General features: G+C 72.8%; 53 protein-coding genes and 1 pseudogene (2 of these 54 running past the window's edge). 21 read left to right on the top strand and 33 right to left on the bottom strand.

The annotated features are described in order from the left end of the window. On the bottom strand, positions 1-10 hold the start of the coding sequence (locus tag IEZ03_RS38285) for a transposase (protein WP_221480530.1). It extends 473 nt beyond the left edge of the window; the window shows 10 of its 483 coding nt (coding positions 1-10); the start codon lies at positions 8-10; its stop codon lies beyond the left edge, outside the window. 22 nt (positions 11-32) lie between these two features. On the opposite strand from IEZ03_RS38285, the gene IEZ03_RS30290 reads away from it, so the two are divergent. The 4 genes from IEZ03_RS30290 (at position 33) to IEZ03_RS30275 (ending at position 3,031) form a co-directional block, all read left to right on the top strand. Further along, on the top strand, positions 33-1,172 hold the full coding sequence (locus IEZ03_RS30290; RefSeq protein ID WP_184879601.1) for an RNA-guided endonuclease InsQ/TnpB family protein: 1,140 nt from the start codon (positions 33-35) through the stop codon (positions 1,170-1,172). Positions 1,173-1,377: 205 nt separating this feature from the next. Beyond that, positions 1,378-1,611 (top strand): hypothetical protein, encoded by a 234-nt coding sequence (locus tag IEZ03_RS30285; protein WP_221480529.1) that lies wholly within the window; start codon positions 1,378-1,380, stop codon positions 1,609-1,611. A gap of 115 nt (positions 1,612-1,726) precedes the next feature. After that, on the top strand, positions 1,727-2,296 hold the full coding sequence (locus IEZ03_RS30280) for a DUF3592 domain-containing protein (protein WP_184879599.1): 570 nt from the start codon (positions 1,727-1,729) through the stop codon (positions 2,294-2,296). 9 nt (positions 2,297-2,305) lie between these two features. Continuing rightward, complete coding sequence (locus tag IEZ03_RS30275; protein WP_184879597.1) at positions 2,306-3,031, top strand: class I SAM-dependent DNA methyltransferase; 726 nt, start codon at positions 2,306-2,308, stop codon at positions 3,029-3,031. Here IEZ03_RS30275 and IEZ03_RS30270 read toward each other — a convergent pair. Continuing rightward, positions 3,028-3,675: a trimeric intracellular cation channel family protein gene (locus IEZ03_RS30270; protein ID WP_184879594.1), complete on the bottom strand. Its 648-nt coding sequence runs from the start codon at positions 3,673-3,675 to the stop codon at positions 3,028-3,030. The genes IEZ03_RS30275 and IEZ03_RS30270 overlap by 4 nt on opposite strands. Positions 3,676-3,716: 41 nt before the next feature. Next, entirely contained in the window at positions 3,717-5,747 is a 2,031-nt protein-coding gene (locus IEZ03_RS30265) for a glycoside hydrolase family 97 protein (RefSeq protein WP_184879591.1), read from the bottom strand. 141 nt (positions 5,748-5,888) lie between these two features. On the opposite strand from IEZ03_RS30265, the gene IEZ03_RS30260 reads away from it, so the two are divergent. Continuing rightward, a complete protein-coding gene (locus IEZ03_RS30260; RefSeq protein WP_184879588.1) occupies positions 5,889-7,349 on the top strand; it encodes an arylsulfotransferase family protein in 1,461 nt (486 codons plus the stop codon). A gap of 14 nt (positions 7,350-7,363) precedes the next feature. On the opposite strand, the gene IEZ03_RS30255 is transcribed toward IEZ03_RS30260, so the two are convergent. The 5 genes from IEZ03_RS30255 to IEZ03_RS30235 form a co-directional block, all read right to left on the bottom strand. Next, positions 7,364-7,768, bottom strand: coding sequence for an RNA-binding S4 domain-containing protein (locus IEZ03_RS30255; RefSeq protein WP_184879585.1), 405 nt, complete (start codon positions 7,766-7,768; stop codon positions 7,364-7,366). A 12-nt stretch (positions 7,769-7,780) separates the two neighbouring features. Then, complete coding sequence (locus tag IEZ03_RS30250) at positions 7,781-8,779, bottom strand: 1-acyl-sn-glycerol-3-phosphate acyltransferase (protein ID WP_184879580.1); 999 nt, start codon at positions 8,777-8,779, stop codon at positions 7,781-7,783. A 1-nt stretch (position 8,780) separates the two neighbouring features. Next, positions 8,781-9,617, bottom strand: coding sequence for a patatin-like phospholipase family protein (locus IEZ03_RS30245; protein ID WP_184879577.1), 837 nt, complete (start codon positions 9,615-9,617; stop codon positions 8,781-8,783). A gap of 145 nt (positions 9,618-9,762) precedes the next feature. Next, positions 9,763-11,706 (bottom strand): glycoside hydrolase family 3 protein, encoded by a 1,944-nt coding sequence (locus IEZ03_RS30240; protein ID WP_229808683.1) that lies wholly within the window; start codon positions 11,704-11,706, stop codon positions 9,763-9,765. A 480-nt stretch (positions 11,707-12,186) separates the two neighbouring features. Beyond that, complete coding sequence (locus IEZ03_RS30235) at positions 12,187-13,176, bottom strand: DUF2382 domain-containing protein (protein ID WP_184879574.1); 990 nt, start codon at positions 13,174-13,176, stop codon at positions 12,187-12,189. 336 nt (positions 13,177-13,512) lie between these two features. Here IEZ03_RS30235 and IEZ03_RS30230 point away from each other — a divergent pair, with 336 nt between their 5' ends. After that, complete coding sequence (locus IEZ03_RS30230) at positions 13,513-14,610, top strand: matrixin family metalloprotease (RefSeq protein WP_184879571.1); 1,098 nt, start codon at positions 13,513-13,515, stop codon at positions 14,608-14,610. 58 nt (positions 14,611-14,668) lie between these two features. Here IEZ03_RS30230 and IEZ03_RS30225 read toward each other — a convergent pair whose 3' ends face one another. From IEZ03_RS30225 to IEZ03_RS30215, 3 genes are all read right to left on the bottom strand, one after another. Further along, complete coding sequence (locus IEZ03_RS30225) at positions 14,669-15,244, bottom strand: class E sortase (RefSeq protein ID WP_184879568.1); 576 nt, start codon at positions 15,242-15,244, stop codon at positions 14,669-14,671. A 237-nt stretch (positions 15,245-15,481) separates the two neighbouring features. Then, entirely contained in the window at positions 15,482-16,510 is a 1,029-nt protein-coding gene (locus IEZ03_RS30220; protein WP_184879565.1) for a chaplin family protein, read from the bottom strand. 198 nt (positions 16,511-16,708) lie between these two features. Next, positions 16,709-17,647, bottom strand: a complete 939-nt coding sequence (locus IEZ03_RS30215) for a hypothetical protein (protein WP_184879562.1) — start codon at positions 17,645-17,647, stop codon at positions 16,709-16,711. Between the two features lie 310 nt (positions 17,648-17,957). Here IEZ03_RS30215 and IEZ03_RS30210 point away from each other — a divergent pair, with 310 nt between their 5' ends. Continuing rightward, positions 17,958-18,200, top strand: a complete 243-nt coding sequence (locus IEZ03_RS30210; protein ID WP_184879559.1) for a hypothetical protein — start codon at positions 17,958-17,960, stop codon at positions 18,198-18,200. 70 nt (positions 18,201-18,270) lie between these two features. Here the strand turns inward: IEZ03_RS30210 and IEZ03_RS30205 are convergent, their stop codons facing one another. Together IEZ03_RS30205 and IEZ03_RS30200 are read right to left on the bottom strand one after the other, a co-directional pair. Continuing rightward, entirely contained in the window at positions 18,271-19,515 is a 1,245-nt protein-coding gene (locus IEZ03_RS30205) for an NAD(P)-binding domain-containing protein (protein WP_184879557.1), read from the bottom strand. A gap of 27 nt (positions 19,516-19,542) precedes the next feature. After that, on the bottom strand, positions 19,543-20,772 hold the full coding sequence (locus IEZ03_RS30200) for a carboxylate--amine ligase (RefSeq protein ID WP_184879555.1): 1,230 nt from the start codon (positions 20,770-20,772) through the stop codon (positions 19,543-19,545). A gap of 128 nt (positions 20,773-20,900) precedes the next feature. Here IEZ03_RS30200 and IEZ03_RS38740 point away from each other — a divergent pair. After that, a pseudogene (locus IEZ03_RS38740) lies at positions 20,901-21,728 on the top strand (glycosyl hydrolase); the annotation flags it as partial. A 179-nt stretch (positions 21,729-21,907) separates the two neighbouring features. Here the strand turns inward: IEZ03_RS38740 and IEZ03_RS30190 are convergent. Genes IEZ03_RS30190 through IEZ03_RS30155 form a run of 8 tightly spaced genes read right to left on the bottom strand, consistent with a single transcriptional unit; the run spans position 21,908 to position 31,590 of the window. Beyond that, complete coding sequence (locus IEZ03_RS30190) at positions 21,908-23,317, bottom strand: glycosyltransferase (protein WP_184879553.1); 1,410 nt, start codon at positions 23,315-23,317, stop codon at positions 21,908-21,910. Further along, positions 23,310-24,449, bottom strand: a complete 1,140-nt coding sequence (locus IEZ03_RS30185; protein ID WP_184879551.1) for a GNAT family N-acetyltransferase — start codon at positions 24,447-24,449, stop codon at positions 23,310-23,312. Before IEZ03_RS30185 ends, IEZ03_RS30190 begins: the two co-directional genes overlap by 8 nt. Then, positions 24,446-25,240 carry a YveK family protein gene (locus tag IEZ03_RS30180; protein WP_184879549.1) on the bottom strand — a complete coding sequence of 265 codons (795 nt, stop codon included), beginning with the start codon at positions 25,238-25,240 and terminating at the stop codon, positions 24,446-24,448. The genes IEZ03_RS30185 and IEZ03_RS30180 overlap by 4 nt, the downstream gene beginning before the upstream one ends. Beyond that, positions 25,227-26,378 carry a glycosyltransferase gene (locus IEZ03_RS30175; RefSeq protein WP_184879547.1) on the bottom strand — a complete coding sequence of 384 codons (1,152 nt, stop codon included), beginning with the start codon at positions 26,376-26,378 and terminating at the stop codon, positions 25,227-25,229. Before IEZ03_RS30175 ends, IEZ03_RS30180 begins: the two co-directional genes overlap by 14 nt. Next, positions 26,375-27,052: a polysaccharide deacetylase family protein gene (locus tag IEZ03_RS30170; RefSeq protein ID WP_184890288.1), complete on the bottom strand. Its 678-nt coding sequence runs from the start codon at positions 27,050-27,052 to the stop codon at positions 26,375-26,377. Before IEZ03_RS30170 ends, IEZ03_RS30175 begins: the two co-directional genes overlap by 4 nt. After that, positions 27,024-28,739, bottom strand: coding sequence for a lipid II flippase MurJ (locus IEZ03_RS30165; RefSeq protein WP_184879545.1), 1,716 nt, complete (start codon positions 28,737-28,739; stop codon positions 27,024-27,026). The genes IEZ03_RS30170 and IEZ03_RS30165 overlap by 29 nt, the downstream gene beginning before the upstream one ends. Beyond that, positions 28,736-30,136 (bottom strand): O-antigen ligase family protein, encoded by a 1,401-nt coding sequence (locus tag IEZ03_RS30160; protein WP_184879542.1) that lies wholly within the window; start codon positions 30,134-30,136, stop codon positions 28,736-28,738. The genes IEZ03_RS30165 and IEZ03_RS30160 overlap by 4 nt, the downstream gene beginning before the upstream one ends. Beyond that, on the bottom strand, positions 30,133-31,590 hold the full coding sequence (locus IEZ03_RS30155) for a sugar transferase (RefSeq protein WP_184879539.1): 1,458 nt from the start codon (positions 31,588-31,590) through the stop codon (positions 30,133-30,135). The genes IEZ03_RS30160 and IEZ03_RS30155 overlap by 4 nt, the downstream gene beginning before the upstream one ends. A gap of 486 nt (positions 31,591-32,076) precedes the next feature. On the opposite strand from IEZ03_RS30155, the gene IEZ03_RS30150 reads away from it, so the two are divergent. Together IEZ03_RS30150 and IEZ03_RS30145 are read left to right on the top strand one after the other, a co-directional pair. Further along, complete coding sequence (locus tag IEZ03_RS30150; protein ID WP_229808682.1) at positions 32,077-33,312, top strand: L,D-transpeptidase; 1,236 nt, start codon at positions 32,077-32,079, stop codon at positions 33,310-33,312. Positions 33,313-33,336: 24 nt separating this feature from the next. Beyond that, a complete protein-coding gene (locus IEZ03_RS30145) occupies positions 33,337-34,437 on the top strand; it encodes a hypothetical protein (RefSeq protein ID WP_184879534.1) in 1,101 nt (366 codons plus the stop codon). A gap of 86 nt (positions 34,438-34,523) precedes the next feature. Here the strand turns inward: IEZ03_RS30145 and IEZ03_RS30140 are convergent, their stop codons facing one another. The 4 genes from IEZ03_RS30140 to IEZ03_RS30125 form a co-directional block, all read right to left on the bottom strand. Next, positions 34,524-35,348, bottom strand: a complete 825-nt coding sequence (locus tag IEZ03_RS30140; RefSeq protein ID WP_184879531.1) for a phosphotransferase family protein — start codon at positions 35,346-35,348, stop codon at positions 34,524-34,526. Positions 35,349-35,361: 13 nt separating this feature from the next. Then, on the bottom strand, positions 35,362-35,898 hold the full coding sequence (locus tag IEZ03_RS30135; protein ID WP_184879528.1) for a hypothetical protein: 537 nt from the start codon (positions 35,896-35,898) through the stop codon (positions 35,362-35,364). Positions 35,899-36,356: 458 nt separating this feature from the next. Next, entirely contained in the window at positions 36,357-36,689 is a 333-nt protein-coding gene (locus IEZ03_RS30130; protein ID WP_184879525.1) for a hypothetical protein, read from the bottom strand. Then, the gene (locus IEZ03_RS30125) at positions 36,683-37,126 is read right to left on the bottom strand and encodes an ATP-binding protein (protein ID WP_373293701.1); all 444 of its coding nucleotides are present in this window, start codon (positions 37,124-37,126) and stop codon (positions 36,683-36,685) included. Before IEZ03_RS30125 ends, IEZ03_RS30130 begins: the two co-directional genes overlap by 7 nt. A gap of 106 nt (positions 37,127-37,232) precedes the next feature. On the opposite strand from IEZ03_RS30125, the gene IEZ03_RS30120 reads away from it, so the two are divergent. The 3 genes from IEZ03_RS30120 (at position 37,233) to IEZ03_RS30110 (ending at position 39,572) form a co-directional block, all read left to right on the top strand. Further along, a complete protein-coding gene (locus tag IEZ03_RS30120) occupies positions 37,233-38,042 on the top strand; it encodes a helix-turn-helix domain-containing protein (protein WP_184879519.1) in 810 nt (269 codons plus the stop codon). Beyond that, positions 38,039-38,224, top strand: a complete 186-nt coding sequence (locus tag IEZ03_RS30115; RefSeq protein ID WP_184879516.1) for a DUF397 domain-containing protein — start codon at positions 38,039-38,041, stop codon at positions 38,222-38,224. The genes IEZ03_RS30120 and IEZ03_RS30115 overlap by 4 nt, the downstream gene beginning before the upstream one ends. 232 nt (positions 38,225-38,456) lie before the next feature. After that, positions 38,457-39,572, top strand: a complete 1,116-nt coding sequence (locus IEZ03_RS30110; RefSeq protein WP_184879513.1) for a methyltransferase domain-containing protein — start codon at positions 38,457-38,459, stop codon at positions 39,570-39,572. Positions 39,573-39,610: 38 nt separating this feature from the next. Here IEZ03_RS30110 and IEZ03_RS30105 read toward each other — a convergent pair whose 3' ends face one another. Next, a complete protein-coding gene (locus IEZ03_RS30105; RefSeq protein ID WP_184879510.1) occupies positions 39,611-40,234 on the bottom strand; it encodes an NAD(P)-dependent oxidoreductase in 624 nt (207 codons plus the stop codon). A gap of 102 nt (positions 40,235-40,336) precedes the next feature. Here IEZ03_RS30105 and IEZ03_RS30100 point away from each other — a divergent pair, with 102 nt between their 5' ends. Together IEZ03_RS30100 and IEZ03_RS30095 are read left to right on the top strand one after the other, a co-directional pair. After that, positions 40,337-40,723 carry a winged helix-turn-helix transcriptional regulator gene (locus IEZ03_RS30100; protein ID WP_184879507.1) on the top strand — a complete coding sequence of 129 codons (387 nt, stop codon included), beginning with the start codon at positions 40,337-40,339 and terminating at the stop codon, positions 40,721-40,723. A 224-nt stretch (positions 40,724-40,947) separates the two neighbouring features. Continuing rightward, positions 40,948-42,495 (top strand): MFS transporter, encoded by a 1,548-nt coding sequence (locus IEZ03_RS30095; RefSeq protein WP_184879504.1) that lies wholly within the window; start codon positions 40,948-40,950, stop codon positions 42,493-42,495. Between the two features lie 13 nt (positions 42,496-42,508). Here the strand turns inward: IEZ03_RS30095 and IEZ03_RS30090 are convergent, their stop codons facing one another. Beyond that, positions 42,509-42,871 (bottom strand): MerR family transcriptional regulator, encoded by a 363-nt coding sequence (locus IEZ03_RS30090; protein ID WP_184879500.1) that lies wholly within the window; start codon positions 42,869-42,871, stop codon positions 42,509-42,511. 88 nt (positions 42,872-42,959) lie between these two features. Here IEZ03_RS30090 and IEZ03_RS30085 point away from each other — a divergent pair, with 88 nt between their 5' ends. Beyond that, the gene (locus IEZ03_RS30085; RefSeq protein ID WP_184879497.1) at positions 42,960-43,763 is read left to right on the top strand and encodes an aminotransferase class IV family protein; all 804 of its coding nucleotides are present in this window, start codon (positions 42,960-42,962) and stop codon (positions 43,761-43,763) included. 12 nt (positions 43,764-43,775) lie between these two features. On the opposite strand, the gene IEZ03_RS30080 is transcribed toward IEZ03_RS30085, so the two are convergent. Beyond that, a complete protein-coding gene (locus tag IEZ03_RS30080; protein WP_184879494.1) occupies positions 43,776-44,219 on the bottom strand; it encodes an ArsI/CadI family heavy metal resistance metalloenzyme in 444 nt (147 codons plus the stop codon). Positions 44,220-44,295: 76 nt separating this feature from the next. On the opposite strand from IEZ03_RS30080, the gene IEZ03_RS38910 reads away from it, so the two are divergent. Together IEZ03_RS38910 and IEZ03_RS30070 are read left to right on the top strand one after the other, a co-directional pair. Then, positions 44,296-44,538 (top strand): hypothetical protein, encoded by a 243-nt coding sequence (locus IEZ03_RS38910; protein WP_373293700.1) that lies wholly within the window; start codon positions 44,296-44,298, stop codon positions 44,536-44,538. A 45-nt stretch (positions 44,539-44,583) separates the two neighbouring features. Then, positions 44,584-45,822, top strand: a complete 1,239-nt coding sequence (locus IEZ03_RS30070) for a coiled-coil domain-containing protein (protein ID WP_184879491.1) — start codon at positions 44,584-44,586, stop codon at positions 45,820-45,822. Between the two features lies 1 nt (position 45,823). Here IEZ03_RS30070 and IEZ03_RS30065 read toward each other — a convergent pair whose 3' ends face one another. Next, complete coding sequence (locus IEZ03_RS30065) at positions 45,824-47,524, bottom strand: GMC oxidoreductase (protein ID WP_184879489.1); 1,701 nt, start codon at positions 47,522-47,524, stop codon at positions 45,824-45,826. A 249-nt stretch (positions 47,525-47,773) separates the two neighbouring features. On the opposite strand from IEZ03_RS30065, the gene IEZ03_RS30060 reads away from it, so the two are divergent. Next, on the top strand, positions 47,774-48,127 hold the full coding sequence (locus IEZ03_RS30060) for a hypothetical protein (RefSeq protein WP_184879486.1): 354 nt from the start codon (positions 47,774-47,776) through the stop codon (positions 48,125-48,127). 17 nt (positions 48,128-48,144) lie between these two features. Here IEZ03_RS30060 and IEZ03_RS30055 read toward each other — a convergent pair whose 3' ends face one another. Next, positions 48,145-49,260 (bottom strand): hypothetical protein, encoded by a 1,116-nt coding sequence (locus IEZ03_RS30055; RefSeq protein WP_184879483.1) that lies wholly within the window; start codon positions 49,258-49,260, stop codon positions 48,145-48,147. 372 nt (positions 49,261-49,632) lie between these two features. On the opposite strand from IEZ03_RS30055, the gene IEZ03_RS30050 reads away from it, so the two are divergent. After that, positions 49,633-50,043 carry an ATP-binding protein gene (locus tag IEZ03_RS30050; RefSeq protein ID WP_184890287.1) on the top strand — a complete coding sequence of 137 codons (411 nt, stop codon included), beginning with the start codon at positions 49,633-49,635 and terminating at the stop codon, positions 50,041-50,043. Between the two features lie 134 nt (positions 50,044-50,177). Here the strand turns inward: IEZ03_RS30050 and IEZ03_RS30045 are convergent, their stop codons facing one another. Continuing rightward, positions 50,178-51,797, bottom strand: a complete 1,620-nt coding sequence (locus tag IEZ03_RS30045) for an AMP-binding protein (RefSeq protein ID WP_184879481.1) — start codon at positions 51,795-51,797, stop codon at positions 50,178-50,180. Between the two features lie 153 nt (positions 51,798-51,950). Then, positions 51,951-53,135, bottom strand: a complete 1,185-nt coding sequence (locus IEZ03_RS30040) for a hypothetical protein (RefSeq protein ID WP_229808681.1) — start codon at positions 53,133-53,135, stop codon at positions 51,951-51,953. Between the two features lie 69 nt (positions 53,136-53,204). Here IEZ03_RS30040 and IEZ03_RS30035 point away from each other — a divergent pair, with 69 nt between their 5' ends. Continuing rightward, positions 53,205-53,888, top strand: coding sequence for a TetR/AcrR family transcriptional regulator (locus IEZ03_RS30035; RefSeq protein ID WP_184879479.1), 684 nt, complete (start codon positions 53,205-53,207; stop codon positions 53,886-53,888). A gap of 24 nt (positions 53,889-53,912) precedes the next feature. On the opposite strand, the gene IEZ03_RS30030 is transcribed toward IEZ03_RS30035, so the two are convergent. Then, positions 53,913-55,143 carry the 3' portion of a pyruvate dehydrogenase gene (locus IEZ03_RS30030; protein WP_184879477.1) on the bottom strand. 503 nt of this gene lie beyond the right edge of the window, so the window shows 1,231 of its 1,734 coding nt (coding positions 504-1,734); its start codon lies off the right edge, out of view; the stop codon is at positions 53,913-53,915.

Below are 55,143 nucleotides of genomic sequence, written 5' to 3'. Positions count from 1 at the left end.
ACTCGAACACACGGTAATGTTATGGTCACCGAATGCAGTTGAGGTATGTGTTCCGCGTCTACCCCACCGCCGGGCAGCGCCAGTCCCTGGCCCAGGCGTTCGGGTGCGCGCGGGTGGTGTTCAACGACGCGTTGCGGGCACGGGAGGACGCCCGCGCAGCGGGGCTGCCGTACCCGAAGGCGGCCGAGCTGTCGGCGGCGATGACGGCGGCGAAGCGGACGCCGGAGCGTGCGTGGCTGGGCGAGGTATCGGCGGTGGTGCTGCAGCAGTCGCTGCGGGACCTGGAGGCCGCCTACCGCAACTTCTTCGACGGCCTGGCCGGGAAACGCCCCCGGATGGGGGCGCCGCGGTTCAAGTCCCGCAAGGACGCCCGCCAATCGATCCGGTTCACCGCCAACGCCCGCTGGCAGATCACGCCGGGCGGCAAACTCGCACTGCCCAAGATCGGTGACGTCGCGGTGCGGTGGTCGCGGCGGCTGCCGTGCACGCCGTCCACCGTGACGCTGGTCAGGGACGCCGCCGGGCGGTTCTTCGCATCGTTCGTCGTGGAGACCGGCGATGTCCAGGACCCGCCCGACACCACGGCCGAGGTGGGGATCGACCTGGGGCTGGAGCACTTCGCCGTCACCTCCGACGGACGCAAGATCACCTCACCCAGGTTCCTGCGCCGCGCCGAAAACAAGCTCCGCAAAGCGCAGCAGGCGCTGTCGCGCAAGCAGAAGGGATCGGCCAACCGGGCCAAGGCCCGCCTGAAGGTGACCCGCGCGCACGCGAAGGTCGCCGATGCGCGCCGCGAGTTCCACCATCAGCTCTCCACCATGCTGGTCCGCGATCACCAAGCGGTCTACGTGGAGACGCTGAACGTGAAGGGACTGGCGCGCACCCGGCTGGCCAAGTCGGTGCACGACGCGGGCTGGTCGGCGTTCACCGCGATGCTGGAGTACAAGCCGGCCAGGTACGGGCGCAGGTTCGCGCGGGTGGGCCGGGCGTTCCCGTCCTCGCAGCTGTGCTCGCACTGCGGGCACCGCGACGGCCCCAAACCCCTGCACATCCGCGCCTGGACCTGCACCGAGTGCGGGGCCGAGCACGACCGCGACGTCAACGCCGCCCGCAACATCCTGCACGAAGGACGCCGCATCACCCCCGAGGGACGCCGCATCACCCCCGGGTGACGCCTCCTGGTCGCCGCCGGACGGAAACCCCCGGGCGCCCGGGGGAGGCGGAGACCCTAAACGCCTGTGGAGGGCAGGTAAGACCCCCGACTCCGGTCAGGGGCACAGCCCGGTGAAGCAGGAAGCCACGGAAGTGACCGCACCGGCAACGGCGCGGCACAGGCCGAATCTCCGGCATTCACGCCGGGGAGCGCGTCAACCGGATGTGATCGTCTTCTGGGTCGAGTCCGAGGACGACAAGCAGGCGCTGGTCCAGGACGAGGCGTCGCCGTTCTTCACCACCGCCCATTTCAACGGCCACCTGTCCGTGCTGCTGCGGGGAAGCCGCATCGGCGAGCTCACCAGGGACGAGCTGGCAGAGATCGTCCAGGACGCATGGCTGTCGCGCGCGTCGACCCGCCGCGCCACGGCCTGGCTCGACACCCATCCCCCAACCTGACCACTCCCCCGCCCGCGGATCGTGACCCCGGGACGCGTTGTCCACGTGGTGGGAATTTGTCCGTTTGTGGGCGGTCGGTGAACCGGCGCAAGCGGCGGGACGTCTCCCCTGTGCTATGAACGAAAACGGACGCGGCCTCCTGGGTGCGATAGCGCGCAGGCATGCCCGGCGGCAGGCCGCCGACCTCGACGCCGCCCGCACGTACGTCCCGTCCAGGGAGAGGGCCCTGCGGGGCTGGCCGGCCGTTCGTGTTCTCCTCACCGTGCTGCTTCTCGCGGCCGTAGCGTTCACCCTGGCAAGCGCGGGGATCGCCTGGCACGAGGCGGCCGCGCTGCGGGGTGAGCGGATGCTGGCCGCCGGGCGGGTCGAGAAGGCGGTGGAGGTCAAGAGCGGCGATTACGCGAACGTGCGGTTCACCGCGCGCGACGGCCGCGCGGTGTCCGCGAAGGTCACCGCCTGGAAGGACCTGCCGGAGGAGGGGGATCGGGTGACCGTCTGCTACACGCCGCGCGACCCCGAAGCCCATGTACAGGACGCCCGCGTCTGTCCCGATTTCGCCACGCCGAGATCCTTCGCCCTGACGGCGGCGGCCGCACTCGTACTGACCGCCGTCCTCTGGCTCCCGTGGCTGGTGCGCCGCGTGCTTCGCCGTCGGTCCGCGATCACGGACGCGGGCGGCGGATAGGCTCGGGCGATGTTCTCGCCCCAGGGGCCGTCGCTGCGTGAACTGGCCGTCCAGGCGCTGTCCTCGGTCGAACGCGGCTACGACCTGCTCGCCCCGAAGTTCGACCACACCCCCTTCCGCACGCCGGACGGCATCCTCGACGCGACCCTCGGCGTGCTGCGTCCGCTCGGGCCGTTCGGTGCCGGGCTGGACGTCTGCTGCGGCACCGGCGCGGGCATGCGGGTCCTCGGACCGCTGTGCGCGGGACGGATCACGGGCGTCGACTTCAGCCGCGGGATGCTCGCGCAGGCCGCCGAGGCGCACCCGGACGCGGAGTGGGTCCAGGCCGACGTCCGAGCCCTGACGTTCTCCGGAGAGTTCGACCTCGCCGTCACCTTCGGGGCCCTCGGCCACCTGCTGCCCGCCGAGCGGCCCCCGATCTTCGCCGGGGTGCACCGGGCGCTGCGTCCCGGCGGGCTCTTCGCCTTCCCGCTCGGCGCGCCGCCGCCCCTGGCCTCGGCCCAGTACTGGGCGATGCTCGGGTTCGACGCGGCCATGCGCGTCCGGAACGCCGTCTGGCGCCCCCCGTTCGTCATGTACTACCGCACCTGCACGCTGGGCGCGCTCCGCGACGACCTGGCGGCGGCCGGCTTCGCCGTCACCACGGCTCCCATGGCATCGCTCGGCCGCCGCCGGGACGGCACGCCCCGCTACCGCCTCGTCCTCGCCCGCAAGGACGCGGACGGGCCGGGCTAAGAATCTGCGGGGTCGGGGTCCGGGGGGCGCGGCGGGCCGGGGGCGTTCAGTTCCAGGTGGACGCCGAGCATGCGGATGACGAAGCAGGCCGCGACGGCGAGCAGGGCGGCGGGGAGCCCGTAGAGGTCCAGGTGGGTCGCCACGACCGTGATCGCGGCGGCGACGAAGGCCGGGATCGCGTAGAGGTCGCTGCGGAGCACCGAGGGGATCCGGCCGATGAGGACGTCGCGCATCGTGCCGCCGCCCACGCCGGTGACCACGCCCAGCAGCAGGGCGGGCCCGACGCCCAGGCCGTAGGCCAGTGCCTTGCTCGCGCCGATGACGGCGAACGTGCTCAGCCCGATCGCGTCCATCACCGTGATGGGCATCTCCAGGCGGTCCAGGACCCGGCTGAAGCCGAACGCGAGCAGGCCGCCGCCCGCGGCGAGCGCGAAGTAGCGCCAGTCGACGAACGTGGCGGGCGGGACCGCGCCGAGGATGACGTCCCGGATGACCCCGCCGCCCAGCGCGGTGATCATCCCGAGGCCGACGACGCCGACCACGTCCAGCCGGGTCGCGCGCACGGCCGTCAGCGCGCCGTTGAGGCCGAAGGCGAAGGTGCCGGCCAGGTCCAGCGCGAGCAGCAACGGCGGTACGGAGCCCATCCCGCCTTTCTACACGCTCGCCTCTCGGCTCAACGTTTCCCTCACCCTCGTTGCGCCGGGGGCGGGGTCGGTGAGGGGTGCTGCAGGTCAGCGGGTGTGGCGGGACGGAACCGCACCGCCTGGCCGCCGCTGCGCACCAGCGCGGCGGTGAACGTGCCGGTGCGGGTCACGACGGTGCGGGCGACGTCGACGGCCTCCGGGTTGCGCGCGTAGTCGGTCTCCGGCCCGTCGGAGTAGGACTCCGCGACCCACGTGCCCTCGCCGAGGAAGGACAGCGGGTAACGCAGCGTCCGCGGCCGCTCGCCGGTCATCGCGCCGACGTACCAGTCGGTGCCCGAGCGCCTGGCCATGACGAGATGGTCGCCGACTTCGGCGGAGAGCACCCTGGTCTCGTCCCACGTGACGGGAACGTCCTCGAGGAACTTGAGGCCGGGCGAGTTCTCGTAGTGCCGGGGCAGGTCGGCGGCCATCTGGGCGCCGGACGAGTACGTCACGTAGTAGGCGAGCTGCTTGGCCAGCGTCGTGTGGACGCGGCGCCCGGCCTTCTGCGGATCCCAGCGGATGTTCATGATGCCGGGGGTGTAGTCCATCGGGCCGGAGAGCATTCGGGTGAAGGGCAGGATGAGCGTGTGCTCGGGAGTGTTGCCGCGGCTGAACGCCTCCCATTCCTGGCCGCGCACCGCCTCGCGGGCCAGCGCGTTCGGGTAGGTCCGCGTCTCCCCGGTGCCGTGGACGCATTCGTGGCAGATGACGTTGATGCGGTGCCGCGCGGCCTTTTCCAGGACGAGCCGGTAGTGGTTGACCATCCGCTGGTCGAAGTGGTGCCGGCCGGGGATCTTCCCCACGTACCCGGTCTTGAGGTAGTGGATGCCGAGCCGCTCGTAGAGGGCGAACGCGGCGTCGATCTGCCTTTCGTAGTTGGCGACGCCCGAGCCGGTCTCGTTGTGGGAGACGAACTCGACGCCCTTACTCTTGCCGTAGGCGACGACCTCGGCGAGGTCGAAGCGCGGGGCGGCGCGGAGGAAGTCCTGGTCGGACCAGTCGCCCTCCCAGCCCTCGTTCCACCCTTCGGCGAGCAGCCCACGGATGCCGTGGGCGGCGGCGAAGTCGATGTACTCCTTGGCGCGCGCGGTGGTGGCGCCCTGCCACGGCCCGGCCTTCCACGTCGCCCTGCGGTGCTGGATCAGCCACCAGATCCCCGCGTACTTGAGCGGCTCGATCCACGAGGTGTCGCCCGTGCAGATCGCGCAGGGCGGGTTGAGGTTCTCCAGCAGGTGGGACTCGATCAGCCCGCCCGCGTCGGGCGTGATGGTCAGCGCGCGCCAGGGGGTCGTCCGGCCGGTGCCGGTGACGACCGCGGCCGTCCGGCCGGGGGTCGGGACGAGCGCGGCGCGGAGGCGTCCCGCCTCGGGGACGACGGTCATCGCCGCGTAGTCGGTCAGGTCCGCCTCGTGGACGGACAGGTGCGTCCCGCCGCCGTACCGGAAGGTCACCGGGGTGTTCCCGGCGTCCATGGCGGTGTAGGCGGACGACCGCCACATCTTCTCGTCGGTGTCGAGGTCGCGGGGCGTCCACCACGCGACCGGGTCGCCCGCGATGGCGATCTCGGTGGCCTCGTCCACGATCTCCAGCGCCGGGAGGGCGCGCTGGCGCGGGACCCGGTAGCGGAACGCCACGCCGTCGTCGTAGGCGCGGACGACGAGGTCGAAGAACCTGCCGCCCTCCTGCCGGAGCTGCACGGTGAGCTCCCGGTAGTGGTCGCGGACGGTGGAGTCCGCGCCCCACAGCGGTTTCCAGGTGGTGTCGCTCGTCCTCGTGCGGGTGGCGGTGATACGGACGTCGCCGCCGAGCGTGGTGCCGTCGGTGAGCCTCAGGCCGAGGGCCGACGGCTCCACGAGGACGGTACCGGCGCGGCGCACGGAGTACCGGAGGCGGCCGTCGTCCACGGTGACGGTCAGCGAGAGGGCGCCGCCCGGTGACGTCACCACGGGTTGATCAGGTGGCGGAGGGGCACCGGCGGTCGCTCCGGACAGCACGGCCAGGAACGCGCCCGCCGTCAGGAACGCCGTCACGGTCCGCAGCGCTCGGCGCGTGGATCGCGCGGGTCCCGGGTTCGGCATGGTGCCCTACATGGTGCCTTCCAGGGCACGGACAGTGAACACCTGATCCTCCTGTTGATGCCGTTTTTAGATGGAACGCGATAGAAAGTCGACATGAGCCTCACACGTCGCGGCTTTCTCGTCGCGGGGCTGGCCGGGGGAGCGACCCTCCTCAGCGCCGTCGGGCCCCGCGGTTCCGGCACCGACTCCCGGCCCGCACCGGCCGCCGGGGGCGGGGGCTACGTCACGATGCCGGGCGTTACTCCGCCGCAGCTGAAGGCGCGGCGGCACGGCCGGACTGCGGACGGCCTGCTGTTCATCGCCCCGTTCCGAGGGCGGGACGACGCCGACGCCCTCATCGTCGACGACCGCGGCGAACCCGTCTGGATCCACCGCTCGGACCAACTCGTGACCGACGTGCGGGTCCAGACCTACGAGGGCGAGCCGGTGCTCACCTACTGGGTGGGCGAACGCAGGGAGGGCGGCTACGGGTACGGCGTCGGAGTCGTCCTCGGCCAGGACTACCGGCGCGTCGCCGAGGTCCGCACGGGCAACGGCGTCCAGGGGGACTTCCACGAGTTCGTGCTCACCGACCGCGGCACGGCGCTGTTCATCGCCTATCCGGAGGTGGCCGCCGACATGCGGCCGATCGGCGGCCCGCGCGACGGGCGCGTCCTCGACAACCGGGTCCAGGAGATCGACGTCCGGACGAGCGAGGTCCTGCTCGACTGGAGCGCCCTCGACAATCTCGACCTCACCGAGACGCTCACTCCGCTGGCCGAGAACGCCGACGGCACGCCGGGCAAGCCGTTCGACCCGATCCACGTCAACTCGATCCAGGACGACGGGGACACCCTGCTCCTGTCGGCGCGCAACTCCTGCGCCCTTTACTCGCTCGACCGCCGGACGGGCGCCGTCCGCTGGCGGCTCGGCGGCAGGCGCAGCGACTTCCCGCTAGACGGGAAGGCGAAGTTCGCCTGGCAGCACGACGCCCGCCGCCAGCCGGACGGGACGATCTCGCTCTTCGACAACCAGATCACCAACCCGGGCGACGGCCCGTCCCGGGGGATGATCCTGGACGTCGACGAGGAGGCCCGGGAGGTGAGGCTCGTCCAGGAGTTCACCGACGGCCGCACCTTCGGGCAGTACATGGGGAACATGCAGCTCCTGCCGGGCGGGAACGCGCTCGTCGGCTGGGGCTCGACCGGGGCGGTGACGGAGTTCACCGGCGACGGGCGGCCCGCCCTGGAGATGACCGGCGTCGGGGACGGTTCGTACCGCGCCTACCGCGCCCCCTGGAACGGCCGGCCCGCGACGGGCCCCGCCGTGGTGGCGGCCCCGGTGGGCGACGACCGGATGCGCGTCCACGTGAGCTGGAACGGCGCGACGGGCGTCGCCGCGTGGCGGTTCCACACCGGATCGGCCCCGTCGAGCCTGAGCCTGGCGATGGCGGGGTCGGCGCGGCGGACCGGCTTCGAGACCGCCGCCACCGTCCCCCGGGCGCGGTACGTCGTGGCGGAGGCCGTCGCGGTGGACGGCTCGTCCCTCGGCCGCTCCACGCCCCGGACCGTGTGACCGGGTGAGCCCGGTCAGTCCTGCTCGGGCGGGTTGTTGAGCGTGCGGTAGCGGTCGAGGACGCGTTCCAGCTCGCGGCGCTCGCGCTTGGTGGGGCGGCCCGCGCCGCGCTCGCGGCGGCCGACCGGGATGAGCGCCTCGCGCGGCGGCGGGGGCGGGCTCTTGTCGATCAGGCACTCGGCGGCGGCCGGCGCCCCGACCCGCTTGCGGATGACCTTCTGCACGACGACGATCCGCTCGCGCCCGTCATGGCGGAGCCGGATCTCGTCGCCGGGCTTCACCGACGTGGACGGCTTGGCGCGCTCGTCGTTCACCCGGACATGGCCCGCGCGGCAGGCGGTCGTCGCCATCGAGCGGGTCTTCAGCAGGCGCACGGACCAGAGCCACAGGTCGACCCGCACGGTGCCCTCATCGCCCATGGGTCCATGATGTCACTTCGGTACGGGTTCCTTGCGGGCGCTGATCCAGGCGTCCGCGCGTTCCCACTGCGTGTAGAGCCAGTCGGTGCGGGCCTCGCGGTCGCGGGGGACGTCCTCGGCGGGGATCCGCCACCAGCGGGCCTGGACGTCCCCGGTGAGCGGGACGTGCCGCCAGATGTCGCCGGGCGTGGCCATGTGGTCGAGGCCGACGTGCGCGACGAACACGACGTCGGCGGACGGCGCGGACTCCAGCGCGGCCAGCACGCCGCCGGGGCGGGGCGGCATCAGGTTCCGCATCCGGGCGGCGCGCTCCGCCTCCCGCACGCGGCGGAGCCGGGCCAGCCGCCGGATCGCGCGGCGGCGGCGCTCCGGGGAGAAGTTGCCGCCCTCGGGGAAGATGACGAGCGCGTCGCGGGGGCCGAGGCCGGCGGCGAGCCGGGCGATGTCGTCGACGGCGCCGCCGCCGGGCGACACCCACGCGTTCGGCATGCGGTTCGCCGCGATGTCGATGCAGGGGTCGAACTGGAGCATCGCCTTCATGACCACGCGCGGCCGCCGCCGGTAGTCGGCGAGCAGGTGGTGGACGAGGAGCAGCGCGTCGCCGGGGCCCGCGTGCCGGCTGAGCACGATCAGCGGCCGGTCGCCGTCTCCCGCCTCGCCCGCGTCGTCCCGTCCGGCCTTCCCCTCGGCCGCGCCCTCGATCACCAGCCGCAGGCCGAGCCGCCGCTCCGCCGCCGCGTACAGGCCGGCGACGTAGCGGGCGATGATGTCGTAGTGCCGGTCGTCGCGGGTCCGCCGGCGAAGCCACAGCCACCCGCACTCCAGCACGGCGGAAGACTCCCGCGTCCCCCACACGAGCGCGAACCAGAGCAGCCGGGCGGCGCGCTTGCGCTCGCGGCCGAGGACGTACGCGACCGCGTAGGCGACCGGGAACACCACCACGACCAGCAGGGTCAGCGCGAACAGGAGCGGCGTCAGGAGCAGGCGGCGGACGACGGGGGGAGGCAGCATGTCACGCTCGTTCTTTGAGGTACTCCAATGATGCCTGGTAGGCGCGTTCGATGTGGACGCGGATTCCCGCCACATTCCGGTACCTCATCTGGGCGAGGTCGACCCCGGACTTCTGCGGCGCCGTGCCCGCCGGGAGGACGTGGACGTCCAGGTCGTCCGGCAGTTCCGCCATCTCCTCGAAGAAGCGGTGCCGCCGCGCGATCTCGAACGCGACCATGCCCACCTCCCAGGGCCGGCGCGGCGGCGGCAGGTCGCGCTCGATCCGCCCGACGTGCAGGACGTAGACGGTCGTGGCGCCGAGCATGACGGCGCGGCCGACCGGGATGCTGTGCACGAGCCCGCCGTCGAAGTAGTGCCGGTCGCCGACCCGGACGGGCGGCAGCAGTCCCGGCACGGCGGACGAGGCGAGCACCGCCGGGGTGAGCGGCCCGTCCGTGAACCAGTGCGCCATCGCCGTCTCGATGCCCGCCGCGACGCACTGGAACGGGACGGCCAGCTCCTCGAACGTCCGGACGGGCAGCAGCTCGTCGAGCATCCGGTGCAGCGGCTCGTTCGAGTGCAGGTGGGTGCCGGAGCGGGCGAGCGTCCACAGCCGCGACCAGACCCGCGCGCCGAACACGTCGCGCACGGAGTCGTCCGACCACAGCCCGGTGAGGCGCTCGACGGCCGTGTCCGGCGAGGCGGCGATGAACGCGCCGTTCACCGCCCCGATCGACGTGCCCACGACGAGGTCCGGGCTGATGCCCATCTCCCGCAGCGCGCGCAGCATGCCGACCTCGTGCGCGCCGAGGACGCCGCCGCCCCCGAGCACGAACGCCACCCGCGGCTCCCGTTCCACCCGCCCTCCTTCGAACGCTGAGGGCAGCTTCTCCCCCTAGATCCACCGTAAACGGGGCAAGCGCCGCGGACCGTCCGCGAACCGGGAGCGGGCCGGCCGCCCAGAGGTGGTGGGCGGCCGGCCCTGGCCCCGTGAAGGGACTGACTCAGTGGTGGTGGCCGCGGCGGGTCCGCAGGCCGTACCCGTAGGGGAACAGCGGGTCGTAGTCCCGGTCGCCGACGTTGATCGGCTCCTGGTCCTCGCTGCGGGGCCAGCTCACCGGGAGGCGGCCCTGGAACGGGCGCTTGCCGAACAGGACGTCCGCGACGCCCGCGCCCTCGCCGCCGGGCAGCCAGGACATGACGAACGCGTCCATCTTGGACAGCCGGTCGGTGACGATCTGCGGGCGGCCCGCGACGTCGAGGACGACGCAGGTCTCGATCGCGCCGCACACCTTGTCGATGTTCGCCTTGTCGGCGTCGGACAGGTTCAGCGTGTGCCCGTTGCCGACGTCGCCGACGCCCTCGGCGTAGGGCGTCTCACCGACCACGACGACACCGACGTCGCTGCCGGACGTGGGCGTTGAGGCGTCCGCGCTGTAGGTGACGTTCTTGGAGTACTGCTCGATGCCGTCCAGGATCGTCGTGCCGGGGATGATGTCGCCCGACTGCCCCTGCCAGGTGACCGTCCAGCCGCCGGCCTGGTTGCCCATGTCGTCGGCGTTGACGCCCGCGACGTAGACGTCCGCGTTCCGCTTCAGCGGCAGCGCGTGCCCGCGGTTCTTCAGCAGGACCTGCGATTCGGCGACGGCCCGGCGGGCCACCGCCCGGTGCGCCGGCGAGCCGATCGTGTCCGCGTACCTGCGGTCGGTGTACGGCCGCTCGAACAGGCCCAGCTTGAACTTCGCCGCCAGGATGCGGCGCACGGCGTCGTCGATGCGCGACATCCGCACGCGTCCCGCCCGGACCTCGGCCAGCAGCGTCTCGACGAACTGCGGAGCGCTGTAGGGCTCCATGAACATGTCGACGCCCGCGTTGACGGACGTGCGGACCTGCGACGCGTAGTCGCCGGGGATCTGCTGGATGGCGGCCCAGTCGCTGATGACGAAGCCGTCGAACCCGATCTTGCCCTTGAGGACGCCGGTCAGCAGTTCCTTGTGCGCGTGCATCTTCACCGGGTTGCCGACGCCGTCCTCCTTCCAGTCCACGCTGGAGAACGACGGCATGACGCTGCCGACGCCGTACTTGCGAACAGCCGTGACGTACGGCGCGACGTCGATCTTCATGAACGTCCGGCGGTCGGTGACCGTGACGCCCTGGTCGATGGTGTAGTCGCCGGTGGTGGACGAGCCGAACACCGTGTCGCCGTCACCGGCGTAGTGCTTGACCGTGGCGAGGACGTGCTCCGGCTTCCGCATGTCCGACGGGCGGCGGCCCTGGAAGCCCTCGATGCCCGTCTCCATCTGCCCGACGAGCTCCGGCGTCTCGCCGTACGCCTCGTACGACCGGCCCCAGCGCAGGTCGCGGACGACGCAGACGCACGGCCCGAAGATCCACTGGGGCCCGGTCGCCCGGGTCTCCTTCGCGGTGATCGCCTGTATCTCGCGGACGAGACCGGGGTTGCGCGCCGCGCCCATCCCGATGTTGTGCGGGAAGACGGTCGCGCCCACGAGGTTGCCGTGGCCGTGCACAGAGTCGATCCCGTACAGCAGCGGGATCCGCAGCCGCGTGGCGAGCGCCTTCTCCTGGTAGGCGTCCACCATGTCGGCCCAGCCCGCAGGGGTGTTGTCGGCGGGGACCGAGCCGCCGCCCGACAGCACTGAGCCGAGGTTCAGCGCGGTGATCTGGTCGCGGTCTCCGTCGACGGCGCCGCGTTCCGCCTGCGTCATCTGGCCGACCTTCTCTTCGAGGGTCATCCGGCGGAGCAGGTCGTCCACCCGTTTCGGCACGGGGAGCCGCTGGTCGAGATAGGGGGCACTGGCGGGAGCGGCGGGCTGGCCGTCGGCCGCCGCGGGCGGTGCCGCGATGGCCGACGGCAGGGCGGTGATGGTCGCGAGCGCGACCAGCGACCGTCCGATCCGGGTGCCGACGCGTCTGGTGGGGTGTCGCAAGTCGTCCCTCCTGGGTCGCTTCCTCGACGCCGCGCGGCCCGGCGGACCGCACGCCGGAGCCCGGGGTCATGGCTCGCCCGGACGGCCATGACCCCTGCGCCGGTGACGTCGTCACCCAGGAACCTCCCCCGGCTCCCACTACCTGTCAAGAAACCTAACTATTTCCCGGCGACCCTTTGTTCGCGGCGTGAAAGGGACGGTTGACAGAGATCAACTTCGCGCGTTATGCGGACGCGTCGAGACGCTGGTGGGCCGGGCCCGGATCGGCCGCGGCCCGCCCGCCGCGCGGGCCGCCGGCGGGCGCCATATGAAACCCCCGCCCCAGCCGACCCGATGGCCACACCCGGTCACCCCCCGAGGGGCGCCCGCGCCGGGGCGCACGAACGGGCGCCCGGCCGGCCGGCGGGTGGGGCGGCTCGGCCGGGCGCGTCCGTTCTCCAGAGATGGCACTCCCGCACACGGTGAAATCGGTGGGCTTGGTCAGGTGCGCGGCTCCTTCTCGGTGGGGATCTCGTCGCGCGTCACCTCGATGCGCTCCTTGCGGATCTCGCCGCGCACCGTCTGCTCGTCCTGCACCTGGTCGGTGCGGATCCGGATGCGCTCCACCGGGACGGTCTCCTTGGTGACGACCGGGCGCTCCTCGTACAGGATGATCTCCTGGTCGTCCTCGGAGAGCGACACGTTCGAGCTCGGCTCGCCGCCCGCGATCGGCTCGCGGTCGATCCGGATCTCCTCGTGCGAGACGGGGATCGTGTGCTCGACCATCTCGGTCTCGACCCACTTGTGCACCCGGACCCGGCCCGACTCGTGCCGTTCGGTGCCGATGCGCAGCCGCTCCTCCGACCGGGTGATCTCGGTCATCGGGGCATCGGCGCCCTCGCGCGCCGACTGCGGCGGCGCGGCCTGCCGCTCCCGCCCGCCCTTCTCGGGACGGACGGCCATCCCGGCCGCGCCCGGGGCGCCCTGCGTCTCCGGCTTGCCCGCGGCGCCCTGCGAAGCGGCCTCGCCCTGCGCCCCGGCCCTGCCCTGCGCGCCCTCCTTGCCCGCCGCGCCCGCGGTGTCGCCGCCCTTGGCCGTCCTGGCCTCCTCGCCGGCGACCTCGCGGTCCTCGTCCGTTCCCTGCTGGGGCCCCTGCTCGCCCGTCCGGCGGCCGCCCGGCGGACGCACGCCGTAGTGCCGGTACAGGTCCACGATCTGCGCGTGCGAGAGGTGCTCGTCCGCGTCCACGTTCGGAGCGCCCTTGATGGTCTCCTTGTCGTACGGGACCTGGAGGGCATCCTGGTTCCTGCGCGTCCCGGCCAGGGGCACGAAGCTCTCTCGCATCCCGAACCATCCGGTGTGCACGGTCACCCACTCCGGCGACCCGGAGTCGTCGTTGAGGTAGACCTGCTTGATCGTGCCGACCTTCGTGCCGTTGGTGTCGGTCACGCTCATGCCCATGAGTTCCCGCACCTGTGTCTGCGCCTGCACGTTGAACACCTCTGCTCTCGTGAACGCTGCCGGTCGGCGGAGAGTGAGGGGAGGCGGTACCCGCCACTCGGTAGCGGTGGATTGCCGGAATACTTGCTGGGTTACCAAAATGACCCAAAATAAAACGCGTTTGCGGGATCATGGAAAATGATTTACCAGCCGCATACCCCGAGCACCCGGCGGCAGCTGGCCGCTATTTCCGCAAATAGTCCGATGGTGCCATTTTTGCGAGGGCCGAAATGCAGGCGATGGTGATCATTTTAGGAAGTCGCGGTTTTTCTTTCCGCCGTCCGCGCAAGACTCCGAAAAGACGCTTCCAGACATCGGAGAACTGATATGCACGGATATTCACGCGAGTTCCGGCGGGCGGCGGTCACGGCGGCGGTGGCCGCGATGGTCGTGGGGACGGTGACCGCCGGGGCCGGCCCGGGCACGGTGACCGCCGACCCGGGCCCGGTCGGCCCGGGGAATGTGACCGCCGGGACCGGCCCGGTCGGGCCGGGCACGGTGCACGCCGGGGCGGGCCCGGTCGGCGCCGGCCCGCGGCCGCCCGCCTGGTGCAAGCCCGGCGGGACACTGCAGACCCGCGCGATGCCGCGACACGTCAAGATCGCCGACTGCGATCTGCGCGGGCGGACCGTGCGCGGCGTGAACGGCATCACCGCGGTCGTCCCGGCGGACGGCACCTCGCTCGTCGCGCACGCGCTGCGCACCACCGGGGGCGGCGCCGAGCTGCGCATCGACGTCGACGGCCGCACCGGCCGGGTCAGCTTCAGCACGTCCGACGAGCGGGTGCCGCAGGGCCGGCCGCGCGGTGCCCGGGCCCCCGCGAACGCGTGCCAGGACGGCGCGTACCGCCTCGAAGGCAGCAGGTGGCCGCGGGGCTCCACGGTCCTCTGGCGGCACTACCCGGGGCAGCGCGGGCTCCCGGTGAACGGCATCATCCGGGGCGTCTCCAACATGGCCGGCGCCCGCACCGACTGCGCCGCGGGGGGCCGGTTCAGCCCGTCCCCGAACGTGAGCACGCGGCACGCGGGACGGGCCGCCGCCGCCCCGGACATCACCAGGAACGCCGGCTGCGGGACCCGCGACCGGTCCAACACGTTCGGCTGGCTGGCCATGACCGGCGCGGGGAGCAACATCCTCGCCGCCACCTGCGTCTGGTACCGGGGCAGCAGCACGCTGGAGACCGACATGGCGCTGCAGGAGCAGGGGAAGCGCTGGTGGTCGGGAGGGTCCTGCACGGCCGGGAGCTACTCGACCGAGGCCGTCGCCACCCACGAGGCGGGCCACGTCCTCGGCCTCGGGCACGTCGGAGGGGCGAACCACACCCGCCTCACGATGGCGCCGTCCGTCGCCGCGTGCGACAACGGTCTCGCCACCCTCGGCAGGGGCGACTACAACGGGCTGATGGCGCTCTACGGCGCGCGCTGAGCGGGTGCCGGGCGGGTGCCGGGCGGACGCGTTCCGCCCGGCGTCCGGCCGTCCGGCGTCAGCCGGCGGGCTTCTTGTGGCGGCGCACGCCGACGACGACGAGGCGGTACCGGTCCGACCCCTTCGGGGTGCAGGTGATGAGCGAGATGTACTCGCCGTCGGGCGCGCTGCGCCGGACGAACGGCACGGGCTCCAGGACCCGCCGGTCCCTCGCCTTGATGACGTGCGTGCTCCGCGCCGTGTAGACGTACGACATGCGCCCGGCGCGCAGGACGATCCGGTCGCCGCGCCGCACCTTGTCCAGGTCGTGGAAGGGGCGCCGCCAGGTCGTCCGGTGGCCGAACAGCACCGTGTTCCCCTCCTGCCCGGGAAGGGCCGTCCCCGGATAGTGGCCGACGGCGTACCGCAGCACCGCCTGGCTGACGCCCTCCTTGACCGTGGCCTTGAGGCCCATCCGCTTGATCTGGATGTCCGCGATCACCGAGCCCTTCTTCGGCCGCTCGGGTGCGGCGGCGGGAGCGGGCGCGGCCGCCTCCGCCCGCGCCTGCGGGGCGCCGAGCACGGAAAGGCCGCAGCAGGCGGCGAGGGCCGCCGCGGCGAACGGCCTGCGGTCGAGCAGCTTGCGGTCGAGCATGTCTACCTCCATCGATGCGGGGGCGCTGGGGAAAGGGGTGCCGGAAAAGCCGCGGACAGAGAAAAGGCCGGACAGCGAAAAGGCCGGACAGGGAAAAGGGGCGGCACGTCTGCCGCCCCTCCCCCGTGGAGTCCTTCCCGCCTCCGTCCCGGGCCGGGCCCGTGCGGGCCCCGGGTGCACACCGGGCGGGAAGGGCTCGTCACCGGCGCGGGTCGTCACCCGCGCCGATCAGGGCCTTCAGTGCAGCGCCGTACCGAGGTTCACCGGCTGGCCGCCGTCCGCCGACAGCTTCGGCCCGATCTCGCCCGGCTGGACGTCCAGCCCGGGGACGGGCGCGCCCGTCCGCTTGAGCGTGCCCATGAACTGCTGCACCGCGGGCAGCCCGTCCGCGCGCCGGTAGTCGGGCGTGGCCGCGGCCATGCGGTGCGCGTTGCCCCGCTGCGTCGACGGCAGCGGCTTCTTCCCGGCGGCGGGCCGGTTCTTGGCCGGCTTGTACGCCTTGCTCTTCTTCTTCGGCGGCGTCCGCAGCGTGGGCGGCAGCTGCGGGTCACCGCGCTCGACGGACGCGCCGCCCTCGCACTGCGCCTGCGCCAGGGCCAGGACGGCCGCGACGGAGTTGCCGCACACGCTGATCGGCGCGTTGACCGGCAGGAAGACCTGGTTGCCGTTCAGCGCCCCGACGTTGCCGGCCGAGGCCTGGTTCACCTCGGGCCCGCCGCGCTCGACGGACGCGCCGCCCTCGCACTGGGCCCCCGCGGCGGCGAGCACCGCGGAGACCGCGTTGCCGCAGACGCTGATCGGCGCGTTGATCGGGGCGTACACCTGGTTGCCGTTGCCCAGGCCGACGTTGCCGTAGCTCAGCTGGTTCAGCTCGCCGCCGCCACCGCCGTGGCGGTGGTCCCCCCGGTCGGCGCCGCGGTAGCCGTTGCCGGACCCGCCGGATCCGACCTGCGCGCCGCCGGTGCACTCGGCCTGGCTGAGCCCGGCGATCGCGATGGCGTTGCCGCACACGTCGATCGGGACGCTGATCGGCGCGAACACCTGGTTGCCGTTGCCCAGCCCGACGTTGCCCGCCGACGCCATGTCGACGTTGCCGAAGCCGCCGTGGCCGAAGCCGCCCTGCCGGGCGCCGTCGTACATGCTCCCGAAGTCGCCGGGCAGCGTGGCGGCCCCCGCGGTGCCGGCGGAGCCGAAGGCGGCGCCGGCGACGACGGCACCCGCGGCCACCAGGGCGGCGCGGCCGGTGTTCCTTGCCCACTTGCGCATGGTGTTGCTCCTGTTCGCATTGGTGAATCGGTGGTTCGCTGCGCGCCTTGCAGGTGAGCGCAGCCGGCAGGGGCCCGATGGGCCGATGCCGCTGGAGGATGGACCGTGGAGTCGATCACCGGGGTGATCGGGGACGGGCGGCGCGCGTCAGCGCGGCGCGCGGGCCGTCGGGAAGGGGCCGCTTCGGGCCGGGTGCCCCTAGTCGGGGACGACGGAGGGGCCGCCGGGCGCGGACACGTCGGTCAGCGCCGTGCGGTGGAAGGTGCCCGGCTCGACGGCGGGCGGTGCCGCGGGGTGCCGGTTCTTGAGCAGGTCGGCGACCGGCGTGAAGGTGTGCCCGCCGGAGCCCGCACCACGCGGGTTGTCCTGGCCTGAGGGCAGGGCCGGGTCGGCCGGGTGCCGGTCTTCCTGGCATCCGGTGCAGTGACCCGGTGCGTCGTCCGCCGCGGCGGCGCCGGCGAGGGACGACCGGGCGGCGGGGGCGGCCTCGGCGCCGGCGGGCGGCTCCTCGCCGCTCGCGCGGGCCTCGTCGTCCGCCGGCGTCTCCGGGGTCTCACCGGTCTGCGGCTCGTCGTCCGGGAGGCCGGGCCGCACGTCGGTGATGCCCTGCACGAGCTCGCCCCCGAGGGGCGCGGTCGGCCGGACCCCGGCGATCTCCACGCGCGGGACGCCGGCCGCGTCGGCCAGCCCCCGCACCTGCTGGACGGCCTGGTCCTTGCCGTCGAACACCTCGTGCCGCCGCTCCTGGAGGAACCGCACGGGGTCGTGCTCGATGTCCCGCAGGCGGTCCGGCACCCCGGAGATCTCCCGCTGCCAGGCCCCGAGGGCCCGGAGCCGGCGGTCGCCGTTCTCCCGCACCCGCGCCGGGACGGCGCCGAGCACGGGCCGGACGCCGGCCTGCGCGGGGGCGAGCCCCTGGAGCGCGGGAGCGGCCTCGCGGACGGTGCCGTCCCCCGGCACGGCCACGCGCGGCCCCGGCTGGGCGGCGGACGCGGAGTCGGTCAGCGCCGCCATGGCGAGCCAGCCCGCGACGGCGAAACCGGTGATGGCGATCACGCGGACGAGAACGAGGACGACGGCATGCCGCGGACGACCCTGGGGGCTGTTCGCCCCTCGGTGGATCGGTGCGGACTCCACTGCCGGTTCTCTCCTCGCATGGTCCGGTGCCTTCGGAACGGCACGAACGTAGCACCATGGAACGCGCGATCAATGAGTCGTTGCCCGGTCTTCCGGCGCGTCCCCGAATCATTTACCCGGGCATGAATTCCCGTTTCCCCGGCGCGGAATTTCCCGCCCGCTAGAGCCCGTTTCGTCGCCCTTTGCAGCCTTTTATGGGCCGGTGCCAGGTCCTGCGGCGGAATCCGGGAGAAGCATGGTGGGCGGTATCCGTTGCGCTACGCTCTGCGAGCATCCGGTCACGGAGGCCACCCGCCCGAGGAGCATGCCGATGCCCGACACCCCGTCCGCGCTCGCGCGCCTGCGGCCGGCGCGCCGCCGGCGCCCCCGCCGCACGCTCGTCACCCGCACCGAGGTCCGCGTCCTCGTCGTCCCCGTCGTCCCCGAAGCTCCGGGCACCCGTGCGGAGCGGCTCCGGTCCGGGGCCTGGACGCTGTACTCCCGCTGGGAGTGGTGGCTCGCCAAGGCGCGCACCGACCGCGCGCGCCGAGCCGCGCACCCGTACCGGCGATGACACCCGTACCGGCGGTGACGCGAGCGGCGGGCCGCCCGGACGGGCCGCCCGCCGGCCGGAGGAGGATCCTTCACCGCACGTCGGGCTCCAGGACGGCGGCGTGCCGTCCCGCGGACGGCCGCCTGCGGGGCGTCCGCCGGATGATGTGGTGCGCGATCCGGCGGGCCGCGAAGTCGGCGCCGTGCACGAACCGCATGACCGGCCCGAACGTCGGCGCCGCGGCGAGGCCCGCGAAGTACAGCCCCTGCAGGGACGACTCGAAGTCGCGGCTGAGCACCGGCGCCCCGTGCCGGGTGGTGACGCGGGCGCGCAGCTCCGGCGAGATCATCGTCAGCCGGGCCACGTCCGGGACGAACCCGGTCGCGGCGATCACGTGCTCCACCTCCGTCACCAGGCGCCGCCCGGTGCGGTCGACGGTGGTGAGGGCGAGGCCGTCCTCCTCCTCGACGACCTTGGCGATCCGCCGGCCCGTCGAGACGCGGATGCGGTCGTCCAGCCGGTCGCGCAGCCACCACGAGCCCGCGGGCGGGAGCGTCTCCCGGACGAGCCGGTCCCGGGTGGCCTCCGGAAGGTGCCGGACGAGGCCGGGCTGCTCGGCCCACAGCCACGTCCGGTAGCCGGTGCCGAGCCCCGATCTGGGGCCGCCGCGCGCCAGCTTCCAGAGCGAGCGCCTCGCCTCGGGCACCGTGTTCCAGTCGAGTTCGGCGCGGCGGGCGATGACGTGCGGGCGGGCGCCCGCGTCCGCGAGCAGGACCGCGGTCTCCAGGGCGGACTGCCCGGCGCCGACCACCGCCACCTCCTTGCCCGCGAACAGGCCGAGTTCGTGGTGGGCGCTGCTGTGCGAGACGAGCCAGGACGGCAGGCCCGCCAGTTCGTCCGGGATGTGGGCGAACGGGCCGACGCCGACGGCGGCGACGACCGTGCGCGCCGCGATCGTCTCGCCGGTGGACAGCGTGACGGTGTACCCGGCCCCGCCGCCGCGCTCGACGTTCACGACCTCCGTGTTCTCGGTGCCGGGGATCGCGACGGCGGCGAACCAGCGCCCGTAGGCCACGAACGTGTCCAGCGGGATCGGCTGCCCCAGCCGCCAGTCCGGATGGCGGTCGGTGAAGCGCATGCCCCGGTGCGGCGCCCCGAGGCTGGACGCGAACGGTTCGGACTTCAGGTACATGCCGGCCGGCATGTTCTCCGCCCAGAACCGCATCGGCTGCCCGATGATCCGGACGCCCAGCCCGAGGTTCTGCAGGTGGGCGGCCGTCGACAGGCCGTAGGGCCCGGCGCCGGCGATGACGACGTCACTGGCCGAGTCGCTCATTGTTCGATCCCCCGTGTGAGTGTGGTGTTACCTGGTGCGGAGCCGCTCGACCGCGCGGAGCACGCTCTGCCGGCCCATCGCGAGGAAGGGCGGCAGGTCGTCGCCTGCGTACCAGGCGAACTCGTCGGCCTCGCGGAGCGGGCGGAGGGTCCTCGGCCGCAGCAGCGGCCGGCCGGCGGCCTGCTGGAGGTAGTGGTTCTCCACCAGCAGGTTGCGGCCGAACGCGGGACGCGCGCCGGGGACGCGGCGGCCCGACTGGTGCAGGTGCAGGACGCGGGCGAGGTCGAGCCCGGCGCGGTCGGTGAACAGCCGGAACTGCGCGCCGATCCGGGGGTTGAAGTCGAGCAGGTGGTAGGCGCCGTCGCCGGCGTCGTAGCGGAAGTCGAGGTCGACGAGCCCGCGGCAGCCGAGCAGCCGGACGATCCGGACCGCGAGCCGCCGCAGCTCGGGGTTGGGCACCCACTCCCCGGCGACCGTGTGCCCGGCCTGCGGCGGGTGCGCGAGGTGCTTGCGGCCGGTCCCGCCGAACAGGCAGCCGAGGGACTCGTCGAAGTAGCCCTGGAAGAACCAGTCGCCGGTGGCGGTCGGGATGCGCCGCTGCAGGATCAGGGGGCCGGCGTCGCCGTCCGGGTCGCGGTCGCGGGCGGCGCCGAACAGCCGGTGCGCCGCGCCGAGGGTGCGCACGACGGTGGTGCTCCGCATGCCCGGGGCGAGCCGCCACGGGCGGGCCCACTTGGCGATCAGCGGGAGGCCCAGGTCGGCGGCGGCCTCGTCCACCTCGCGGGCGGACGCGGGCGTCCGGCTCGGCGGGAAGGTGATGCCGTGCCGCTCGCACGCCTCCGCCAGCAGCGCCTTGTCGGCGACCAGGCGCGGGACGCCGGAGTCCTGGTGGGGGAAGACGAAGTGGGGCGCCAGTGCGTCGGCGTGCTCGGCGATGAAGATCGCGCCGGCGTCGTCCACCGGGACGAGCAGCGCCGGGCCGCCGATCCGCTCGCCGACCACCCGCAGATGGCTCAGCAGCGCGGCCGGCCGCTCGGCGGGCGGGGCCCACGGGTGCCCGCGGTAGAGGTAGCGGGAGCGGGACGCGGGGTTGGCGCGCCCCTCCAGGATCGCGTGCACCGGCACGCCGGCGCGGCCCAGGCTCCTGATCACGCCGAGCGTCCCGTGGTGGAACACGTTGCGGTCGGTGCGCAGCAGCAGGACGGGAAGGCCGGCGTCGAGGCGCGTCCCCGGCGGGGCCTGTGTGTCGAAGAACATGCGGTCAGCGGACCCATTTCAGCGAATTGTGGGGCACGACGCCCTTCCGAAGATCCGGAAACGTAAATTATGGCGCCGCCCGCCCGGTCCCTTTGTTCGGTGGCGGACACCTTGGGCATACCATACGCATGCGAGCTCCCGATATCCATTCGGCGGGGCGGCCGTGCGGGCGCCGACGAAAATGGACAATTCCGTTCTGTCCACTCCCTTCCTTTTTGGCCGTGTCGGTCATGATGATGGCGCTCACCGCGTCGACATTGGCGACATGGCCGTTCACTCCGGCGGTGCAGAAAACACGGAAGTACGTGCCGCTGGGGGCTTTTCTCGGTTCGGGCGAGGACGGCGTCGCACGGGTCGGCCCGTTCCAGCGGTGGCTCGGCTCCACGGTGACGGTCGGGCGCACCTACCTCCCGGGGAACCACTGGGCCGACATCGACGGCCCGCCGCGGATGCTCGACGTGTGGGCGCGGTGGAAGGCGGCCGACCCGCGCCGCATGCTGGTGGTCAACGTCCCGATGATGGCGCCGAACGAGAGCGGGCTGCCGGAGCCCGTGGTGCGCTCGCTCCTGCGGGGCGGCGCGGCCGGCGCGTTCGACGGCCACTACCGCACGCTCGCCGGGCGCCTGGTCTCCCTCGGGGCGGGCGACTCGGTCATCGTGCTCGGCTGGGAGATGAACGGGGAGACCTACACCGGCCGCTGCGCCCCCGACCCCCTCGTCTGGAAGGCGTACTGGCGGCGGATCGTCACGACGATGCGGGCGGTGCAGGGGTCGCGCTTCCGTTTCGACTTCGCGCCGACGCGGGGACGGGACGCCATTCCGTGGACCGAGTGCTATCCCGGCGACGACGTCGTGGACATCATCGGTTCCGACAGCTACGACCAGCCGGCGGGCGAGTCGTTCGAGGATTTCGTCAACGAGGAGCACGGGCTGCGCGCCCAGGCCGAATTCGCGGCCGCGCGCGGCAAGCCGATCTCGTTTCCCGAGTGGGGCCTGTTCCGCAATTCCGACAACCCGGAATATGTTCAGGGAATGCACGACTGGATCATGTCGCACGATGTCGTGTACCAGACGATCACGGACTACTGCCCGCACGGCGTGTGGGCGTGCGGGGGCAATCCGCGTTCCTCCCACGTCTACCGCGAGCTGTTCGGCGGGGTGACGGCCCCGGAGCCGTCCCCGGCGCATCCCGCCGTACCGACGCCCGGGACCTGGCCGCCCGTGCCACCCACCACGCCGCCCTCCTCGCGACCCTCCGCGCCGTCCGCCGAGCCGTCCGCGACGCCTTCGCCCAGGGCTCCTTCGCCGCGGGCGCCGAGCAGGCCGCCCGCGACCGCCCGCACGTCCCCGAGGGCCTCGTCCGGCGTCTCGCCGAGCCCCGCGACCTCGCGGGTGACGGCGGCCAGCAGCGACAGCGTCCGCGCCACGTCGTAGGCGGCCGACGCGGCGGCGGCCTCCCGTCCCTCGCGCTCGGCGAGCCCGGGGACGAGGAGCCGCACCGCGATCTGGTCGGCGAGCGCGGCGGGGTCCTCGACGGGCACGAGGGCCCCCAGTCCGGGCCGGACGACCTCGCTGATGCCGGGGACGTCCGTCCCGACGAGGGGACGCCCCGTGGCGAGGGCCTCCAGCGCCGTCAGCGGCAGCCCCTCCCACCGGGACGGCAGGACGACGACGTTCGACGCGGCCAGCCAGGGCCGCGGGTCGGCCACGGCCGGGACGAACAGCACCCCCGGCACGGCCTGCCGCTCCAGGGCGCCGAGGTCCTCCCCGTCGCCGACGATGGCGAGCCGGGCGTTCGGGCAGCGCTCGATGACGTCCGGCCAGGCCGCGAGCAGGACGTCCTGCGCCTTCTGGCGGGTGAGGCGGCCGACGCAGACGGCGAGCGGCGCTCCGGCGGGGAGGCCGAGGCGGGTGCGCGCGGCGCGCCGGGCGTCGTCGCCGGCGGGCGCGAACCGCCGCCGGTCCACGCCGTTGCGGACGAGCCGGTAGGGGCCGCGGACGCCGGCGCGCCTCCCCTCTTCCAGTTCGCCGTTCCCGACGCAGATCAGCGCGTCGCTCCGGCGGGCGGCGAGCCGTTCCCAGCACCGGCTGACGAGGACCTGCGGCCCGGTGGCGGCGAGCCACGACCAGCCGTGCGGCTGGAAGATCACGGGCGTGCCGCGGCGGCGCACCAGCCGTCCCGCCAGGCCCGCCTTGGCGGAGTGCAGGTGGATCACGTCCGGTGCGAAGCTGCGCACCAGGCGGCGGAGGCGGAGCGCCTCCGGCAGCGTCCGGGGGCCGGGGGCCCGCCCGGCGGGCCACCTGAACCAGGGCACGCCCGCCGCGGCGCACCGTGCGGACAGGTCTCCGCCTGGCGGCGCGGCCACCGCGACGTCCCAGCCGCGCCTGCGCTGGTCACCGGCCACCTGCGCGACGTAGCCGGCGACCCCGCCCGCGGTGGGCCAGCTGACGTGCAGCACGCGCAGCGGCGCGGCTCCGCCGGAGCCCTCCCCCGCGTCGGCCTCGGCCCCGTCTTCAGCTCCGTCTCCAGCTCCGTCTTCAGCCATGGCCTCCCCACCGCCCGTGCCGCCGGGCGGCCAGGTGCGCGCGGGTGCGGGCCAGGCCGGCGAACGCGGCCGCGGAGGCGGTCCGGCCGAGGATGATCCGCTGGTTCTGCACCGGGGTCGGGCGCCATTTCAGCTTGTAGGGCTCGTCGCCGCGCAGCAGGCTCACGCCCTGCCGGTTGCGGTCCCGCGCGAGGGCCAGGTTCTCGCGCAGCAGCATCAGCGAGACGTCCACGGAGGCCCGCAGGTCGGGGATGGACCCGTACAGGTAGGCGCCGACGTACCGGTGGCCGATCAGGACGAGGTCGGCGGCGACGAGCCGCCCGTCCCAGCGGTACTGCAGGACGGCGGCGCGCCCGTCCCGGACCATCCCGCTCGCGGCCTCGGCCAGGTGGCGCCGGAACCGGTCGCGCGTGTGCTCGGGGTTGACGGGACGGCCCCGCCACTGCCGGAGGTGCAGGTCCACCAGCGCGTGGACGGCGTCCGGCACCCCCTCGTACGGCACGGGCTCGACGGTGATGCCGCGGACGTCGACCTTGCGGAGCTTCGCGCGCATCTTCCCGGCGGTGCGGCGCGGCAGCCGCGCGAGGACGTCGTCGATCCCGGCGGCGGGCAGCTCCAGGCAGACCGAGGACGGCATCCGCCACGACCGGCGCGGCCACTGCTCCGCCACCAGCTCCGCCGCCGACCCGGGGCGGACCTCGCGGAGGTCCAGCGCGCACCAGCCGTGCTCGTCCAGCAGGGCCCGGGTCAGGTACCGCACGGCGCCGTCGGCGTACACGGGGTCGATGAGGAAGTCGGTGAAGTCGCTCTGCTCCCCGGCCAGCGGCAGGAGGACCGGGAAGCCGTGCCGGACCCCGGCCATCAGCGGCGCCGCCGCGACGACCCGGCCGCGGCACCGGACCAGCGCCAGGCGGAGGCGGCCGCTCGTCCCGTACCAGCCCCACCAGGCCTTGAGCCATTCGTACGTCTGGAACGGCGTCGCCGCCGGGCAGCGGTCGTACAGGTCGCGCAGTTCGCCCGCCAGGCCGACGAGCGCCTGCTCGTCGCGGTGCACCTCCACCGACCACTCGGCGGCGGAGGGCGCGAACGCGGCGGGAGCGGCATTGCCGCGGGTGAGACCGGACAGGCTCACGATCCCACCCCCGCGCGGTCGGCACCGGCCGGTGCCGCCGTCTCGGCGGTGCTCCTGGCCGGGGCGCCGGCGGACGGGTCCGGCACGGCGACGCCCTGGCGGCGGGCGGCGGCCGCCCGCCCGCGCCGGCCGCTGAGGACGGCGGCGCTGAGCCCGGCGAGCAGCCCGCCGGACACGGTGCCGACGAGGACGTCCAGCGGCGGGTTCGGCGACACCGGCGCGGCCGGCGGCTGCGCGGGCGTCATCAGCGCGACACGGACCCCGGTGTCGGCGCGGTGGGCCGCCCCGTACCGGATGAGCGCGTCGGCGGCGGCGTTGGCGTACGCGGCGGCGTCGCGCGCGGTCCGCCCGCTGCCCGCGAGCCGGATCAGCGGCGTGTCCGGCGAGGTGGACGCCTGGACGTGCTCGCGGGTGGCGCCGGGCGCCGTCGCGGGCAGCCGCACTCTGGCGTGTTCGAGGGTCTCCGGCATCGGGGCGAGCCGCCCGTACGCCTGCGCGAAGCTCACCGCCGCGGGCCCGGACTGCCCGCCGGCCGCGTCCTCCTCGACGACGATCACGAAGGCCGCCGCGGTGTAGGTGGTGGGTGCGAGCAGCCCGTACCCGAGACCGCCGAGGAACCCGGCCACGACGAACGCGATGGGCAGCCGGAAGCGCACGAGCAGCGCGACGGCCGGCCGGCGGGCGCGCCCCGCGGCCACGACGATCGCGCGCCGCGGGCGGCGGCGCACGGGCTCGCCCGGCGGCCGGACCCGCCTCCCCGCGGGTCTCCGCTTGGCATCATGTTGCGGCATCGTGCGCCCTTTCTCGGGTCGGAGCGCCCTCGCGGAAGGACGGCTCGGAGACGGTGGTCAGGCCGTCCTCGTAGAGCCGGGCCAGCCGGGCGGCCTGCTCGGCGATGGCGTACCGGGCGACGACCGGCGGCACCGGCGTCCGCTCCCGGGGCCCGCGCGTGACGCGTTCGAGTTCCGCGCTCCAGATCCGCGCGTCGGTCGGGAGCCGCCGCGCCTGCGGCGCCTCACCGGGCGGGCGGTCGTCGAGGGCAGGGCAGGTCGTGTACAGGACGGGGAGCCCGGCGGCCAGCCCCTCCAGGACGGCGAGGCCGAACGACTCCTGGACGGACGGGGCGGCGAGCACGTCCATCGCCGCGAGGGCCCCGGCGACGTCCGAGGTGCCCCCGGCGAAGAGCACCCGGCCGGTGGCGCCGAGGTCGCGGGCCAGCCGTTCCAGCCGCGCCCGCTCGGGGCCGGTCCCGACCAGCAGCAGCCGGACGCCGCGCAGCGGCGCGACCGCCTCGACCAGCAGGTCGAACCGCTTGGTGGGGACGAGCCGCCCGACGGCGCCGACGATCCGCTCGTCCGGGGCGATGCCGAGCCGCCGCCGGGTCGCGGCGCGCCGCGCGGCGTCGAACGCGAACCCGGCGGCGTCGATGGCGTTCGGGATCACGACGATCCGGCCCGGCCGCACCCCCCAGCCGCACAGCCGGGCGGCCACGGTCGGCGACACCGCGACGGTCGCCGAACCGAGCCGCTCCGTCGCCCGGTACAGAATTCGGACGCCGCGTGACGGGACGCGGCCCTCGATGTGGCCGTCGCCCAGCGAGTGCTCGGTCGCGACGATGCGGGGCGTGCCCGCCATGCGGGCGGCGATGCGGCCGTAGACGCACGCCCGGTACAGGTGCGTGTGGACGACGTCGTACCGCCCCCGCCGGATCAGCCGCGCGAGCCGGGGCAGCGCCGCCAGGTCCCGGTTGTGCCGCATCCCGATCTCGTGGACGGGGACGCCCGCGGCCCGGAGCTGGGCGCCGAGCGTCCCGGTGCGGGTGAGCGTCGCGACCTCGCAGGCCACCGGCAGGTGGCGCAGCAGCAGCACGAGCTGGCGTTCGGCGCCGCCGTGCTCCAGCCCGGTGATGACGTGCAGGACCCGGGTCACACGCGGCTCCGGCTGCGCAGTTCGTGGCGGAGGAGCTTGGCGCGCATCCGCAGCGGCCCGTCCCGGTCGCCGACGTAGGCGCGGGGCAGTGCGTGGCGGGACGCCTCGTCCGGGCGGATGTGGCAGGCGTAGTCGTAGCCGGCGGCGCGAGCCGCCTCGACCTCCCGCTCCGTGGCGTGCCCGTAGGGGAAGGCGAAGCCGGTGACGGGCCCTTCGACGACCTCCTCCAGGCGGGCGCGGCTCTCCTCCAGCTCCTCGCGGAGCTCGGTGTCGTCGGTCTCCGGCAGCGACACGTGGTGCCGGCCGTGCGAGGCGATCTCGATGCCCGCGGCGGCGACGGTGCGGAGCTGCTCGTCCGTCATGAGGGGTTTGCGGGGGCCGTCGTCCCACGCGTTGTAGGTGCCGGTCCGCCCGGACACGATGAACGCGGTCGCGCCGAACCCGTACCGCACCAGCACCGGGAGGGCCCTGGTCGCGAAGTCGGCGTACCCGTCGTCGAACGTGAGCCCGACGAGGCCGCGCTCCCGCCCCGCGGCACGGGCGTCCAGCAGCTCCGCCACGCCGACGCCGCGCAGGCCGCGCGTCCGCAGCCACGCCATCTGGCGCTCGAACCGCGGCGGGGACACCGTCACCAGGTGCGGGTCCTCACGGAAGTGGTCGACCGAGTGGTACATCAGCACCAGCGGCGCCCGCCGGATCCTCTCCGCCGGGCGGATCCCGCCGGGCCGGGCGGTCTCGGTCAGGTGTGTCGTCGGTTCGGTGGGCTGGGTCACTGGTCTCCCCCGAGTCGGTGCGGAAGCGGCGTCCGAGCGCGCCGGACGGTCCCGCGGTGTGCCATGAAGCGGTGATCCATGAGGCGACGGGGCCGGGTCCCGCCAGGACGGTCAGGACGGCGAAGGCGGCCGCGGTGCCGGCGGCGCCGGCGGCCAGCCGGACGACCGCGGGCGTCCCGGCGCCGAGCACGGCGTCCGTGCCGAGGCCCGCCGCGCATGCCCCGGCCGCGATGAGCATGAGCCGCAGGACGTCCGCGGCGATCCTGCGCAGCGGGACCGGCGCGACGTCCGGCCGCAGCCCGGCCAGCAGCAGGACGGCGGCGAGCGTGATCCCGGCGGCGTTCGCGGCGGCCAGCGCGAGCGTCCCGGCGGACGCGGCGAACGCGGCCCCGATCGCGGTGGTGACGGCGAGGCCCGCGGCGATGAAGGCGGCCGGGCGCCACGTCGGCCGCCGCTGCGCGAAGAAGGCGCGTGCGGCCAGGCCGACCGCCGACTGCCCCCACAGGCCGAGGGCGTAGACGCGCAGGATGGCCGCGGTGCGCCGGGTGTCGTCCGGCGTGAACTCGCCGTGCTCGAACAGCACCTTGATGACGGCGGGCGCGAACGCGATCAGGAACGCCGCCGCGGCCAGCACCATCGCGCTCGCGACCGCGAGGTCCTGCCGGATGCGGTGGGCGACCCGGGCGGTGTCGCCGTCCGCCATCGCGCGGGCGAGGCTGGGGAACGTCACCGTCACGATCAGCAGCGACAGCACCATCGGCACCTGCGCGACCTTCTGCGCGTAGTTGAGGTGCGAGATCGACCCGGCGGCGAGTTCGGAGGCGAAGAAGCGCTCGACGAACACCTGCGCCTGCCGGGTCACGGTGTAGACGACGATCGGCGCGACGGCCAGCAGCACGATGCGCGGCTCGACGTCCCGCTCGCGGGCGGCGGGCGGCGCGGCGGGCGACGCGCGCAGGCAGCGCACGAAGGCGGGCGCCTGCACGGCGATCATCAGGACGCTGCCGCAGGCGACGCCGACGGCCGCGGCGGTGATGCCGACGAGGCCCGACAGGCCGGCGAGGAACGCGAGGATGCCGACGTTGTAGGCGAGGTAGATCGCGGCGGGCGGCCCGAACCGGTGGTGGGCGCGCAGGGTCGCGCTCATGAACCCGGCGACGCCGAACGTGACGACCGTGACGGCCGTCAGCCGGAAGCACCGGACGGCCGCGCCGCGCTCGGCGAGGCCGGGCGCGAGGACGTCCACCACGAAGGGCGCGGCGGCCACGAGGACGAGCGCCCCGGCGGACAGCGCGATGACCAGGCGGGGCAGCGCCGTCCCGACGAGCGCCCGCGGGCCGTCGCCCCGGGCCAGCAGCCGGGTGACGACGGGCACCATGAGCAGGGCCATGGCGTCCTCGATGAGCAGCGGCGAGACGGTCTCCGGGATCGTCCACGCGACGAGGAACGCGTCGGTGTCGGCGCTCGCGCCGAACAGGTGCGCCACCAGCAGGTCGCGGACGAACCCGAGCCCGGTGCCGGCGCCGATCAGCACGCCCGACAGGGCCGCGGCACGTCCCACCGAGGTGGCGCGGGCGGCCGGGGTCATGGCCGCGCCTCCGCGCGCCCGTGCTCGGCGAGACCTCGCTCGGCGAGACCGTGCTCGCCCAGCTCGCCGAGCGCCCGGCACGCCACGATCCCGAGGACGATCGCGAACAGCGCGCAGGTCGGCCCGCCCAGATCGGCGTACAGGAAGTTGACCAGCAGGAACGCCATCAGCGACACGCTCACCAGCCAGAACGGGTCGCGGACGCGGCGGCGCGTCCACAGCCCGGCGAGGAGCACGCCGATCATCGCCGCGAGCCCCGCGAGGCCCACCACGCCCTGCTCGGACAGGAAGAGCAGGTACTCGTTGTGCGGCGACAGGAGCGGCTGCCGGATGTACCCGTGCACGGGGTCGGCGGTCTCGCTGCCCGACGACAGCTCGATCCCGGCGTAGGAGTCGCGGTAGGCGGGGAAGTTCTTCGCGCCGACGCCGGTGACGGGGTTGTCCTCCCAGATCCGCACGGCCGCGGCCCACAGGTGGTAGCGGTCCGCGACGGACCGGTCGGGGTCGCTGATCGACGCGGCCATCGACCCGGCGCGGTCCAGGACGGCCGCGGACCCGCCGCCCGCGAGGACGGGCACCACGAGCAGCAGCGCGCCGCAGCACGCCAGCACCTTCGCCGCCGTCCACCGGTCGAAGACCACCAGGGTGAGGACGGCGGCGGCGCCGAGCGCGAGCCACGTCCCGCGGCTGAGCGCCAGCGCGAGCGCGAGCGCCAGCACGCCGAGCCCGAGCAGCGCGGCCGGGAGCGCGGCGCGGCCGCGGCCCGGCGCCCACAGCGCGAACACGGTCAGGATGAGGAACGCCATCCCGGCCACGATCGACATGGCCATCACGTCGACCGCGCCGAACGTGCCGACCGCGCGGATGTTCTCCCCGTTCAGCGACGCGCCGTTCCCCGTGACCGACTGCCAGATCCCGTAGCCGGCCTCCCCGAGCCCGAGCGCGAGCACCGCCGAGCAGACGATCGCGAGGTCGCGGCGGTCCCGGACGAGCAGGACGACGGCCAGCGGCACCAGCACGAACAGCTGCACGTTCCGCACGAAGCCGGGCAGGCTGGCGAGGATGTCGGCCGAGCACACCGTGCTGACCCCGAACGCGGCCACCAGCGGCCCGAACGCGGGCAGCGCCGCGGACGGCATCGTGACCCGGCGGGTGACCAGCAGGAACGCGGCGGCCGCCACCAGCAGGACGCTCGCGACGTCCCCGGCGGCGACCTGGACGCCGGGCCGGAACGCCTGCGAGCCGGACGGGATCGCGATGCTCGCGACCGCCGCGGCCACGAGCCAGCTCGGCCGCCCGAGCGACGCCCGGACCGCGCGGGCCGCCTGGGCGGTCCTCCGCGGCCTGCTCACCGGAGCCGCCTCGGACCAGGCGAGGGGGGAGGCGTAATGGGTCATCCGGCGTCCCTGCACAGCATCGCGCGGGCGGTCAGCAGCAGGATCTTCAGGTCGCCCGCGAACGACCAGTGGTCGATGTAGTGGTTGTCGAGCCTCGCGCGCAGCTCGATGGACGTGTCGCCGCGGAACCCGTGGATCTGCGCCCAGCCCGTCATCCCGACCGGGACGCGGTGCCGCAGCAGGTAGCCGGGGCAGCTGCGCGAGAACTGCTCCACGAAATGGGGGCGCTCCGGGCGCGGGCCGACCAGGCTCATGTCGCCGCGGATGACGTTCCACAACTGCGGGAGCTCGTCCAGCGAGGTCGCCCGCAGGAACCGCCCGACCCGGCCCATGCGGTCGTCGTCCTTGACCGTCCAGCGGGTGTCGGACTCCTGCTCGTCGGCCGGCTTCAGCGTCCGCAGCTTCAGCAGCACGAACTCCTCGCCGCCGAGCCCGATCCGCCGCTGCCGGAACAGCACGCCGGGGCCGCCCTCCAGCCGCACGGCGAGCGCGCACAGCGCCAGCACCGGCGACACGGCGGCCAGGAGCGCCGAGGCCGCGACGAGGTCGAGGAGCCGCTTCGCCCACCGGGCCGCCGGCTCGCGCAGCCGCCAGTCGACCCGCGCGCACGGCAGCCCGGCCAGGTACTCCCGCCGCGCCGGCGCGACCGGGACGACGTGCGATGGCGGCTGCACCAGCAGCGTCTCGCACGGCAGCCCGAACGAGATGCGCAGCACGGCGTCCAGGTGGCCGGGATCGACGTCCTCGGCGACCACGATCAGCATGTCGATCCCGTGCTCCTCGACGAGCGCGGGCAGGTCGGAGGTCTCCCCGAGCACGGGCGCGACCGCCCCGCCCGTCCCGCTGTCCGGGTCCGCCGCCGCGACCTGCCCCACCGCCGCGAGCCCGAACTCGCCGCGCTCGCTCAGCAGGGCGACCAGGTGCGCGGCCGTCCCGCCCGTCCCGACGACGAGGGCCGGGCGGGCGCGGGATCGGCGGCAGCGGTACGTCCTGACCGCCGCGTTCGCGAACGCGCGGACGCCGAACGACACCGACACCGTCACCACCGCGATCCACAGCCACGCGGCCGCGGCGCCGCGGGCCGGCCCCGGCAGCAGCACCGCCGCGAGCGCGCCGACGAGCAGCGTCCGGACCAGCAGCGCCGGCGCCTCGGCGAGCAGCGAGGGGCTGCGGCGCGTCCGGTACAGGCCGCCGGCCGCGTTGCACGCGACCGCGGCCACGGCCGCCGCGCCGGGCACGACGACGCCCGCGGCGGGGCGGAACACGGCGACGGCCATCGCCGAGCCGTCCGCCGCGGCGAGGCACACCGGGTACAGGACGGCCAGGATCCGGGGGCCCACCGGGCCGCGGCGACGCGGGACGACCGGCGCGAGAACCGCCACGGGCCCGCCCGGCGCGAGATCCGCCGGGGCCGCACCCGAGTCGATGGTGGGACTCAGCCCCTGGGCTCTCATCGCGCGTCCCTTCAGACAAGAACTCACCCGGGAGGTGACTTTGCGGGGCCGTCGCGGGCGGCCACGACCCAGCATCGCAGCGCTTTCCGGCAAGGAACACTGCTTTTAACCACCACCTCCCCAATCTTGAATAGAAGATCAGGGGAGCCAGTCTGACCTGCGAGAACACCTCAAGAAAGCTGCGATATCAGATCAAACCGGAGACCCTTCGGCGCCATTGCTCACCGCATTTTCTTTTTCACCGGAAAGGGCCGATTATGGTGCGGCGCGTCCCGGAGCGCCCCGCTCCGCGCCGCGGCCGCGCGACGGGAGCGCGGCACCGAGATCGCGGAACCGCCCACCCGCGGCGAACCTTCGCGGGACGATGGACGTACACGTGAATGGACGCCGCCGACCGGCCGTCCCGCCGGGACCGAGGCCCGTTCCGTGGACGATCCCGGTGCCGTCCCGTGCAGCGCGGGTCCGGCGGGCTGATGAGGGAGAACGGTGCGAGGAAAAGCGTTCGTGATGACGCTGGTCCTGGGGCTCGTCGCGGCCTGCGGCGGCGGTGACGACGGCAAGGGCGGCGGCGGGAAGGCCGCGGCGGGCGGCGACGAGGGCACGCCGCGGGTGGTGATCGTCCCGGCGCACGGCAGCGGCGGGGCCCGCCCCGACCAGGGCGTGACCGTCACCGCCGCCGGCGGCACGCTCGGCCAGGTCTCGGTGAAGCTGAAGGGCGCCGACGTCCCCGGCCGCCTCTCCCCCGACAAGACCACCTGGCGCTCCAGGTGGACGCTGCAGCCGGGCGGCCGCTACCAGGTGTCGGCGACGGCGACATCGCCCGAGGGCAAGTCCACCACCGCGACCAGCGCGTTCCGGACCAGCCGCGCCACCGCGGCCACCCGCGTCAACAACGTCGTCCCGTCCGAGAACGAGACGGTCGGCACCGGCATGCCGGTCTTCGTCCAGTTCAACAAGGCCGTCCCCGAGCGCGCCAAGCCCGCCATCGAGCGCAGCGTCGAGATCTCCTCGACCACCCCCACCGAGGGCGCGTGGCGCTGGCTCAGCTCCGGCGAGTCGTTCAACGGCCTGCCCTCCCTGGTGTTCCGGCCGAAGCGGCCCTGGAAGCCCCGGCAGAAGGTCTCGGTCACCGTCCACTACGCCGGGCTGAGGATCGGCGACAAGGTCTTCGGCGACCGGGACGTGACCCGCACCTTCAAGGTCGGCGACTCCCACACGGTCAGCATCAACGGCAAGACCCACCGCCTCGTCGCCAAGCAGAACGGCCGCACCGTCCGCACCTGGGGCGTCAGCCTCGGCTCCGGCGGCGAGGTCAAGAACGGTGTCGACACCCTGCTCACCACCAGCGGCGTCCACCTCACCATGGACCGCAGCCGCATGGAGCGCATGGTCTCGCCCGGCAAGAAGAAGGGCGACCCCGGCTGGTACGACGAGAAGATCCCGTGGGCGACCCGCATCACCAACAGCGGCGTCTACATCCACCAGAACACGGCCGACCCCGCCTGCCTCGGCCGGCGCAACTGCAGCCACGGCTGCATCCGCTCCCCCACCGCCGACGCCAAGTGGTTCTTCCACTGGGCCTACCGCGGCGACATCGTCAACGTCACCGGCACCAAGCGCGACCTGGCCTGGACGAACGGCTGGGGTTACTGGCAGCTACCCTTCTCCAAGTGGGCGAAGGGCAGCGCCCTGGGCAAACCGGTAACCACCACCCGCGCCTGACCCGTCAGGCCGACGGAGCGACCTGTGCCATCCAAGATCGTCCTGCACATCGGCCTGCAGAAGTCGGGCACCACGTTCCTGCAGCACATGCTCCAGGACAACCACGAGACCCTGGCGGAAGCGGACGTCCACTACCCGATCCCGCGGGACTGGCAGCGCGGCCGGCGCACCGTGGCCAACCACGAGTGGGCGAGCTACGGCCTTCTCGGCACCGAATACCCGTGGGTGTCGGAGCTGCGCGCGGCCAAGGAGGAGCCCTCGTGGCGGGCGCTGCTGGAGCAGGTCAGGGCATGTCCCGGCACGGTGCTGCTGTCAGCCGAGGCCCTGTCGGTCATCCGGTCCGACGCCGCCTCCCGGCTGCTCGCCACGCTCGGCGCCGACGACGTCGAAGTCGTGATCACCGCCCGCAGCCTGGGCCGCTCCCTGCCCTCGCTATGGCAGCAGCACATCCGCAACGGGCTGAGCACGAGCTTCGACACCTACCTCAAGGGCCTCGCCCGGCAGCGGGACGCCGGCATCGAGACCGACCCGGACACGCACATCTGGCGGGCGTTCATCCTCAGCGGACTGGTCCGGCGCTGGTCGGGGGCGGGGGCGTCCAAGGTGTCGGTGGTGACCAGCCCCGGCAGACCCCCGCAGCTCCTCCTGGACCGTTTCGCCCAGGCGGCGGGCCTGCCCGGCCTCACGCACACCTCTGTCGCGGACCGCCAGGCCCACACCGGCCTGACGGCGCCCGAAACGCTGGTGCTCGCGTCCCTGAACGCCGCTTTCACGGAGAACTCCTGGCCGAAGGGAAAGGCCGACCGCGCACGGCAGGCCATCACGCAGAGCTTCCAGGCCCGCGACCAGCGCGGCGGCAAGGTCACCGTCCCGCCCGCCTGGCGCTCCCGCGTCGCCGAGTGGAGCAGGGAGGACCTGGACGCCCTCCAGGAGACGGACGCCCACATCGTCGGCGACCTGACCGACCTCCACTACGACCCCGCCGCGGACGAGCCGGCTCCGGCGACCCCCGAGGAGACCGCCCGCGCGGGCGCCGCAGCAGCCCTGACCCTGCTCAACGCAGAACCCCGAGAGTCGGCCCTCCACCGCAACACCCGCCGCCTACGCCGCCGCCTGATGCCCTGACCCCGGCAGCACGGCGTGGTAGGCGCACCTCCTTCTCGTCGGACGGTTCCGCCGCTCAGCAGAGCGTCCCTATGAGAAGACCTAGGTCAGTTCGCTGCCTGGTCCACTCGGCGACCCAGGCGGTAGTTCGCCCACTGCTCGGTCAGCGCCGCATGCTCCCCCACCCAAGCCGCTGAACTGGTCTCGCTATGCGATCGCCACTTCTCGGCGAAGACCTTGGAGAACAGATCGATGTGCGACGGTTCCTCACCCGCCCACGAGTCGAACTGCGCGACCCACTCGTCTGCTTCTCGTGGGTCGTGGCCGGCCTTCAGCAACCACGGGATCAGGAGGCCAAGCTCGACCCATGCCTGCCCACGGGAGACGAAGGCCCAGTCGACGACGTAGGCACGCCCTTCAGGGGTGATGATCAGATTGTCCTGATTGAGATCGGTGTGAAGCAGCACAGGGCCGGCCATGGGAGATACGTCCTCGGCGATGGACTGCCAGCGTCGTTCAACCGTCATCCGGACCACATCAGGGCAAGGGGTCTTCTGGATCGCCCTGATGGTTTCGGCTAGCGCGGCCAGGTCGGGGGAGCCCGGTGCGAAGTCGGCGCGTCGGCCGGTTACGTGCTGGAACCCCAACGCAACCCACTCCCCGACCTCGGCTTGCCACCGAAGCCGGGGAGCGAACTCCGACACGTACGGGTTGACGGCCGCCTCACGACGCAACGACATGACTTCAGGACCGTCCCTGTCCACCAGTTTCCGGGCGGCCTTGACGAACGTCAGGCCGACCGGACTGTGCAGCGTCGAGGCGATGTCCGCGTGATTACCCGTGAGAGCCGGCTCGATGGAACTGATCGGGCCGGTCTTGGCCTCGATCGCGGCCCGAAGCTCGTCAGGTAGATCCGTCCAGTCGCTACGCATGTGGCTCCTTTGATCAGAACCGGATGGTCAGCGGCCCGCTGGGCACCAGGTCTCCCCAGTTCCCAAGCCGCTCACGGCCGCCCTGGTCATTGCACTCAGGCGGGCAGCACGACGACCCTGCCTCGTCGTCCCAGAACTCAGGATCGACGTACATGCCCGTGGCCTTGAGGTACGGAATCGTGCGGGCGAGGGCCGCGCCGGACCGAATGTCGTCGTCCATGACGGGCCGGTGGTGGATCACCGAGTCCGCGAACGCGAGGCTCATCGGAAGGTACACCTCGGTCCGCTGGAGCGCCTCGTGCCACGCCTCATCCACGGGCCGGGTCGGGACGATCCGGACGTAAGCCCGCGGGTCCCGCCGCGACTGCCGCCGGATCTGACCGGCGGCCTTCAGGAACACGAGGTTCTGACTCACTACACGTTCGGTGTAATCGTGTGAGCTGTGGTGCTTCTTACGGAAGTCCTTCACGAGCAGTTCATACGCCCACGTGGGGATCAGCTCGCGGGGGTCCCGGCCGATCTGCTCAACCTGAGTGATCGCGATGGTCACCGACTCCTCCTCTGGAGTCTCCGGGCAAGGCGCATAGCCTCGCACCGACTTCGTAGGCCATTTCGTCGTATGGAGGCCACCGGCAGCGGAGCGATATCCGGATACCGGGCGCCTCCCAGCTTCACGACCTAGCGCCCCGAGGGGCTCAGGACATGGATCACCTTCCTCTCTACGTATCGCCAGGTCTGAAGCATCCCGACCCGGCTGCAAGGCAAAGCTCCAGCAGGCCAGGCGGGGCACGGGAAGGCGCATACGCCCTTTTCGAATGGAGCCCGGCAGACCTGGATGCACTGGAGAACACGGATGCGAACATCGTCGGTGGCAATGGGCGACCTGCGCCACGACCAACACTCGGGATAAAACGCCCCCACCAGCCCGGACGAAGCGGCCCTGGCCCTTCCAAATCCGGATTCCCTACGGCTCCCCGAGCCGCCTACGCCGCCGCCTGATGCCATGACTCACCAGGTGGACGGGAATATGCGGTGTTTCAGGAGCAGATCGACCTGCTCCGCCGCCGCCTTGGCGTCCCCGCAGGGGAAGAGGTAACCGGCCCGTCCACGCTGCACGTCGTGGTAGGCCCACATACCGCCGGAGACGGCCCGCACGCACACCACGAGTCCCACGTCCTCCGCGACCCCGCTGGCATAGACCCAGAGCAGCGGCCGGGGGAATTCGCGGCCATAGAGCCGCACGCACCGCCACCCGCGCGCCTTGACCGCGTGCGCGAGCACGTCCAGGTATCGGACGGCGGCCCGCCGCCCCCGGCACGTCCGCCACCGCCCCCTCAGCACGCGACGGCCGCCCAGACCCATTTGCCGGACGGTTCCGTCCTGCGCACTCCGCACTCGGTGGAGAGCGCCTGAACGAGCGGGAGCCCCCAGCCGCCCGTCCCGTCGTCGTAGCCGTCGTCCAGCGCCCGCGCATCCGGGGCGATGTCGTCCAGCGTGAGTTCGGTGACCGGACGCACCACCGGCATCTCGTCGGACGGGTCCCACACCGCCAGCACGACCGCCCCTGCCTCCCGCGTGAACCTGACCCGGATCTCCCGATCCCGCGCGATCCGCACCGCATTGGCCACGATTTCCCCGCCGATGAGCAGAACGTCCCCGGAGACCTTCTCCAGCCCCCATTCGGCGAGCCGGAACTCCACCAGGGACCGCACCATCCCGGACACCGTCTCCGCAGCCAGACACGAAATGTCCAACCCACCCGACGTTGCGGCTTTCATAAGCATTTCACCTGCCCTTCCATCTCCGCGTTTCCGGGACAAGCGTTCCGGGGGCGAGTTAATTTCGGAAGGTTCGTGAAGCAGATGCGACGACGAAAGAGAGCCGATGAGCCGCGCCGACTCACTGCGTCCCGACTTCTCCCTATGGCACCTCATAGCCGTTGAGCTGCGCAGACAGCGCCAGCTGCGCAAGATCTCCGGTGCCGCGCTGGGTGTCGCACTCGACTGCGATCGCTCAACTGTTGCACGGTACGAATCGGGCGACGTTCAGCTTCCCATAGGGCGCGCTCGCATCCTGGACCGCGAATGGGGGATGCCAGGCTTCTTCGAAAACCTCGTCAAACACGCTAAAAACGCCCAGGACCTCGACTGGTGGGAGACGTTCAAGGAATACGAGCGGCGAGCGAACCTCATCAAGACCTACGAGCCCTCCCTGGTTCCCGGCCTCCTCCAACGCGAGGACTACGCTCGCGCTGTATACACGACCAGCCGCAGGGCCGATGCCGAGGATGCGGTGGCAGAGCGCATGGCCCGCCAAGAGATCCTTACCCGCAGAGATCCGTGCACGCTTATGGCCATCCTGGACACAGCGGCCGTCCTCCGTGTCTTCGGAGACGAGGACGTCATGCGCGCACAACTCAGCCACCTTCTCGAGATCTCCGAGCGTCCGAACATCTACCTACGGGTGACCTCCGACCGCCTCATCGGCTACGGCGGCGTCGGGGGCGGCTTCACGGTGATGCATACACCCACAGGCGACCTCGGTTTCGCCAATTACGGGAGCACTGCCCACATGTCGCTCGACCCTGCCGATATCCAGGAACAGACGATACGGTACGACCAGATCGGCATGTCCTCACTGACCGTCGAGGCATCCCGCGCCTTCATCGCCAAGACACTGGACTCGCTCGCATGATCATTCACTGGCGTAAATCTACGCGATCAGACGACTACGGAAACTGCATCGAACTCGCCGCGCTGCCCGACGCCATCGCCATCAGAGACAGCAAAGCCCCCCACGCCGGCCACCTCACCCTCACACCTCGCGCCTTCGCCAGACTCCTCGCTCACGTCAGGAATGCTGGAGGCTCACACTGATCCCTCCCCTCTGCGAACTCCTCGTTGTTCTGTGCAGAAGTACATATTGACGGATAGTGATGACGTGGCCACCATCTGTAAATAGGTACTCGGCCGTGTCGGAGCAATGGGAGGGAGCAGGATGGGAAAGCACGGGGACCCGGCGGAGAAGAACGGGCACAAGCCCGATAAGCCGATTCCGCCGCCGAACAAGGACGACAAGGGTGACGGCAAGCGGGGGAAGTAGCGGGTGATGGAAGAGGGCGTTGCGCGGCGCCTGAAGGCGCTGGTCGAGCGGCTTGCGGCCGCCGGGTGGCTTACCCAGGGGCGGGTGCGGACGGCGCTGCGCGACGTCCCTCGGCATGCCTTTGTCCCTCCGGTGGCGTGGACCGGGGAAGGCGATCGGGTGGACAGGGCCACCGCTCCCGAAAGGTGGCTCGACCTCGTTTACCGGGATGACGCGATCATCACGCAACTCGATGACGGGCGGACCGATGTCGCCACCGGGAATGGCCGTTTCACCTCGTCGTGTTCGGCGCCGAGCACCGTCGTGTCCTTGCTTGAGTTGCTGGACGTCGAGGCCGGGCACCGGGTACTGGACGTGGGCACCGGCACCGGGTGGACGGCGGGCCTGCTCTCCCGGATGGCCGGGACCGAAAACGTGACCAGCATGGAGATCGACCCACTGGTTTCGGCGCGGGCCGCGGAGAGCTTGAAGGGGGCGGGCCTGTCTCCGCGCCTCGTCGTCGGCGATGGCGGCGAGGGCTGGGCGGACGGCGCTCCGTTCGATCGGGTGCACGCAACGTGCGGGGTGTCGCACGTCCCCTACGCATGGGTACGGCAGACCCGGCCCGGTGGCGTCATAGTGACCCCGTACGCGCCGGGATTCGCGTCCAGTCACGAGTTGCGACTGGTCGTCATGCCCGACGGCACGGCGGTGGGCCGATTCACCGGCCACGCCTCGTACATGATGATGCGTTCGCACCGCCAACCGCCCTGGCCCACGTCAGGCGACGAGGGAGCCAAGTCGGCGACGCAGATCGATCCCCGGACGATCGGCTATGCACCAGCGGGCGCAGATCTCGCCATGGGCGGCTTCCTACCCGGCGTCAACGCCCGAGGCCACCACCAGGACGACACATACGCCCTCCGCCTGTGGTCAACGCAGGCGTGGGCCACCGCGACCTACCGACCGGGTCAGCGTGACTACGAGGTACACGGAGACCAGAACCTCTGGGACGAGGCGGTCCGCGCATACTTCTGGTGGGTCGCCCAAGGCAGCCCACCCCGCGACCGCTTCGGCCTGACCATCACCCCCGAAACAGAAACCATCTGGCTCGACACCCCGACGAACCCCATCCACCCCTAGCCAGGTGAACATGCATGAACGCCGCACTCCGGCGGCGGTTACGCCTCGCGGATGCTGACGGTGGTGCGGTGATGGCTGGGTGTTTCGATCTCGTCTAGTAGCGCGATCGCGAAGTCGGCGTAGGTGATTCGGCTGGCGGGATCACCGTGGTCAGCGATGCGGTACCGGCCGGTGTGCGTGCCGGAATGGTCGAAGTCGCCGGCGGGGGCTACGTATGTCCAATCGAGGTCACTGGTCCTGAGTTCGGCCAGGCCCGCCGCGTGGCCGAGGTAGAAGGGGCGGTACTGGTTGGGGTAGCCGGGCTCGTCCATCAAGGGGACACCGGACGCCCCGGGCAGGATCGCCGCGAGGCCGACCACCACCAGGCGCGGTACGCCCGCGTTCGCCAGGCCGGTGGCCAGGGCTCGGGACGAGGCGGTGAAGAAGTCGTGCGGTGGCACGGACAGATCCGCTGCGGCGCTGATGGCCGCGTCATGCCCGGCGCCGGTCCGCTCGACGCTCACCGCGTCGGTGACATCGCCCGCCACGACCCGCGCGCCGGTCAGCTCGCCGTGGCGTCCCGGGTCGCGCACGACGGCGGTGACCCGGTGGCCGCGCCGGTGCGCCTCGGCCACGGCCTGCCGCCCGGCCCGGCCGCCCGCGCCGAAGACCACGATGTTCATGACGAACCGCCTCTCACCAGGGCCGGAGCCCCTGCGCCCGGCCGGTTCGCCGACGTTAACCGCGGCCCCGGTTACCACTGGGATACCGGCTATCGTGAGCCCATGAGGAGACCGCTGCCCGCCGACATGTTCGACGAGCTGTGTCCGTCCTCGCTCAATCCGATCCGGTTCGGCGACAAGTGGGCGGCGCTCGTCATCCGCTGCCTCGAGGACGGGCCGCGCCGCTTCTCCGAGTTGCGCGTGCCGCTGAGCCGCGTCACTCCCAAGGTCCTCACCCAGTCGCTGCGCTCCCTCGAACGGGACGGTCTCGTCAAGCGCACCGTCTACGCCGAGGCCGCCCCGCACGTCGAGTACGAGCTGACCCCGCTGGGCCGCAGCATGCTCGAACCGATGGCGGTCGCCTGCGCCTGGGTCGAGCAGCACTGGGACGAACTGCTCGATGCCCGCGAGGCGTACGACGACGCCGCCCGCCTCCACCAAGCCGGATGACGGGGCGGCGACCCGCCCGGCAGCTGACGTTCTCGCCCCGCCGCGGTTTGTCGGAGGCGGAGCATACGCTCGCCTAGGTCGTGCGACGGAGGCGGTGCGGGACTTTCGGCCGAGTCGAGCGCCAAGGCGGAATCGAGTGCCCCTTTGACGACTTCCTCATTCGCAGGCGACCGGCTGCCGACGCGGCCGGACGCTTGAGCCACCCAGCGAGGAAGGAATCGAATATGGCGACCGTCCCCAGACGGTGGATCGGGCTGGCCGTCCTCACGCTGCCCACGCTGCTCATCTCGATCGACATGACCGTGCTGCACCTGGCGATCCCGCAGCTCGGCGCCGACCTGGACCCGACCGCGAACCAGCTGCTGTGGATCCTCGACATCTACGGCTTCATGATCGCGGGATTCCTGATCAGCATGGGGGTGCTGGGCGACCGGATCGGGCGGCGCAAGGTGCTGCTGGTCGGCGCGGGCGCCTTCGGCGTCGCGTCCCTGCTGGCCGCGTACTCCACCAGCGCCGAGATGCTCATCGTCTCGCGGGCGCTGCTCGGCGTGGCCGGGGCGACGCTGATGCCGTCGACCATGTCGCTGATCCGCAACATGTTCACCGACGACGCCGAGCGCACCAAGGCCCTGGCCGTCTGGATGGCCGGCTTCATGGTGGGTTCCGCGATCGGCCCGCTGGTCGGCGGGCTGCTGCTGGAGTTCTTCTGGTGGGGCTCGGTCTTCCTGCTCGGCGTTCCGGTGATGGCGATCCTGCTGCTCACCGGGCCGTTCCTGCTGCCCGAGTACCGCGACCCGGAGGCCGGGCGGCTCGACCTGCCGAGCGCCGTCCTGTCGCTGGGCACCGTGCTCTCGCTCATCTACGGCATCAAGCGCATCGCGACCCACGGCATGGACGAGACGGTGGCGGTGTCCATCGCGGCCGGCCTGGTGCTCGGGGTCGCGTTCGTGCGCCGGCAGCGCCGCCTGGCCGACCCGATGATCGACGTGCGGCTGTTCCGCTACCGCGACTTCAGCATCTCGCTCGCCTCGCTGATGGTGGGGCTCGTCGCCATGGGCGGCGTGATGCTCTTCGTCAACCAGTACCTGCAGCTCGTCCTGGGTCTGTCGCCCTTGGAGGCGGGTCTGTGGATGCTTCCGCAGGCGGCCTCGGTGCTGCTGAGCACGCAGCTCGCGCCGAGGGTCACCGGCAGCTTCCGTCCGGCGGTGGTGCTGGCGGGCTCCATGAGCGTCGTGGCCGCCGGCGCACTGATGATCAGCGTCGCCGGTCTGGCCTGGATCGTCGTCGGGCTGGTCGTCATGGGCGTGGGCTTCGGCCCCTGGGTCCTCCTGGCGATCGACCGGATCATCACCACTGCGCCTCCGGAGCGGGCCGGCGCGGCCTCGGCGATCTCGGAGACCGGCCAGGAGTTCGGCCTCGCCGCCGGGATGGCGCTCCTCGGCAGCCTGGGAACGGCGATCTACCGAGGCGGGCTCAGCGACTCCCTCCCGGCCGCCGTCCCGCAGGCCGCCGAGACCGCGGCCCGGGAGAGCCTCGCCGGCGCCGTGGAGGCCGCCGGACGCCTTCCCGGACCGGCCGGCCCCGAGATGCTGGACGCCGCACGCGACGCCTTCACCACCGGACTGCAGGTGACGACACTGATCAGCGCCGCCATCGTCGCCGCCGGAGCCGTCGTGATCGGCCTCCTGACCCGCAACGAACAGCCCCCCGCCCCCGAAGTGCCCCTCAGCCCGGTGAACGTGTCCCCGGAGCCCTCCGACGTCCTCACCTGAGGGAAGCGCGAGATCAGCTGTGTCCCGGGGGCTGGTCCGGCGTGAGGAATGCGGCGAGGGTGCCGCGGTTGTGTTGGAGGTCCGCTATGCGGGTGTCCAGGGCCGCCAGTTCTCGGGCCAGGAGGTCGCGGATGTCGGCGCACCAGTCGAAGTCCGGGCGGTCGTCCCTGGTGCACGGGAGGACCGCCCGGATCACGTCGCTGGTCAGGCCCGCGTCCAGGAGGACGCGGATTTTGCGGACGGTGAGGACGGCGGCTTCGTCGTAGTGGCGGTAGCCGTTCGGGTCGCGTCCGGGCTCCAGCAGGCCCTGCTCCTCGTAGTACCGCAGCAGCCGCGGGCTCACCCCGGTACGCCGGGACAACTCGCCGATCAGCATGTCACCGTCCCGCGGGTTGACCTTCTCACCGGTGTGAAGGCCTAACGTCGTCCCGCCGGCCGATCATTCCGCATTGCTGGAGGCACTCATGTCCGCTTTTGTCGTTCATCGCAATGGCCGCGCGGCGACCGCCGAAGAACTGGCGCCGCTCGCCTTCGCGGGCTATGCCCATTTCACCGCCATGCAGGTACGCGGGGGCAAGGTGCGGGGCCTCGACCTTCACCTGGAGCGGCTCCGCCTCGCTTCCATGGAGCTGTTCGGCCGGGCATCGCCCGACGATCGGGTGCGGTCCCGGTTGCGGGCGGCGCTGGAGAGCGGTCCCGCGGACGTCTCGCTGACCGCCACCGTGTACTCGTCGCCCGGGGAGTTCATCGGAGAGGCAGGGGACGCGGAGATCGAGCTCCTGGTCCGGACGGGACCGCCCTCGTCCGGTCCGGCGGGGCCGCTGGCGCTGGCGACGGTCGAGTACGAGCGGGTCCTGCCGTCCGTCAAGCATGTCGGCGAGGTGGCCAAGACCTACTTCATGCGCCGGGCCGTCCGGGACGGCTTGGACGACGCCGCCTTCGTCGACCGCCGGGGGCGGCTCAGCGAGGGAACGATCTGGAATCTGGCCTTCTGGGACGGCGACGCCGTGGTGTGGCCCGACGCGGAGATGCTGACCGGGACCACGATGGGCATCGTCCGCCGGCAACTGGACCGCCTCGGCGTCCCCCAGCGCGTAGCGGAGGTCACGCCCGCCGATCTGCCGACGCTGGCCGGTGCCGTGGTCATGAACTCATGGACGCCGGGGGTCGCGGTCCAGCGGATCGGTGCCGTGCCCGTTCCCGCAGCGCCGCGTTTCCTGGAACTGCTTCACCGGGCCTACCAGGCCGAGCCGCTCACCGCGTGCTGAGGGAGCGGTGGGTCAGCAGCAGGCGGGGGCCGGTTCCTCGTCGGTGGCCGGGGTGCAGCAGGGGGAGGTTTCGGGCTTGGTGAGGGTGTCGGCGTCGGACTTGACCACGTACACCTCCCAGGGCTCGTTGCCGGGGGCGGTGACCCAGACCTTGTCCTGGACGGCGTAGCAGCAGGTGGTGTCGTTCTCCTCCAGGGTGACCAGGCCGGACTCCTTGAGTCGCTCGGTGGCGTCGGCGACCTGGGCGGTGTCCTCGACCTCCACGCCCAGGTGGTCGAGGCGGGTGGTCTCCTCGTCCTGGCCCTCGATCAGGACCAGCTTGAGCGGGGGCTCGGTGATGGCGAAGTTGGCGTAGCCGGCACGGACCTTGGCCGGGTCCGTGCCGAACAGCTTGGAGTAGAAGGCGATCGACGCCTCCAGGTCGGGGACGCGCAGCGCTAGCTGAACACGGGACATGACCGCTCCTTGATTCGATGTACGTCTAAACAGCTTCGAGTTTGCGTCTTGCTTAGGCAGATGTCAAATTAGAGATATGTCGAATCAAGCGGCGGGGTGCTGCTCACCGCTGGCGGCGGAGCCGCTGGCGGAGGCCGAGGCGGTCGAGCTGGCGCGGGTGTTCAAGGCGCTGTCCGACCCCGTCCGGCTGCGGCTGCTGACCCTCATCGGCGCGCACGCGGGCGGGCGCCAGGCCGGGGTGGGCGTGCGGCGATCGTGCAGGCCCGCAGGCCGTGCCCCACGGCGTAGCGGACGACTCAGGCCCGCCAGACCCCAATGACGGGACGAGCGGTGCAAATCCGGGCGTTTTCACTAGGATGCTCGCGTGCGCGAAGATCAGGAGATCACGGACGACGGCACGCTGACCGCGCCGCTCCGGCCGCCGGGCGACCGAACCGGCGACGACGAGCCGGTGGCGGCCCGGAAGGGCGTGGCCATCGCCCGGGTCGATCCCGCGCCCGTGGCGGCCTTCGAGCAGGACGTCGAGCGGCTCGCCGAACTGGTGGAGCGGCTCACCGCGACCGCCGCCACGCTGGGCGACCGGCTCGACGGCGAGGCGCGGGCCGTCCTCGGCAAGGCCGAGAGCGCCCTGGCCGAGGCGCGCGCCGCGCGGCAGGCGGCCGCGGACGCCGACGCCCGGACCGCGCGGGCCGAGGCCGAGGCGGAGGCGGCCCGCAAGGAGGTCGCCGAAGCGCAGGAGGAGCTGCGGAAGGGACTCGCCGCGGCGAAGGCCAGCGTCGCGGCCGCGCAGGAGAGCGAGGCCAACGCCTGGAAGGAGGCGGGCGCCCACCAGCAGGCACGGGCGACGTCCGCCAACGAGGCCGCCAGCGCGGAGGGGCTGCGCAAGCGCGCCGAGGCGGCGTGGAGCACCGAGCACCAGGCGCGGACCGAGGCCGAGAAGGAGCGCGACGAGCTCGCGACCCGGCTGTCCGCCGAGCAGGCCGCCCTGGCCACCGCGCGAAGCGAGCTGACCGACGCGCGCACCGGGCTCGCGGAAGCGCGGGCCAAGCTGGAGGCCGCCGCCGACGCCGAGCGGCGGCTGCGCGCCGAGCTGGCCGCCGCCCAGGGCGAGATCGCGGGGCTGACGGTGGAACGCGACTCCGTCGCCGCGCGCGCCGCCGAGCTGGCGACCCGCGCCGACCGCGCCGAGCAGGTCGCCGACACCGCCGAGGCCCGCATCGAGACCGAGCGGAAGCGCGCCGACCGGGCCGAGGAGCGCGCCGACGACGCCGAGGTCCGCATCAACCGGGACGCCGCGACCGTCCGCGCCCTGCAGGACACCATCCGCTCGGCGCTGGACCTGCCGGCCGTCGAGGAGCTCGCGGACGGGCACGGGATCAAGGTCGGCGCCGGCACGGTCGCCGCCAGGTCCGGCGGGATGATCAGCGTCGACCAGGTGCCGGAGCTGCTGGACGGCGAGCTGGCCGCCCGGTTCGCCCGCGCGCTGCTCGCCGTCCGCGTCCACCAGGCCACCCGCCGCGTCGCCGAGGAGCGGGCCGAGGCCGCCGGCGAACCGGTCACCGAAACCGAGAGCGCGCCCGAGGACTCCGACTCCGGCGATTGAGCTACCTGAGGGCGGCCGGGGCGTGCTCCGGGACGGCGGGGTCGTCCGGCATGATCCGCTCGACGCGCTCGTAGGGGGCGCCCGGCTCGGGACGCGGGTCCTTCTGCCCGCGGTTGGGCCAGAACGCCATCGCCCGCTCGGCCTGCGCGGTGATGGTGAGGGACGGGTTGACCCCCAGGTTCGCGGTGACCGCGGAGCCGTCCACGATGTGCAGGCCCGGGTGCCCGTGGACGCGGTGGTACGGGTCGATGACGCCCGCCTCCGGTGTCTCCCCGATGACGCACCCGCCGATGAAGTGCGCGGTCGTCGGGATGTTGAACAGGTCGAACCACGTCCCGCCCGGGGTGGCGTCGAGCTCCTCGGCGAGCATCCGGACGGCGTCGTGCGCGACGGGGATCCAGGTGGGGTTGGGCTCGCCCACTCCCTGGCTCGCGACGAGCTTGCGGCGGCCGAGGCGTCCGCGCTTCTCGCCGACGGTGATGGAGTTGTCGGCGGTCTGCATGACCAGGGCGATGACCGTGCGCTTCGCCCAGTCCCGGAGGGACAGCCCCCGCAGGATGACGGTCGGGTGCCGGGCCGCCTGGCCGAGGAACTTCAGCCAGCGGGGCGGGCCGCCGCCGTCGACGAGCAGCGTGCGGATGACGCCCATCGCGTTGTTGCCCGCGCCGTAGCGGGTGGGCTCGATGTGGGTCTTCTCGTCCGGGTGGAAGGACGAGGTGATCGCGAGGCCCGTGCTGTGGTCGACGTCCTTCTTGCGGTGCCACACGGTCATGCGCTCGACGCCGAGGAGCGCCTCGGAGTTGGTGCGGGTGAGCTCGCCGAGGCGGGGCGACAGGTTCGGGAGGCGTCCGGTGGCCCGCATCCGGTGCAGGAGCCGCTGCGTCCCGTAGGTACCGGCGGCGAGGACGACGTGTTCGGCGGTCAGCGTCCTGCGGCGCCTGCGCAGGGAGCCGGTGCGCTCGGTCGCCACCTCGTAGCCGCCGGACGGGAGGGCCGTGAGCGCGGTGGCCGTCGTGTCCGGGACGACCTCGACGCCCGCCCGCTCGGCCAGGTACAGGTAGTTCTTCGTGAGCATGTTCTTCGCGCCGACCTTGCAGCCGATCATGCAGGAGCCGCAGGCGGTGCAGGTCCGGCGGCGGGGACCGGCGCCGCCGAAGTACGGGTCGTCCGCGTCCTCGCCCGGCTTCTCGCCGAACAGCACGCCGACGGGCGTCGCGTGGAAGGTGTCGCCGACGCCCATCCGGTCCGCGACGCGCTTCATCGCCTCGTCGGCGGGGGTGACGAGCGGGTTGACGGTGACGCCGAGCATCCGGCGGGCCTGGTCGTAGAACGGCTTGAGCTCGTCCTGCCAGTCGGTGATGTGGCCCCACTGGCGGTCGGTGAAGAACGGCCGCGGCGGCTCGTAGAGGGTGTTCGCGTACACCAGGGAGCCGCCGCCGACGCCCGCGCCCGCCAGCACCAGCACGCCGGCCTTGCCGCCGACGAGGTGGACGCGCTGGATCCCGCGCATCCCGAGGCGCGGCGCCCACACGTACTTGCGCAGCCGCCAGGACGTCTTCGGGAGGGTCTTCTCGTCGAAGCGGCGGCCCGCCTCGATGACGGCGACGCGGTAGCCCTTCTCCGCCAGCCGCAGCGCCGACACGCTGCCGCCGAACCCCGAGCCCACCACGATCACGTCGAAGTCGCGGGCGTCTTCGGTCACTGCACACCAACCTCGGTCGCGGGATCAGGAAGGCACCCGAGTGTGGACCCGCGCACCGCCCGCACGCCATGCCCGGGGGTGCGGCAATCCGGCTCCGCGACTATAAGCGAAGTGACAACTCGTTGATCAATGCGATGCGATTCCCACCGATGCACCCCAATAAATCCAGATCGATGAAAGTTGCGCACCAAAAGCGCGGCACGCGCCCGTTGGATATCGTCTAGGCCCCCGCTCCACTGGAGGCACTCCGTGAACAGACGTCATCTCGCGGTTCTGCTGCTCGTGCCGGCGCTGGCGCTCACCGCGTGCGGCGGCGACGGTGGTCCCGAGCCGACGCCGTCCGCCCAGCCCACCGCGGAGAGCCCCGCGGCGACCCCGTCCGGTGACGCCGGCGGGGGCGACTCGTCCTCGGGCGGCGGCGCGACGCCGGGGCTGCCCTCGGCCGTCCCGTCCAAGGTCGTGAACGCGTTCGTCGCGTGCATGCGCAAGCAGGGCATCAAGGTCCCCGAAGACGTGACCACCTGGCAGCCCGACCCGCAGGACGGCCGCACGCAGAAGGCCCTCATGGCCTGCATCGGACGCTCCGGGGCGCCGGGGTCCTGAGGCCCGGCCGCGGCCGGTCAGCGGAGCGGCCGCGGGCCCGCGGACGGGAGGTCCCCGCGCGGGGCGACCGGCCGGCCGTGCCCACGGAACCCGGCGGCCCGCGCGACCGGCCACGCCGGCGGCTGCGCGCCGATCCGCTGCTGGACGTGCACCGGCCGAGCCGGGGCCGTCGCGGGCGGCACCCAGGAAAGGACCGGGCGCCGCCCGGCGTCCCGGGCGGCGCGGGCGCGGCCGCGGCGCTCGTGGCGGGGGAACGCCAGCAGCGCGAGGACGGCGAGGCCGACCCCGGCGACCCGCAGCAGGAACAGCCCGGACTCGCGCGGCCACGGCTCCCCGTAGAGCAGCGTGGCCGACAGCAGCAGGTGCGTCTTCGCGGTCACCGTGACGACGGTGACGATGATCGTGAGGCGGCAGCGCTGCAGCCCGATCGACAGCATCCCGAGGCCGAGGACGCCCGCGAGCAGGAACAGCGCGGGGTACGCGGTCGCCGGCACGGCCCACGGGTCCGGCCCGGCGAGCATCATCGCCATACCCATGCCGAAGACCTCGGTCGCGCCGAGCAGGACGCCCGCGCCGAGCCCGTAGGCGATGCCGGTCAGCGGCCGCGCGTGCCGGCCGCCGACCTGCCGGTCCCGGACGCCGAGCAGCCACAGCGGCAGCGCGAGCGACGGGACGAAGACGAGCGCGGCCTTCCACGGCGACAGCGCGGCCGCGGCCGCGGCGCCGCCCGTCCGGTGCAGCGCCTCCGCGAGGGACTCACCGTGGCCCGGCATGACCGACAGCGCCGCGGTGACCATCGCCGCCACGGTGATCAGGGCGGCGAGCCACTCCCGCGACGTCGGCCGCTCGCCGAACCCGCTCATCCCCACCACCAGCAGCAGGACCAGGCTGAGCCCGAACGCGGGGAGCGTCGCGACGACCGGGAGCGTGACGAGCGCGGTCGCCGACAGCGCGAAGCCCGCCAGCAGCACGAGGACGCCGGTCAGCCAGCGCGGGCTGCGCACCAGCCGCCCGGCGGCGTGCAGCGGATGGCGGCCCCCGATCGGGCTCATCCGGCCGGTGGCCGTCTTGAACAGGACGTAGGCGACGATGTAGACGGCCTGCGCGGCGCAGGCGAGGACGACCGCTTGCATGGCACACCTCCTGGCCCGGATGGTGACACGGGAGACGCGGCGGGGGATCCAGCGCGAAACGCAGAGTAATTGCCCGATTTGTGTGTATAGGTGAGCAATATTCTGATCGCGCGAGGGAAGGCCCCCAACACGGTCGGAACGGGCACGGCCCGGGTATGTGCTGGAGTGAGCAAGAACGCGGTCGATGTTTCATATTTTCGCAATGCGCCGATGCGGCGGTAACTCGTACCGTAGGCTCCGCGACTAGCGCAGTAACCCTCCCGGAAAGGCCGAGATCAATACGTCCAGGACGTTGCCCGATCACTCACCGGAGGTGAATGATCGCGGTGCGCTTCCGAGTTCCGACTGTGTGGTGATGGATTGACCGTGGGGATGGAACGACTCGGTGAACCGTTCGCGTTCACCGGCGACGGCGACGGCGGCCGCAGGGCCCGGCGCGCCGTCCGCGAGCGCGCCGCGAAGGTCATCGCGGACGAGACGCTCCTGGACGACGTCGAGCTGATGGCCGCCGAGGGCGTCGCCAACGCCATCCTGCACGGCACGGGGATCGTCACCGTCACGGTCGCCACCGACGGCCGGCGGATCCGCGTCGACATCACCGACGACGGCCCCGCCCAGGCCGACGCCGACGGCGCCGACCCGCGCCTCGACCACGGACGCGGCCTCACCGTCATCGACGCCCTGGCCGACGAGTGGAGCTTCGAGCAGTCCCCCCACCGCACCCGCCTGCGGTTCCTGGTCGACGCGGTGTTGACTGCAGACCAGGCCCACTCCGCTCGCTAGCGCTCGCTCCGTGACCTGGCCTGTGCGAGTGCGGCATCGCTTCGCGATCTTCCCGGGGAGGCTCGCCTCCGGCTTCGCCTCCCCGGTCAGGTAGCGCACTCGCGTGCGTGGCTGAGGCTGGTGCGCCCTGATCGTCAGGACGGGTCGGGCTCGTGGGCTTGGAGGTCGCGGCGGACGATCTTGCCTGTCGCGTTGCGGGGGAGGGCGTCCAGGAAGTGCACGTCGCGGGGGACGGCGTAGCGTGCCAGGTGGTCGCGGACGTGGTGGCGGACGGCGTCGGCGTCCAGGGTCTCCCCCTCGTGCAGCGCGAGGAAGGCGGCGGCGCGCTGGCCGAACTTCTCGTCCGGCACCCCGATCACCGCGACCTCCCGCACCTGCGGCAGCCCGCCCAGGACCTCCTCGATCGAGCTCGGGAAGACGTTCTCGCCGCCCGAGACGATCATGTCGTCGTCGCGCCCCTGCACGAACAGCCGGCCGGCCTCGTCCAGTCGCCCGACGTCGCCGAGGCTCATCAGGCCGTCGCGCATCTCCTTGGTGTCGCCGCTGGTGTAGCCCGCGAACGGCAGGTCGTTCGCGACGAAGATCCGTCCCGTGGTGCCGGGCGGGACGGGCTCGCCGGACTCGTCCAGGATCGCGACCTTGGTCCCCGGCGGCGCCGTGCCCGCGGTGTCGGGGCGGGCGCGCAGGTCGGCGGGCGTGGCGATGGTGACCCACGACGCCTCCGTGGACCCGTACAGGTTGTAGAGGACGTCGCCGAACTCGTCCATGAACGCCGTCGCGAGCGTCGCCGGCAGCGCCGAGCCGCTGAGCGCCGTGATCCGCAGCGAGGACGTGTCGTGCCCGGTCCGCGCCGAGTCCGGGAGGTTCAGGATGCGCTGCAGCATGACGGGCACGGCGATGAGCGCGGTCGCCCCGGTGGCCTCGATCGTCTTGAGGGTCTGCTCGGGGTCGAAGCGGGACCGCAGCACGATCGTGGCGCGCAGCGGGAGCGCCGCCTGGAACATCGCGTACCCCCAGGTGTGGAACAGCGGCGCCTCGATGAGCATCCGCTCGTGCACCCGGAACGGGATGCGCGACAGGATCGCCACCATCGGCGACAGGCCGGGCCGCGAGTGCCGGTTGGCGCCCTTGGGCCGGCCGGTCGTGCCGGAGCTGAGCACGATGGTGCGGCCCGGCTTCGCCGGAGGCTCGACCTTCTCCGCGGGCGCCGTGTCGATGAGTTCTTCCAGCTCCGAGTCCGTCCGGCCGGCCTGGACGGTGTGGACGGCCTCCGGGAGCGCCGCGAGGAAGTCGCCGAACTCGCCGTCGGCGATGACGACCTCGACCTCCTGCTCCCCCACGACCGACACGAGCTGGTCGGTGCTCATCCCGGTGTTCAGCAGGACGAGGTCGGAGCCGCGCTTGCTGCACGCGACGAGCGTCTCGACCATGCCGCGGTGGTTGCGGCACAGCACCGCGACGCGGGGCGCGGCGCCGAACCGGCCGAGGGCGGCGGCGAGCCGGTCGGTGCGGGCGTCGAGCTCGGCGTAGGTCAGCTCCCCCGCGTCGTCGATGACGGCGACGCGGTCGGGGTCGCGGGCCGCGGACGACACGAGCGTCCCGCCCAGCAGCGTCCCCCAGCGGCGCAGCGCGTCGAGCTGCCGGGCGACCTTCAGCGGCGGCCCGGGGCGCCCCATCCCGCTGCGGACGAACATGGCCCCCGCCCGCGCGACCAGCGCCGCGCGGCGCCCGAACTCCGACGATCGTCCGCTCATCTGCCGCCTCCGGCCCTAGTACGAGTCATGATCCGACCGTAGGGATATCCACTTTTCGCCTTCTTCTACACAGACCCAGTCATTCAGTCGCGCACTTATCACGTGCCTGACAACGAACCTCGTCCCCGCCGGGCCCGCGGGCGCCCGGGTGCGTCAGGCGGTGAGGTCGGCGGGGAGCAGTTGCTCGGTGAGCAGGCGGCGGGCGCGTTCGCGGCGGCCGGGGCCGTCCAGCCAGGCGCGCACCAGCCGCCAGCCGTGGTAGTAGGCGAACAGGTACGGGTTGCCGCCCGGCACCGCGATCAGCGGCATGGCGGCGGCCAGCTCCTCCTCGCGGAGCAGCGCCCAGCGCGAGAGGTAGGCGCGGATCTCCTCCTGCGGTCGGCCTTCGGCGGCCATGAGCGAGGCGTTCGGCCAGGCGCCCCACATCGCGTTCATCGCCCGGTGGATCGCGGCGAGGTCCCCCAGTCCGCGGGCGTCGGGCAGGACGTGCTCGGCCAGCCATTCCTGCGCTTCGTCCCCTGGGAAGACGAGTTCCTCCGCGACCAGCCCGAGGCCCTCGCTGATCACTCCCTGCGGCGAGAGCAGGAACCGCACCCGCTGCTCGGGACGATCGGCCAGATGCGTCTCCTTGAGCAGCGACTCCGCGATGTGCCCGGGATGGCCTTCATGCGCGACGACGTAGAGGAGATCGGCGAGGTTGAACGGGATGTCCCTGTTGATGTGGATGGTCGAGGCGAGCCCGCCCTCGTGGTCGCCCGCCGCGTGGAACGGCACGCCGGAGACCACGCGGCAGCCGACGACCTCTCCGTCCGGCAGCGGGACGATCCGCGCGGTGCGGGCACGCGTCTCCTCCACCGCCAGGCCCACCAGCTCCGGAAGCCGGTCGAGCGAGTCCAGCCGGTGGGCCGCCCGCCAGGCGGCCAGGCGATCCGCCAGCGCTCCGGGGCCGGGCGGCAGCGCGGCGTCGAGTTCCTCGTGCGCCGTCGCGAACACCGATTCGGGCACCCATTCGGGATCGATTCCGAGGCATTCCCGGACGTACTCGGGCAGCGTCTGCGCGGCACCGTCGAGCCGACGCGCCACCGCGCGCAGCGCCCGCACCTGCCCGGACAGGTAGGCGGCTCGGCTTCGCTCGAACGGCGGGTCGTCCAGCAGGCGTTCCGCGTCCCCGACGAGCCGTCCGGGCGGTCTCGGCGCCTCCTGGTTCACCTGTTCGCGCCATTCGTCCGGCCCGCGGTAGATGAGGGTCAGGCCGCTCGTGTTCGGCCCGCCCGCCTGCCGGTCGACCCGCAGGGCGAGGTCGGCGAACGAACGCAGCCACTCTTCGCTTTCCATCATGCACCCCCTCCTTCTCCGACGAAGCTAGCTGTACGGTTTTCCGTACAGTGCACGGAAGGGAGGAGGGCCATGGGCGGAGTCTGGCTTCGTCCCGAGGAGCGTCCGCGCAGGCCGCGGCTGTCGCTGGAGCGGATCGTCGAGGCGGCGGTCGCGCTGCTGGACGCCGAGGGCGTGGACGGCTTCTCCATGAGGCGGCTGGCGGCCCGGCTCGATGCCGGGACCATGTCGCTGTACGAGTACGTCAAGGCCAAGGAGGATGTCCTCGACCTCGCCCTGGACGCGGGCATCTCCGAGATAGAGATCGCCGGGGAAGAGGACGCGGGCTGGCGGGAGGTCCTGACCGACCACATGACGCGCAGCAGGCGGGTGATGCTGCGCCACCCGTGGATCCCGGCCCTGATCGGCACGCGGCCCCTGCTCGGGCCCGGCTCGCTGGCGCGCTCCGAGCACGTCTACGCCACACTCGACCGGGCGGGGATCGAGGGGCCGCTGCTCACCGCCGCCGTCAGCGCGGTGAGCGGCTACGTGCACGGGTTCGTGGCCGAGGAACTCGCGTGGCGCTCCCGGTTCCGCGACCCCGACGCGGAGGCCGCGCTGCGCGCCCGCGTCCAGGACCTGCTCGAACGCCGCGCCGCCGACCTTCCGACGCTGGCCGCGCACGTCCGGGCGGGCGACGCGGACTTCGACGCCGGGTTCGAGCTCGGCCTGTCGATCGTCCTCGACGGGATCGAGGCGCGGATCAGCGGCCGGTGAGGGACGCCGGGGTCTCGGACGGGGTCACGGGCGGGGAATGTTGCGGAGATTGCTGCGGGCCAGGTCGAGCATCTTGCCGACGCCGCCGGTCAGGACGGTCTTGCCCGCGGAGAGCGCGAAGCCCTTCACCTGCTCCGAGGTGATGCGCGGCGGGATGGAGAGGGCGTTCGGGTCGGTGGCGACGTCCAGCAGGTAGGGGCCGGGGGCGGCGAGGGCGCGCTTCAGCCCGTCCGCGACCTCGGCCGGGCGCTCCACGCGGGACGACTCGATCCCCATCGCCCGCGCGACCGCGGCGTAGTCGACGGCCTCGTGGTCGGTCTCGTAGGCGGGGAAGCCGTCCACCATCATCTCCAGGCGCACCATCCCGAGCGACGCGTTGTTGAACACGATGATCTTCACGGGGACGCGGTGCAGCCGGACCGTGAGGAGTTCGCCGAGCAGCATCCCGAGGCCGCCGTCGCCGGAGACGGAGATGACCTGCCGTCCGGGCGCGCCGTACTGGGCGCCGATCGCGTGCGGGAGGGCGTTCGCCATGGAGCCGTGGACGAACGAGCCCATCACGCGGCGCCGCCCGTTGGGGGTGATGTAGCGGGCGACCCAGACGTTGCACATGCCGGTGTCCACGGTGAATATCGCGTCGTCGGCGGCGACGTCGTCCAGGACGCTCGCGACGTACTCGGGGTGGATCGGGATGTGCTTCTCGATGTCCCGCGTGTAGGCGGAGACGACGTTCTCCAGAGCGCGCGTGTGACGATGCAGCATCTCGTCCAGATACGACCGGTCGTGCTTCTGCTCGACCTTGTCCAGGACGAGCCGGAGCGTCTCCTTCACGTCGCCATGGACGGCCAGATCCAGCGGCGTGCGCCGGCCCAGTCTCGATGGGTCGCTGTCCACCTGGACGGTGTTCTTGCCAGGCAGGAACTGGTCGTACGGGAAGTCGGTGCCCAGGAGGACGACGAGATCGGCCTCCTGCGTCGCCTCGTAGCAGGCGCCGTAGCCGAGCAGGCCGCTCATCCCCACGTCGAAGGGATTGTCGTACTGGATCCACTCCTTGCCGCGCAGCGCGTGCCCCACCGGTGAGAGCACCTTGTGCGCGAGCTGCATCACCTCGGCGTGGGCGCCCTTGACGCCGCCGCCGCAGAACAGCATCACCTTCCGCGCCCGGTTGAGCGCCCCGGCGAGCTTCTCGACCTGGTCCGCCGGCGGCTGGACGATTCCCTTGTGGACGAGGAAGTCGTGCTCGCCGGCGGGACCC

Origin of the sequence: Actinomadura livida, from assembly GCF_014648675.1 — a bacterium.
Taxonomy (GTDB): domain Bacteria; phylum Actinomycetota; class Actinomycetes; order Streptosporangiales; family Streptosporangiaceae; genus Spirillospora; species Spirillospora livida.
The sequence above is the reverse complement of the archived record's forward strand: the minus strand, read 5'-3'. Positions and strand labels throughout refer to the sequence as shown.

Excerpts from the sequence above, each read along its gene's own strand:
- IEZ03_RS30225 (WP_184879568.1), bottom strand. The coding sequence starts at position 15,244 with ATGCTCGACCGCAAGCTGCTCGACCGCAGGCCGTTCGCCGCGGCGGCC.
- IEZ03_RS30085 (WP_184879497.1), top strand. The coding sequence starts at position 42,960 with ATGTCCGCTTTTGTCGTTCATCGCAATGGCCGCGCGGCGACCGCCGAA.
- IEZ03_RS30180 (WP_184879549.1), bottom strand. The coding sequence starts at position 25,240 with ATGCCGCAACATGATGCCAAGCGGAGACCCGCGGGGAGGCGGGTCCGG.
- IEZ03_RS30210 (WP_184879559.1), top strand. The coding sequence starts at position 17,958 with ATGCCCGACACCCCGTCCGCGCTCGCGCGCCTGCGGCCGGCGCGCCGC.
- IEZ03_RS30280 (WP_184879599.1), top strand. The coding sequence starts at position 1,727 with ATGAACGAAAACGGACGCGGCCTCCTGGGTGCGATAGCGCGCAGGCAT.
- IEZ03_RS38910 (WP_373293700.1), top strand. The coding sequence starts at position 44,296 with ATGTCGAATCAAGCGGCGGGGTGCTGCTCACCGCTGGCGGCGGAGCCG.
- IEZ03_RS30255 (WP_184879585.1), bottom strand. The coding sequence starts at position 7,768 with ATGGGCGATGAGGGCACCGTGCGGGTCGACCTGTGGCTCTGGTCCGTG.
- IEZ03_RS30125 (WP_373293701.1), bottom strand. The coding sequence starts at position 37,126 with ATGAAAGCCGCAACGTCGGGTGGGTTGGACATTTCGTGTCTGGCTGCG.
- IEZ03_RS30040 (WP_229808681.1), bottom strand. The coding sequence starts at position 53,135 with ATGATGGAAAGCGAAGAGTGGCTGCGTTCGTTCGCCGACCTCGCCCTG.
- IEZ03_RS30270 (WP_184879594.1), bottom strand. The coding sequence starts at position 3,675 with ATGGGCTCCGTACCGCCGTTGCTGCTCGCGCTGGACCTGGCCGGCACC.
- IEZ03_RS30220 (WP_184879565.1), bottom strand. The coding sequence starts at position 16,510 with ATGCGCAAGTGGGCAAGGAACACCGGCCGCGCCGCCCTGGTGGCCGCG.
- IEZ03_RS30050 (WP_184890287.1), top strand. The coding sequence starts at position 49,633 with ATGGAACGACTCGGTGAACCGTTCGCGTTCACCGGCGACGGCGACGGC.
- IEZ03_RS30105 (WP_184879510.1), bottom strand. The coding sequence starts at position 40,234 with ATGAACATCGTGGTCTTCGGCGCGGGCGGCCGGGCCGGGCGGCAGGCC.
- IEZ03_RS30045 (WP_184879481.1), bottom strand. The coding sequence starts at position 51,797 with ATGAGCGGACGATCGTCGGAGTTCGGGCGCCGCGCGGCGCTGGTCGCG.
- IEZ03_RS30090 (WP_184879500.1), bottom strand. The coding sequence starts at position 42,871 with ATGCTGATCGGCGAGTTGTCCCGGCGTACCGGGGTGAGCCCGCGGCTG.
- IEZ03_RS30190 (WP_184879553.1), bottom strand. The coding sequence starts at position 23,317 with ATGGCTGAAGACGGAGCTGGAGACGGAGCTGAAGACGGGGCCGAGGCC.
- IEZ03_RS30165 (WP_184879545.1), bottom strand. The coding sequence starts at position 28,739 with ATGACCCCGGCCGCCCGCGCCACCTCGGTGGGACGTGCCGCGGCCCTG.
- IEZ03_RS30230 (WP_184879571.1), top strand. The coding sequence starts at position 13,513 with ATGCACGGATATTCACGCGAGTTCCGGCGGGCGGCGGTCACGGCGGCG.
- IEZ03_RS30160 (WP_184879542.1), bottom strand. The coding sequence starts at position 30,136 with ATGACCCATTACGCCTCCCCCCTCGCCTGGTCCGAGGCGGCTCCGGTG.
- IEZ03_RS30155 (WP_184879539.1), bottom strand. The coding sequence starts at position 31,590 with ATGAGAGCCCAGGGGCTGAGTCCCACCATCGACTCGGGTGCGGCCCCG.
- IEZ03_RS30250 (WP_184879580.1), bottom strand. The coding sequence starts at position 8,779 with ATGCTGCCTCCCCCCGTCGTCCGCCGCCTGCTCCTGACGCCGCTCCTG.
- IEZ03_RS30080 (WP_184879494.1), bottom strand. The coding sequence starts at position 44,219 with ATGTCCCGTGTTCAGCTAGCGCTGCGCGTCCCCGACCTGGAGGCGTCG.
- IEZ03_RS30260 (WP_184879588.1), top strand. The coding sequence starts at position 5,889 with ATGAGCCTCACACGTCGCGGCTTTCTCGTCGCGGGGCTGGCCGGGGGA.
- IEZ03_RS30095 (WP_184879504.1), top strand. The coding sequence starts at position 40,948 with ATGGCGACCGTCCCCAGACGGTGGATCGGGCTGGCCGTCCTCACGCTG.
- IEZ03_RS30035 (WP_184879479.1), top strand. The coding sequence starts at position 53,205 with ATGGGCGGAGTCTGGCTTCGTCCCGAGGAGCGTCCGCGCAGGCCGCGG.
- IEZ03_RS30055 (WP_184879483.1), bottom strand. The coding sequence starts at position 49,260 with ATGCAAGCGGTCGTCCTCGCCTGCGCCGCGCAGGCCGTCTACATCGTC.
- IEZ03_RS30110 (WP_184879513.1), top strand. The coding sequence starts at position 38,457 with ATGGAAGAGGGCGTTGCGCGGCGCCTGAAGGCGCTGGTCGAGCGGCTT.
- IEZ03_RS30120 (WP_184879519.1), top strand. The coding sequence starts at position 37,233 with ATGAGCCGCGCCGACTCACTGCGTCCCGACTTCTCCCTATGGCACCTC.
- IEZ03_RS30290 (WP_184879601.1), top strand. The coding sequence starts at position 33 with ATGCAGTTGAGGTATGTGTTCCGCGTCTACCCCACCGCCGGGCAGCGC.
- IEZ03_RS30100 (WP_184879507.1), top strand. The coding sequence starts at position 40,337 with ATGAGGAGACCGCTGCCCGCCGACATGTTCGACGAGCTGTGTCCGTCC.
- IEZ03_RS30170 (WP_184890288.1), bottom strand. The coding sequence starts at position 27,052 with ATGTACCACTCGGTCGACCACTTCCGTGAGGACCCGCACCTGGTGACG.
- IEZ03_RS30140 (WP_184879531.1), bottom strand. The coding sequence starts at position 35,348 with ATGCGTAGCGACTGGACGGATCTACCTGACGAGCTTCGGGCCGCGATC.
- IEZ03_RS30205 (WP_184879557.1), bottom strand. The coding sequence starts at position 19,515 with ATGAGCGACTCGGCCAGTGACGTCGTCATCGCCGGCGCCGGGCCCTAC.
- IEZ03_RS30115 (WP_184879516.1), top strand. The coding sequence starts at position 38,039 with ATGATCATTCACTGGCGTAAATCTACGCGATCAGACGACTACGGAAAC.
- IEZ03_RS30275 (WP_184879597.1), top strand. The coding sequence starts at position 2,306 with ATGTTCTCGCCCCAGGGGCCGTCGCTGCGTGAACTGGCCGTCCAGGCG.
- IEZ03_RS30200 (WP_184879555.1), bottom strand. The coding sequence starts at position 20,772 with ATGTTCTTCGACACACAGGCCCCGCCGGGGACGCGCCTCGACGCCGGC.